Source organism: Pseudomonas sp. sp1636 (genome assembly GCF_030376615.1).
GTDB lineage: Bacteria > Pseudomonadota > Gammaproteobacteria > Pseudomonadales > Pseudomonadaceae > Aquipseudomonas.
Map to the genome: position 1 here is coordinate 1 of NZ_JARRAB010000013.1, position 57671 is coordinate 57671.

A 57671-nucleotide genomic window follows, 5' to 3' on the forward strand; every position below is an offset into this window, starting at 1 on the left:
ACGGTGAGCAGCGTCAATGACACACCAATAAATGCGATGCCCAGCGCCCAAAGCCTTGACCAAGACTCCAGCCTCACGTTCAGCAGCGGCAATGGCAACCTGATTTCGGTAGGCGACAGTGACTCTGGCGGCGGGATCGAGCAGGTTATCCTGACGGTGACGAATGGCACATTGACTCTATCCGGCACAACCGGGCTTAGCTTTTCCAGCGGCGACGGTACCGCCGACGCCACAATGACTTTCCTGGGTACACTCACCGATATCAACAACGCGCTCAATGGCATGGTGTTCAACCCCACCGCCGGTTACAACGGCTCGGCCAGCCTGCAGATTACAACTAGCGATCTTGGCCTGAGCGGTTCGGGCGGTGCGCAAACCGACAGCGACGCCATTGTAATCACCGTCAATAGCATCAACCCGGTAGTCACCTCGGTGCAGGCCACCAATCCAGACGGCTCCTACAAGGTCGGCGATAGCATCGCCATCACCATCACCTTCGATCAGACAGTGACGGTCGATACCTCCGGTGGCGTCCCTACCCTGCTCTTGGAGACGGGCACAATTGACCACCAGGCCAGCTACGTTTCGGGCTCCGGAAGCGACACCCTGACCTTCAGCTACACCGTACAGGCCGGCGATGTCAGTGGCGATCTGGACTACCAATCCACAGGTGCCTTGGTTCTTAACGGCGCGACCATTCGCAATACCAGCAGCACCGCTGCCATTCTGACTTTGCCTGCCACCGGAGGTGTCGACTCCATCGCAGGCCAGCACGATCTTGTCATCGACGGCATCGCCCCCGGCGTAAGCTCGGTGGAAGTCCCCGCCAACGGCACCTATGTGGCAGGTCAGAACCTGGACTTCACCGTCAATTACGATGACGCAGTGATGGTCGATACCAGCGGCGGTACGCCACGCCTGGCCATCACCCTGGATACCGGTGGCACCGTGTTCGCCCGCTATGTCTCCGGCTCCGGCGGCAACGCCTTGGTGTTCCGCCTGACCGTTGCCAGCGGCCAGCTCGACAGCGACGGCATCAGGGTCGGCGGAAACATAGACTTGAATGGCGCCTCTCTGCACGACGCCGTGGGCAACGCAGCCGATACGACCCTGAACAGCATCGGCAATACCAACAGCGTGCGGATAGACGCCGTCGCCCCCGTCGCCGTAAGCCTCGTCCGCGCAAGCACCTCGCCAACCGCAGCCAGTACGGTGCAGTTCACCCTGTCCTTCAGCGAAGCAGTGAACGGCGTGGATATTGGCGACTTCTCCCTGCTCAGCACGGGGAACGTTGTCGGCACTCTGGATTCAGTGGCGCAGCTCGATAGCCATACCTATCAGGTGATCGTCACGGGCGTCGCCGGCAGCGGCTCGCTGGGGCTCGCCCTGAACGCCCCGGGCAGCGGCATCGCTGATGCGGCCGGCAACCACCTGAGTACCGGACTGATTGGCGAGTCCTATGACACAGCAGCCGACAGTGGTGACCCCGAGTTCCGAGCGACTCCGGCGGTGGTAAATCTCGGCACACCGAGTACGCCCGTACAGTTGTCGATGCCAGCGCTACCGCCGCCACCGTTCAGTTCGCCCTTGCTACCGATGCCGTTATTCGAGCAACCCACACTGGGCAGCGGCATCCCGACCCTGGGCACTATCTTCATCAATCACGGCGCCCTGGCGCCCAGCTTCATAGCCCAGGTCTTCGCCAGCAGCGATCCAAGCGGCGGCGATGGCAGCAGCGCCGGCTTCCTCGGTTTTGGCGGGGGCAACGCAGGCATCTTTGGCAGCAGCACCCTGTCAAATATTTTCGGCGCTGCCGCTATGCCAGAATTCACTCCGCTGGAGGTTTTCGACGGCCAGCAATGGCGTGGCGCGGGGGATGCCAACCAGGGGCTGCGTGGCGTATTTGGCACACCCACACTAGGCCAACAATTACATGACATTCACGAAGCAGAGCAGCGCAACATACACAAACTGGCCTGGGCACTAGGCCAGTTTGAGCCGACTAAGCCACAAGCATGATCAGGAATAAGTACAACAAATTCAGCCGCGACAAGGGGGCGGCCCAGGGATGAACAAGAGCCAGAAGTTATTCAGCACCAGCCTACTCGCGCTGGTCATCAGTGGCTGCGCCGTTACCAGCCAGCCGATTGATCGCAGCTTCAGCGAGCAGCGCGCCAAAAGCGATCTGCTAAGCATGTTCAAGGATCAGGAACCACTCAACGGCCCATTGAGCATGCATGAAGCCATGGCTCGGGCCGTGAAATACAACCTTGAGGCCCGCCTCAAGGTCATGGAGGAGGCGCTGGCGCAGCGCCAGGTCGATCTGGCCAGTTTCGATATGTTACCGCGCATGGCTTTGCAGGGCGGTTATGCCGGGCGCAGCAATATCAGTGCATCGAGTAGCCAGAGCATCGAGACTGGCACTCAATCGCTGGAGCCCTCCACCTCGCAGGATCGCGACCGCGGCGTAGCAGATTTGACCATGGTGTGGAACGTGCTGGATTTCGGCGTCAGCTATGTCGGTGCCAAGCAGCAGTCCGACCAGCGTCTGATCGTCCAGGAACGGCGGCGCAAAGTCGTCAACACCATTATTCAGGACGTGCGTTCGGCTTATTGGCGGGCGGTGGCGGCTGAACGCCTACTCACCCAGATCGACCGTCTGATGGTTCGCGTCGATGAGGCCCGCAGCAACAGCCAGCGCCTGAGCGAGCAGCGCATCGGTGACCCGATCCAAGCCATGAGTTATCAACGAGCCCTGATCGAGGCCACACGTCAACTGGAGGATCAACGCCGGGCACTTTCATTGGCCAAGACAGAACTGGCCACCCTGATCAATCTGCCCATGGGCGCCGACTTCCGCCTGCTCGCCCCAGATGGCTATGAGGTACCAGTGCTCAAGGTCGAGCTCACGCGCATGGAAGAGGAGGCCCTGGCCAACAGACCAGAGCTTCGCGAACAGGACTACCAGACCCGCATCAGCGCGGCGGAAACTCGCAAGGCCATGCTGCGCCTGCTGCCAGGCTTAGAGTTCTCGGCTGGCGGCCACTACGACAGTAACTCGTTCCTGGTCAACCAGAGCTGGGCGGACTACGGTGTCAAAATCACCTGGAACCTGTTCAATGTACTCTCCGGCCCTGCCGCTATAAATGCCGCCAAGGCGGGTGAAGCGGTGGCCGCTGCGCGGCGTCAGGCAATGTCCATGGCAGTACTGGCGCAAATTCATGTGGCCAATGCCAACTTCCATGAAGCACAGCGACAGTTCCAGACCAGCCAGCAATTGGCCCAACTCGACAGTCAGATTGCCGAGCAATTGCGCAATCGCTACAAGGCTCAGGCCATAGGTGAACTCGACCTGATCCAGGGCGAACTGAATGCCCTGCAAGCCGACCTGCGTCGTGATCTTGCTTATGCGCAACTGCGCAACAGCTACGGCCAATTGTTTGCCAGTGCGGGGCTTGACCCCCTCCCCGCCGAACTCCCCTCGACCCAACTAAGCGCCATAGCCCAAGCACTAACCGACAGCGAAGCGCGCTGGCAGAAAGGAGATTTGCATGCCCTGGCCTTGTAGCCGGGCAACCTGCCCGACTGCAAGGCCGCTGCGGACGCTCAAAGCACCTCGCGTCCAATCGCCTGCGCAAGTGTCTCGACGGTGATTCGCGCCAAGTTCTGCAGCGTAGACACTTCGCTGATGACCCGGCTACGCGTGTCGCAGGATAGTTCACAATGGTGGCAGAATAATGCCACACTGCTGCTGAGCAAGCTGACGCCATTGCAGAAATCGATATGGACGCGACCGTTATATGAGTAGCGACAGCCGAGAGACAAGCGATGATTCCCTCAGTGACGAACAGCGCCTGACGGCGCTGGAAAACAATCGCCGGCGCGACCGCATCCTCCTCGGCCTACTGGCGGGACTGCTCACCGTCATGCTCGCCAGCTGGCTGACCTGGGGATTGATGAGCCTATTCGCCGAGGAGCAGGACACACTCGACAACAGCCAGGTAGAAACCTTACGGATACAGCAGTCGTCCCTGGAAAAACAGGTCGCCGGGCTCAAGCTGGAGTTAGCGAACCTTGGGGCCAAGTTCAGCAGCACGCCGGCGCTACCTGCTCCAAACAGCGATAATCGCGCCTCACTAGAACATCTGGCAAGGTTGCTGCAAGCTCAGGAACTGGGCTTCCAGCAAAGCCTCGCCGCTCTGAAAAACGGCATGCGTGACCTGGCTGGCATGATTGCCGGTTCGCGCAGTTGGCTAGACGACTACAACGAAGCGCTGGACAAGGAACTGGCTGCGAGCCAGGCGCGCCTGAGCAAACTGCAGCAGTGGGCAAGCGGCAAACAGCCAGAACCTGCCGTCTCGTCGCCCTGAATCAAGTCCTCGCGCAAGCGGCAGCCCCCCTCTAGCAGGCCGTTGAAAAATGTAGGCGAGGCTAGGCAATAGCGGGCACACGCTCAAGAGTTCGTGAAATATCGAGCACCGTCGCGAGGCTGTCTCCAGGCGTTCGTCGCGCAACGCTGCAGCGGGCGCTTGGAGCCGGCCGCAGCAGGCCAGCGTTTTTCACGGCCTCTCAATGTTGCAAATGCCCATACAGCTTGGCGTAGAGGCCACCATCGGCAATCAACTGCTGATGCCCGCCCTCTTCGGCGACGCTGCCGCCATCGAATACCAGCACCCGATCCGCCTGTTTCACCGCCGAGAGGCGATGGGCGATGATCAGGGTGGTGCGGCCGTTGAGAAACTGGCCCAGGGCCTGATGCAAGGCGTACTCGGTGGCGGCGTCGAGGGCCGAGGTGGCCTCGTCGAGAATCACCACTTTCGGCTCGGCCAGCACCATGCGCGCAATGGCCAGGCGCTGGCGCTGGCCGCCGGACAGGCGCACCCCGGAGCGTCCGACGATGCTGTCCAGACCGTTGGCCAGTGCGCTTATGGTGCCCGCCAATTGGGCGATTTCCAGGGCGCGCCAGCAGGCCTCGTCGCTGCGTTCGCGGCCCATGCACAGATTGGCGCGCACCGTGTCGTTGAACAGCGCGGGATGCTGCAACACCACCGCGACCTGCTCGCGCACGGTTTCCAGGCCGATCTCCTGCTGGCTGCAGCCGCCAAAGCGAATAATCCCCGCCTGGGGGCTATAGAGACCGAGCAATAGCTGCACCAAGGTGCTCTTGCCGCCGCCGCTGGCGCCAACGATGGCCACCTTTTCACCCGGCGCAATGCTCAGGTTGAGGTTTTCCAGCACCGGTTCGTCGTTGTAGGAAAACGTCAGCCCACGCACCTCGATACCGACGGTGTCACGCCCCCTGAACGGATCGACACCGCCCGGGTACTGCGGCTCGTCGCGACGCGCGAGCAACTCGTTGATCCGTGCCAGCGCTCCACCGGCGGCGTAGAAGGCATATTGCAGGTTGAGCAACTGCTCGACCGGGCCGATCATGAACCACAGGTAGCTGAACACCGCGAGCATCTGGCCGATCGACAGGTCGGAGAACAGCACGGTGAGCATGGCGGCGGCGCGAAACACGTCGATACCGAACTGGAACAGCAAGCCACTGGCGCGATTCGAGGCATCGGTTCGCCACTGCGAAGCCACCGCGTAGTCACGCACCTCCCGGGCCCGCCCACCGAGACGACCGAGGAAATAACCCTGGCGATTGCCGGCACGGATTTCCTGGATCGCGTCGAGGGTTTCGGTGAGCGCCTGGGTAAAGCGCGAGGTGCTGTCGTTCTCCAGCCGTTTCAGGTACTTGACCTTCTTGCCCAGTAGCACGGTGGCGTAGATCACCAGCGGATTGAATAACAGGATCAACAACGCCAATTGCCAGTGCATCCACAGCAAAATGGCCGAAGTGCCGGTCAGGGTCAGCACGGCAACCAGGAAGCGGCTGAGGGTTTCGCCGACGAATTTGTCCAGGGTCTCCAGATCGGTGACCAGGTGCGTGGTCACCGTGCCGCCACCCAGGCTTTCGTATTCACTGAGGGAAATACGCTTGAGCCGCTCGATCAGGCGAATGCGAACGCGGTAGACGATGTCTTTCGACAGGCGGGCAAACAGACGTGCCTGCGCTACGTTGAAGATCAACGCCGAACTGCGCAGCAACAAGGTCAGCACCAGCATCAGGCCGATATAGCCGGCCGCGGTTTCCCAGCCGGCCGGGAGGAAGCGATCCATCACCCTGAGCGCGGCATCGCCATCGTGGAGCAATACTTCGTCGACCAACAACGGCAGGAGCAGGGGAATAGGCACGCTGCACAGGGTGGCGAACAACGCCACCAGATTGGCCAGCACCAGGGCTTTCTTGTGATGCAGGGCCAGGCGCCGGATTTCCGCCCAACTCAACCGATCAGGCATGGGCTGCGCGCTCCAGCCAGCGACCGAGCAAGGGCGCCAGAACCTCGAGCGGCTGATAGCCATTGGTCAATAAAGCCAATTGACCGTTGCGCTCGGCCAGCAAGGTGGGAAAGCCGGAGATCCCCAGATCCTGCACCCAGCTGAAATCGGCACTGGTGGCTTCGCGCTGCTCGGTACTGTCGAATGCGGCGGCGAACTCGATCCGCGGAATCCCGGCACGCTCGGCCAGGGCGACCAATTCGCTGGCCCGGGTGACATCCACCCCCTTGGTGTAGAAGGCTTGTTGGATCAACTGAGCCAGTGGCCAGACGCTCTGCGCATCGAGGCTGCGCGCGGTAACCAGCGCCCGGCAGGCCGGCTCAGTGTCGTAGACCAGGCCCTCGGGCAAACCGTCGACAAAATTGAATAGCTGGCCAGTACTGGCATTGACCGCTTGCCAGTAGCCCAGATAACGCACCCGTGCCGCCGCGTCGATGGCCACCCCATCACGCCGCAGGCCGCCGACCACCAGTTGCAACGGTACGCCGGCCGCAGCCGCCTGCTCGGCGAGGGACTCGAGCACCGGGGCAAAACCCCAGCACCAGGAACACATCGGATCCATCACATAGAGCAAACGCGCCTGCATGGTCTAGCCCTCGTTGGCTTGGCGTGGGTTGTAACCCAAAGGATGGGGCTGCTTACGCGCCCTGGCCAGTTCGATCTGCTTTTGCCGCTCGCGGGCGCCGGCGCGGGCTTTCTCGGGCAGCGAATCCCGGCAATGCGGACAGCTGACCCCGGGCGTGTAGTCCTCGGACTGGCGATCTGCCACGGAAACCGGCGTGCGACAGGCATGGCACTGGTCATAATCGCCCTTGGTCAGGTCATGCCGTACGGTGACCCGGTTGTCGAAGACGAAGCAGTCGCCCCGCCATTTGGTCTGTTCCTCGGGCACTTGCTCCAGATACTTGAGGATCCCACCCTTGAGATGGAACACCTGCTCGAAACCGGCACCGAGCATGTAACTGGACGCCTTCTCGCAGCGAATACCGCCGGTGCAGAACATCGCCACCTTCTTGTGCTTGGCCGGGTCGAAGTGCGCCTTGATGTACTCGGGAAACTCGCGAAACGATTTGGTCTTGGGATCGACCGCGCCCTCGAAAGTACCGATCGCCACCTCATAGTCGTTGCGCGTGTCGATCAGCAGCACCTCGGGATCGCTGATCAGCGCGTTCCAGTCCTGGGGCTCGACATAGGTGCCGACCTGCTGGTTGGGATCGACGTCCGGCACGCCCAGGGTGACGATCTCCTTCTTCAGTTTGACCTTGCTACGGTAGAACGGCTGTTCGTCGCAGTACGACTCTTTATGGTCGATATCCGCCAGGCGCGGATCCAGTGCAAACCAGGCGAGCAGACCATCGATACCGGCGCGCGAAGCGGAAACGGTGCCATTGATGCCTTCTTCGGCGAGCAGCAGGGTGCCCTTGATGTCGTTAGCCAACATGCTTTGCAGCAGGGGCTCACGCAATGCCTGGTAATCCGCCAGGGAGACGAATTTGTACAGCGCGGCCACAACTATTTTGTCACTCATCGAACATCTTCCATCAGTAGTCGCCCACGTAAAGGGCGGACTGGTTATACAAACGAACGCGCCGGCGTTAGCCGGCGCGTTGGGTAGTTTACTTTTCTTGGCTCCCGCCGTGTAGGGGCGCTGACGGGCAGCGTTGCCGCCGGGATCAGGCGTCGCGCTTGCTCCCCCCCTTGCAGGTTGGCGAATCCGGCGCGGCTCCTTGCTGCGCCCACTCCTCGGGGGTATAGGTATGCAAGGCCAGGGCATGCACCTGGCTCGTCAGTTCACCCAGGCTGGCGTAAACCTTCTGGTGACGCTTCACTGCATTCAAGCCGGCAAATGCGGGGCTGGCGATCACCACCTTGTAGTGGGTTTCCAGTCCCCTGCTGTGCATGTGACTCTCGTCCAGCACTTCGAGATGCAGGGGATCAAGTGCAGCCAAGGCAGCCTGCAGCTGAGCTAGTTTCGACATATTCAAACTCCATTCACGGCTTTTTCGACTCCAGCTCGGCGGACATTTCCGCCAGCAGCTTATTCACTTTCGGCACCGCTGCGCCCAGTTTACCCTGGGTCAGTTGCGCCGACTTCTCGGTCAACATCGGCATTTTTTGCAATACCTTCTGACCCAATGGCGACTGGTAGAAGCTAACCAATTCCTGCAATTCCTGCTCATTGAAATTGCTGGTGTAGAGCTTGACCATGTCCGGCTTGAGCTTGTCCCAGGCCACCGCCCGATCCAGTTCGGCATTGGCCTTGGCCTGGTAGGTTTCCAAAATAGCCTGCTTGCTCTCGGCTGTGCCGCTCTCGGCAAAACGCTGGGCGAACATCTGTTGCACCTGGGCATAGACCGGCACGGCCAACTTGTCAGCCCGTGCCAGCTGCAAAAAGCGCTCCGCATCGGCAGCATGGCTGGCGGCATCGGCCAACACCTGGGCGCTGCCACACGTCAACAGAACAACAGCGCAAAAGCTAGATAAACGAGACATCGGATGCTCCTGATAAATGGGACGAGTGCGGTATGACCCATGGCCCGCCATTTTGTGCCTCGGCTCGCCCAACACTCAAGCACGCCCTGCCATCCCCCACGCGGAACCGCCTTGCGCACTGGTTTAGTGCTTGCGGACAGCGCAGAATGCCAGCACTTGCCCAACCCTGGAGGTACGGGCATGCTCGACTGCAACTCTCGGCTCTTCGATGGCGGCGCTCTCATTGCGCCGCATGCAGCATGCCACTCATATGGACGTGACTGATGAACAGCTTCACCCGCCCCCAGCCCTCTTGCGCGATAGCGCTGTGCGACTCTCGCGGCCACCTCAACCCGCTGGCCATCGGCTGGTCGCCCCGCCCCCAGGTCGACTGCGCGCTACCCGCTCACCTCGGGCGGCGCAAACGCTGGAATCACTGGTGCATCATTACCCCGCACTGGATGCTCACGCTGACCCAGGCCGATCTCGACTACGTGGGCTACGGCGCCGCCTATTTTCTCGACCTGAGCAGCGGTCAGGCGGTCGCGCATAGCCAGCTGCGTCTGCTGGCGCGCGGTTGCGGGCTACCGGATCGGCCCGAACAGAGCCATGCGTTCTGCCACCCGCGCCTGCAACTGCGCGTCATCGAACAGTCGGGGCGCCTGCGTCTGACGATCGCCGCGCCAGACATCGGCGGGCAACCACTGCAGGTTGACCTGGATATCCAGCGACCCGCCCACCTCGACTCGGTCAATCTGGTCGCCCCGCTCGGCCCGCGGCACTTTCATGCCACCTGTCGGCAAATGGGCCTACCGGCCAGCGGCAGCGTTCAGCTCGGTAAGCGCACTTACCGCTGCGTAGCCGGACACAGCTTCGCCGCCATGGACTTTGGCCGAGGCGTCTGGCCGCTGCACAGTCACTGGACCCGCGCCGCCTTTGCCGCGCCAGGCGGTATTGCCGGCAATTTCGGCGCTGGCTGGACCGATCACAGCCAGCTATCGGAAAACGCCCTGTGGTTCGGCGGCGAACTGCAGCACCTGGAGAACCCGGTGCTGATCCAGCAGAGCTCGCACAGCCCGCTCGCCCCGTGGCGCCTGACCAGCGTCGACGAGGGTGTCGACCTGACCTTCAGCCCGCAGCAGTTGCATCAAGCCTGCCCACGCTTCGGCCCCATCTACGCCGATACCCGCCAGTGGCTTGGTCATTTTAACGGCATACTGCGAGGCCCTAACGGGGCATGTGTACCGGTACAGCGAGCGCTGGGCTGGCTGGGTGCGACCCATGCGCGCTGGTAAACCTGCCGAACTCAGCGGTTGTGAAGAAATCGAAGGCCGTCGCGAGCCCCCCCGCCGGCGAGCGCAACGCCGTTGCAGCCGCTGGTTGACGAGCTTTTTCACAGCCTCTCAGGGCTGCCAGCCGCGCACAGGCACGCCCGACAGTCTGTTAGGGAACCTGCGAGCGGTTGCAACAGCCTAAACTTGCTGAACCGCCTTCCGGAGAATTCCATGAGCCGCACCGAAACCGACAGCCTAGGCTCCATCGAGGTGCCCGAAACGGCCTACTGGGGCGCGCAGACCCAGCGCTCGCTGATCAATTTCGCCATCGGCGAGGAGCGCATGCCGTTGGCCGTGCTGCATGCCCTGGCCCTGATCAAGAAAGCCGCGGCGCGAGTCAATAACCGCATCGGCAATCTAGCGCCGGACATCGCCCGTCTGATCGAGCAAACCGCCGACGAGGTGCTGGCCGGCCAGCACGACGAACAATTTCCGCTGGTGGTCTGGCAAACCGGCAGCGGCACCCAGAGCAACATGAACGTCAACGAAGTGATCGCCGGCCGCGCCAACGAACTGGCCGGCGGCGCACGCGGCGGCAAGACCCCGGTGCACCCGAACGACCACGTCAACCGCGCGCAAAGCTCCAACGACAGCTTCCCCACCGCCATGCATATCGCTGCCGCCGGCGCCGTGCTGCATGACTTGCTGCCGGCACTGGCCGAACTGTCCAGCGGCCTGGCCGAGCAATCCGCCCGCCACAACAAGCTGGTGAAGACCGGACGCACCCACATGATGGATGCCACACCGATCACCTTCGGCCAGGAGCTGTCGGCCTTCGTCGCCCAACTCGACTACGCCGAGCGGGCGATCCGGGCAACCTTGCCGGCGGTTTGCGAACTGGCTCAAGGCGGTACTGCCGTCGGCACCGGGCTCAACTCACCCCTGGGCTTTGCCGACGCTATCGCCGCCGAACTCGCGGCCTTAAGCGGCCTGCCCTTGGTCAGCGCGCCCAACAAGTTCGCCGCCCTGGCCGGCCACGAAGCCCTGACCAGTCTTTCCGGCGCACTGAAAACCCTCGCCGTGGCCCTGATGAAAATCGCCAATGATTTGCGCCTGCTCGGCTCCGGCCCGCGCGCCGGGTTTGCCGAGGTCAAGCTGCCCGCCAATGAACCTGGCAGTTCGATCATGCCGGGCAAGGTCAACCCGACCCAATGCGAGGCGCTGTCGATGCTGGCGTGCCAGGTGCTGGGCAACGATGTCACCATCGGTTTTGCCGCCAGCCAGGGGCACCTGCAGTTGAACGTGTTCAAACCGGTAATCATCCACAACCTGCTGCAATCGATACATTTGCTCGCCGATGGCTGTCGCAATTTCCAGCAACACTGCATCGCCGGTCTGCAGCCGAATGCGCCGCAGATGGCGAACCACCTGGAGCGCGGTCTGATGCTGGTGACCGCATTGAACCCGCATATCGGCTACGACAAGGCCGCGGAAATCGCCAAAAAGGCATATCAGGATGGCAGCACGTTGCGTGAGGCGGCGCTGCAGCTTGGCTACCTGAGCAATGAACAGTTCGACGCCTGGGTGCGCCCCGAAAATATGCTGGAGGCCGGTCAACATGAGTGATGAAGTTAAAAGCGGCGCCACCCCACTGGAGGGCGACGGCAAGCGCATCCTGATGATCCTCGGCACGCCGAAAAGCGCCAGCCTGTGCCACGCCTTGGGCGAAGCCTATGCCCAGGGCGCGCGCAGCAAAGGCCATGTGGTGCGCCAACTGAAACTGGGGGAAATGAGCTACGACCCGGTACTGCGCGACGGCTATGAGCAGAGCCAGACTCTGGAACCGGACTTGCTCGAAGCACAACGGCAGATTCATTGGGCCGAGCACCTGGTGTTCGTCTATCCGGTCTGGTGGGGCGGCATACCGGCGCTGCTCAAGGGCTTTTTCGACCGCACCTTTCTACCCGGTTTCGCCTTCAAATATCGCAACCGTTCACAGCTGTGGGACAAGCTGCTCAGTGGCCGCACCGCCGACCTGTTGGTGACCATGGACACACCGCCCTGGTACTTTCGCTGGATCTATGGCGCACCGGCGCATCGGCAGATGACCCGCACCATCCTCGGTTTCAGCGGCATCAAAACCCGTCGCCTGAGCGAGTTCGCCCCGGTACGCCCCTCTTCCGAGGAACAACGGCAGAACTGGCTACGCCGTGCCGAAACACTCGGCAGTCGCGCCTGAGGATACGGCGTTAAACACAGGCTCGGCTGCCTCGCCTACGTTTTTCAACGGCCTGCTAGGCGCACGCAGAACTATGCGCCATGCCGCAAGACCCGCCCCGCCGCGACCCACCAAGGCGGTGTCCCGGCCGAGGCTGTGCTGGGTTACGCTCGATACCGGTAGCGCATTCAGACTACTCGCATGCGCCGCTAAACCAGCCTACAGTTGCGCCGCGATACGCAACCGGCGGGCACGCAGGCTGGCCATCAAGGACGGGGCGAGGGCCGTCAGTGCCGAGCCCAGCACCACCAGTGCCGCGCCGCCGTAGGCAAGCCCATTGATCTGCTCGGGCAGCACATGATCCGGCCACCAGCTCGCCGCCAGCGCTACCGAGCCAAAGGTTACCAAGGGCGTGACCGCCAGGGTCGCACTGACCCGTGAGGCCTCCCAGTGCGCCAGCGCCTCGGCGAACGCACCATAGGCCACCAAGGTGTTCAGGCAACAGGCAAACAGCAGCCACCCCTGCAGCGAGCTCAACTCCAAGACCTGCAGTGGCTGCGCCCAGGGGGTCAACAACAGGGCACAGGCCAGGTAGATCACCATCATCACTTGCAACGAATTCCACACCGTCAGCAACTGCTTCTGCGCCAAGCCATAAAACGCCCAGACGAAGGCCGCCAGCAGCACGATCAAGATTCCGGCGGTGTAATCGGTCAACGAAGTCAGTAACTCGCCCAAACGCTGATTGAAAAACAACGCAAAACCGAGCAACAGCACGGCCAGGCCAGTGCCCTGGCCGAGACTGAAACATTCGCGGAAGATGAACAGGCTACTGATCAGCAGCAAGATGGGCGCGACCTGGATCACCAGTTGCGTGGTGCCGGGGCTGAGCAGGTTCAGGCCGATCAGATAGAGCACATAATTGGCACTTAACCCGGCAATCGCCAAGGCGAGCAGCCAGGCGCCCTTGCGGCCCAGCGGACGAAAACGCGGCAAGCCCTGAGAGGCGGCCAAATACGCCAGCAGAATCGACCCGGATACCAGCAGTCGATACCAGGTGACCGTAACCGGATCCATCACCTGCAGCACTTCTTTGAGCTTGATCGGCAACACCCCCCAGAGCAATGCAGTGAGCAACGCCAGGAACATGCCGTAGAGCCAACGGCCGGAAGAGATGTGCATGACTGCCTCGAATGCAAGTTGACGTCGAATCCGCTAGTTTATGCCGCCACCCGCTACCGGCACAGTTACAGTTAAGCCGGGTTGTGCACGGCAACTGTGCCGCTCAAAAGCCACGCATCGCCACAATATTGACGACGACAGGTATAAGCCATCGACGATCCATGCCGCATAAGTCAAAAAACCGACCACTGGTCGTCAAACCAAACGACTTCATCTGCGCGGATTAAACTCAAATCATTCGGCTCAGTGCATGAGGTTCTCGCCATGTTCGGTCAACGCACCATTGATCCCAGCCCCGGCACGCATTACCGCAGCGAGCGGGTCAGCGCGGTCAACGGGCAATATTTTTTCTCCACCCGCGAAGGCACCCTTGAGGGCCCCTACTTCACTCGCGTCGACGCAGAGCGGGAGATCGGCCTCTATGTCAATCGCATGCTAATCGCCAATGGGCTGTATGCGCGAACCGAGAGTTAGCGCAGCAATAGCCGGACAAGAAAAAACCCGCGCGGCTGTTCCCTGCCGCGCGGGTTTTTCTTTGTGACTCAGCGCCTTACTCGGCCAGGCGCCAGGTGGTGCCGCCCTTGCCGTCTTCCAGTACCACGCCCATGGCACTGAGTTGGTCGCGGATGCGGTCGGACTCGCCCCAGTTCTTCTCGGTGCGGGCTTGCAGGCGTGCGGCGATCAGGGTTTCAACCTCGGCGGCATCGACCTTGCCTGTGGCGCCGGCCTGGAGGAAAGCTTCCGGTTGCAGTTGCAGCACGCCGAGCACCCCGGCCAACTCCTTCAAGCGTGCACCCAGACCTGCAGCGGCTTGTGCGTCGGTTTCGCGCAGGCGATTGATTTCACGGGCCAGCTCGAACAGCACGGCGCAAGCTTCCGGCGAGTTGAAGTCGTCGTCCATGGCCGCGCCGAAGCGTTCGGCAAAGACGGCCCCGCCGGCCGCCGGTACGTCCGGCAGCCCCTTGAGCGCATTGTAGAAACGCTCCAGCGCGCCTTTGGCTTCCTTAAGGCTGTCTTCCGAGTAGTTGATCGGGCTGCGGTAGTGGCTGGACACCAGCAGATAACGCACCACTTCGGGGTGGTATTTTTCCAGCACCTCGCGGATGGTGAAAAAGTTGCCCAGGGACTTGGACATCTTCTCGCCGTCTACCCGTACCGCACCGGCGTGCATCCAGGCGTTGGCGTAGAGCTTGCCGGTGGCCGCTTCACTCTGGGCGATTTCGTTCTCGTGGTGCGGGAACACCAGATCCGGGCCGCCGCCGTGGATGTCGAAGGTTTCGCCCAGGCAGCAGGTGGACATCACCGAGCACTCGATATGCCAGCCTGGCCGCCCTGCGCCCCAGGGCGATGGCCAGCTCGGCTCACCGGGTTTGACGCCCTTCCACAGCACGAAATCCAGCGGATCCTGCTTGGCCTCGTCGACTTCGATGCGTGCGCCGATCTTCAAATCCTCGATCTTCTTGCGCGACAGTTTGCCGTAGCCGACGAACTTGCCGACGCGGTAATACACGTCGCCATTGCCCGGTGCATAGGCGAAGCCCTTGTCGATCAGGGTCTGGATCATCTGGTGCATGCCGGCAATATGCTCGGTGGCACGCGGTTCCTGATCCGGGCGCAGCACGCTCAGGCGCGTCTCGTCTTCGTGCATGGCGGCGATCATGCGCTCGACCAGAGCCGCGAAGGGTTCGCCGTTATCGTTGGCACGCTTGATGATCTTGTCGTCGATGTCGGTGATATTGCGCACATAAGTCACCTCATAGCCGCGCTGCCGCAGCCAGCGGGTGACCACGTCGAACGCCACCATCACCCGCGCATGACCGATATGGCAGAAGTCGTAAACCGTCATACCGCACACGTACAGACGCACCTGGTTGTCCAGCAGCGGCTTGAACACGTCTTTGCTTTTGGTCAGCGTGTTGTAGATCGAGAGCATCGGGATTCCTTGGAAAACCACGGGCCAGCGCAGTGGCCCGGTTTAGTACGACAAATCCAACGCCCTGGGCATCAGGCCCAGGAGTCGCGCAGGGTCACGGTACGGTTGAACACCGGCGCACCCGGTTTGCTGTCCTTGCTGTCGGCGCAGAAGTAACCTTCGCGCTCGAACTGGAAGCGCTCTTCCGGTGCCGCCTGAGCCAGCGACGGTTCGGCGCGACAGCCGGTGAGCACCACCAGCGACTCGGGGTTGATGTTGTCGAGGAAGCTGCTGCCCTCCTCGGCTTTTTCCGGATTGGCGGAACGGAACAGCCGATCGTACAGGCGCACTTCGCACTCGACGCTCTCGGCAGCCGGCACCCAGTGGATCACGCCTTTGACCTTACGCCCTTCGGGGTTCTTGCCCAGGGTGTTTTCATCGTAGCTGCAGCGCAGTTCGACGACATTGCCCTCGGCATCCTTGATCGCCTCATCGGCGCGGATCACGTAACTGCCCCGCAGACGGGCTTCGCCGCCAGGAATCAGGCGCTTGAAGCCGGCCGGCGGCACTTCCTCGAAGTCGCCGGCGTCGATGTAGATCTCGCGGGCAAACGGCAGCTGACGCACGCCCATGTCCAACTTGGGGTGACGCGCCAGCTCGAGGTGCTCGACCTGGCCTTCCGGGTAATTGGTGATCACCACCTTCAGCGGTCGCAACACGCACATGGCGCGCGAAGCGGAGGCATCGAGGTCTTCGCGAATGGCGAATTCGAGCATGCCGATGTCCACCAGACCGCCGGCGCGGTTGACCCCGATCATGTCGCAGAAGGTGCGGATCGAACCCGGGGTGTAGCCGCGACGACGATAGCCGCTGAGGGTCGACATGCGCGGATCGTCCCAACCCTGCACATGGCCTTCGTCGACCAACTGCTTGAGCCGACGCTTGCTGGTGATGGTGTAGTTCAGATTGAGCCGGGCGAACTCGTACTGGCGCGGCTTGGCCGGCACCGGCAGGTTGTCGAGGAACCATTCATACAGCGGGCGGTGATCTTCGAACTCCAGGGTGCAGATCGAGTGGGTGATGCCTTCGATGGCGTCCGATTGGCCATGAGTGAAGTCATAGCTGGGGTAGATGCACCATTGGTCGCCGGTCTGGTGGTGATGGGCGTGCCGGATGCGGTAGAGGATCGGGTCGCGCAGGTTCATGTTCGGCGAAGCCATGTCGATCTTGGCGCGCAGGGCACGGGCGCCATCGGGGAACTCGCCGGCCTTCATGCGCGCGAACAGGTCGAGGTTCTCGGCGACCGGGCGCTCGCGATAGGGGCTGTTCTTGCCCGCTTCGGTCAGGTTGCCGCGGTACTGGCGCGCTTCATCCGGCGACAGGTCGCAGACATAGGCCTTACCGGCCTTGATCAGTTCGACGGCCCAGCCATGCAACTGATCGAAGTAATTGGACGCGTAACGCTCCTCGCCCGCCCACTGGAAGCCCAGCCACTGCACGTCGCTCTTGATCGCGTCGATGTATTCCTGGTCTTCCTTGGCCGGGTTGGTATCGTCGAAGCGCAGGTTACACTCGCCGCCAAACTCCTTGGCCAGACCGAAGTTCAGGCAGATCGACTTGGCATGGCCGATATGCAGGTAGCCGTTGGGCTCCGGCGGAAAACGGGTGATGATCTTCGCGTGCTTACCGCTGTCCAGGTCGGCCTGGACGATGGGACGCAGAAAGTTCGTAGCGGCGGCAGTCTCTGGCTTACTCATGGGGTCCTTGATCATGCTGGTGCGCGGCGCGGGGTAGGCCGGCTAAAACAAAGCGCTTATCATAGCCGAAGCGGTCAATCCCCTGACAGACCTTCGACTTTCTCGACAGAGCGATTATTTCAATGATCAAGCTGCACACCAACCACGGCGTCATCACCCTCAACCTGTTCGAAGACAAAGCCCCGGAAACCGTGGCCAACTTCAAGGCATACGTGAAAGACGGTCATTACGACAACACCATCTTCCACCGCGTGATCAGCAATTTCATGATCCAGGGCGGCGGTTTCGAGCCGGGCATGAAGCAGAAAGCCACCCGCGCGACCATCAAGAACGAAGCCAACAATGGCCTGGCCAACAAGATCGGCACCGTGGCCATGGCCCGCACCATGGAGCCGCATTCGGCTTCCGCGCAGTTCTTCATCAACGTCGCCGACAACAGCTTCCTCAACCACAGCGCACCGACCGTGCAGGGCTGGGGCTATGCGGTATTCGGTGAAGTGGTCGAAGGCATGGACGTGGTCGAGAAGATCAAGGGCGTTGCCACCACCATGAAATCCGGCCACCAGGACGTGCCGGTCGATGACGTCATCATCGAGAAGGCCGAGATCGTCGAGTGATCCTGCTGATCTCCGACCTGCATCTTGAACAGGAGCGCCCGGACATCAGCCGGGCGTTTCTGCATTTTCTGGAGAGCCGTGCAAGCGCCGCCGAGGCGCTGTATATCCTCGGCGACTTCTTCGAGGTGTGGATCGGCGACGACGCCATCAGCCCCTTCCAGCGCAGCATTGCCCAAGCCCTGCGCCAGTTGAGCGACAGTGGCACGCGCATCTACCTGATGCACGGCAATCGCGACTTCATGCTTGGCCAGACCTTTTGCCGCGAAGCCGGCTGCACCCTGCTGCGCGACCCCAGCCTGGTCGAACTCGGCGGCGAGAGAGTCCTGCTGATGCACGGCGACAGCCTGTGCACCCAGGATCAGGCTTACATGCGCCTGCGCCGCTGGTTGCGCAACCCGCTGTCGCTGTTGATCTTGCGCAACCTGCCGCTGGCCACCCGCCGCAAGCTGGCGCGCAAACTGCGCAATGAAAGCCGCGCGCAGACCCGCAGGAAAGCCAGCGATATCGTCGATGTCACCCCGACAGAAGTGCCACGCATCATGGCCGCCCATGGCGTACGCACGCTGATTCACGGGCACACCCACCGCCCCGCGGTACACCAGTTGGAGGTGGCCGGCCAGCCCGCTCGACGGATTGTACTGGGTGACTGGGACAGCCAGGGCTGGGTCTTGCAGGTCGACGGGCAGGGTTTTCAGCAGGCCGCATTCGCCCTGACCGAGCGATAAGGCCTGCTGCCCCCTGGCAGCTTGTCAGCGGTGCGCAGGGCGCACCCGCCTGATTCGCATACGCGCGAGCAAATGCGCGAGCAACGGCTTAGCCGCCGCTGGCATTCATAAATCGCAGCACTTTGACTTCGCCATCGGCGCTGAATTCGTGGCGCCAGGGTTTGCCCTGCAAGGCTGTTTGCACGGCGTCGATGATCGGCTGGTTGTCCAGCGGGTAGCGGCGCACCAGGGCGCGCAGGTCGATGGAGTTTTCATGGCCCAGGCACAAGAGCAGGCGCCCTTCGACGGTCAGACGCACGCGGTTGCAGGTGCCGCAGAAATTGTGCGAATTGGGTGAGATAAAGCCGATACGGGTGTCGGCGTGATCCTTCAGGCGGATATAGCGCGCCGGGCCGCCGCTGTGTTCGGCGCTGTCGAGGATGGCGTGCCGGCTGGTAATCAGCGTGCGCACCTCATCGCTGGAACAGTACGACTCTCCGCGCGAACGACCGACATCGCCCAGGGGCATTTCCTCGATGAAACTGATGTCGAGCTGCTTGGCAATGGCATAGTCGACCAGGTCGAGCACTTCGTCGAAGTTGCGCCCTTTCATGATTACCGCGTTGAGCTTGATTCGCTCGAAGCCGGCATCGCGCGCCGCCTCGATGCCGTCCAGCACCTGGCGCAGGCTGCCGGTACGGGTGATGCCGCGAAACTTGCCAGAATCCAGGCTATCGAGGCTGATGTTCAGGCGTTTGACCCCGGCCTCGGCCAGCGGCCTGGCCAACTTGCCCAGCTGCGAGCCATTGCTGGTCATCACCAGTTCACGCAGGCCGGGCAAGGCGGCGATGCGCTGGCAAAGATCGACGATGCCGCTGCGCACCAGGGGTTCGCCGCCGGTCAGGCGAATTTTCTTCACCCCCAGGCCGACGAACAACGCCGCCAATCGGTACAGTTCCTCAAGTCCGAGCACCTGCTGGCGCGGCAGGAAGGTCATGTCTTCGGCCATGCAGTAAACACAGCGGAAATCACACCTGTCGGTGACCGACATGCGCAGATAATCGATAGTGCGACCGAAGCCATCCTGCAATTGTGTGTCCATCGTGCTCCCGTGAAGCGTACAGCTTGAGGCGTGCAACTGTGTCTATTGCAACAGCGGCGAATCGGCACCTTGTAACTGAATGCCGACGATATTCGCCGCGCCAATCAGGGTTTGCAGGTACTGAGCCACGGCCTTCTGCCAGACGCCCTGTTGCAATAGCGCGCGGATAGAATCGGCGACCACTTCGTAGGGCAATTCCTTACCCTCAATGCGCTGATCGACGCTGACCACATGCCAGCCGTAGCGGCTCTCAATCGGTTGATTAGCCAACCCGGCAGGCAGTTTGAACAGTTGCCGTTCGAACTCGGGCACGGTCTGGCCTTTGCTCAGTTGCCCCAAAGCTCCAGCCTGCGTCTTGGACGGACAGGCCGAGTGGGCCAGGGCCAAGTCGGCAAAGCGTCCTCCATCCACCTGCAACAGCGCCAGCAATTGCTCGGCCTTTTCGCGAACCAGGCTGCGGCCCTCGATATCGTCCGGAGCGCACTCGAGCAGGATATGCCGCGCCGCCAGCAAGGGGGCAGTGACGTAGCGCGCCTGATTGCTCTGGTAATAACGCTGACAGCTTTCCTCGTCGCACTCCGGCAGTGCCACTTCCAGCGCGATCAGCTGGCGAGTAGCCGCCTCCTCCACGCTTTCGCCGGCTTCGGCCTGCACCGACAAACCCAGTTCGACGATGCGCTGTTGCAATAACTCGCGAATCACCAACGCCTGAGCAGCTAGAAATACCGCTTCTTCGCGGCTGCTCGCCGGGTGGTACTGCAGCTCCTGGGCCATGGCGTCAGGGGCGACAAGCACGCCGTTGACCGTGATCCGCGGCCACTCCTGCTCGCTGCTGGCGATCAGCGTGGGGGCTGATTCGGTTTCCTCGGCGGGCGCCTCCGACTCATCGGCCGTCGAGTGCGATTCGGGCGTTACTTCTTGCACCCCTGGGGCATCGACCGGCATATCGACTGGCGGCTTTTGTCCGCCGCAACCGCCCTGCCCTGCATTTCCACCACCACATCCACATCCCATGACAATTTCCTCGTTATCGCTTAAATCATTCACTTAAACGCCTGGCATGGGGTGGGCCGCAGCCCACCCCATGTCATTGGCGTGCTAGCGACTCTTGGCCTTGGCGGCGCCCATGGCATAGCCAGGCTGCTGCGCTTGCCCAGGTGTTTCGCGAGCAGGTTGCGCAAGCGGACGAACCTGCGGCCGTTGCACGACCGGACGCACGCCCTTCTGCCGGACGATCTGGTAGCGACGTCCCAGGTACCATACCGGCGCACTGACGATGTGCACCAGACGGGTGAAGGGGAACAGCACGAACAGGGTCATCCCGAGGAACACGTGCAGCTTGTACACCACGCTCACCGGTTCGATGCTGGCGGCCGCGGCCACTGGTTGCAGGGTGACGATGTATTGTGCCCAGTCGGCCAGCAGCACCATCACCGAGCCGTCCATGTGGCCGGCCGAGACGAAGATGCTCAACAGACCGAGCAGCAACTGCGTCAGCAGCACGAACAGCAGGACGATGTCCGAGGTGGTGGAACTGGCTCGCACCCGCGCATCGGACATGCGCCGCTTGATCAGCATCAGCAGACCGATCAGGCAGAGCACGCCGAAGAAGCCGCCGGAGACCATGGCCAGCAATTGCTTGTTCTCGGTACTGATAAACACGTGGTAGAGCGCCGAAGGCATCAACAGGCCGACGAAGTGACCGGCCAGGACGAACAGCACGCCGACGTGGAACAGGTTGCTGGCGATACGCATGTAGCGCTGCTCGGCCGCGGTACGGTTGAAGATCTGGCTGGAGCCAGCCTTCCAGCTGTACTGCGACAGGTCGAAACGCGCCCAGCTGCCGATGATGCAGATAGCCAGGGCGATGTAGGGATAAACCCCGAACGCCATCAGATTGAAGTTAGACATTGCGCACCTCCTGAGTCAGCTCGGTGGCCAACCCATCCTGTTTGAAATCAACCCAATGCAACGGCACCGCCGACTCTTCACGGGCCTTGCCCGGCAAGGTCGCCTGGCTCGGGCAACGATCCTGCTGCTCGGCCTGGAGGAAGTCTACGGCCTCCTCCTCCCAGACCTTGTCGAGAGCTTCGAGCGAGTCGTCGCGTACCTCGGCGGCAACCTGCTCGCGCATCTCGGCCATAGCCGCCTGCGGCTCGACCCCTGCGAGCTGCAAAAGAGCACGGAAGCAGCTGGCATAGGCACTTTCGCGCTCGTCCAGACGAGTCGCCAACAACGCCAGCAGATGACTGACATCTGCCAGGCCCTCGCGGGCCTCCAGATCATCGCGGGTGGAGAGGAACTCCAGGTACAGCGGAATATAGTCCGGCAGCTCCTTGACGCCGATGGCGAAACCGGCCTCTTCGTACTGCGCCATCATGTCGACCATGGCCTGGCCACGATCACGCGACTCGCCATGCACGTGTTCGAACAGCAGCAGCGACAGCGAACGGCCACGGCCGAACAGGGCACCGTAGTGCTCCTGGCCGTCCATCAGGTCGTTGTCGCAGATCAGTTTGAGCAGCTCGTGCAGCGCATTACGCTGCTCCGGGCTGATTTCACGGCTGCTGGCAATCGCCTGATCCAACTCGTCACGCCCAGCCACCAATTGCTCGGTGGGGTAGTCGAGCAGCAGGGAAATCACCTTGAGAATTTGCATGCTCAGTCCTCCCACAACTGTACGGTTTTGAGGATGTCGCGCTGGTTGGACTTCTTCGCCCCGAACATGTTGGTGTCGGAGGAGCCACTGCAACCGCTGCCGAAGCTGAAGCCACAGCCGGAACGCTCGCCGAAGGTATCGCTCATGGCGTCCTCACGGTGGGCGCTTGGCACCACGAAGCGGTCTTCGTAGTTGGCGATCGCCAGGTAGCGGTACATGTCTTCGACTTGCGCCACGCTCAGGCCGACATCAGCCAGCACCTGCAGATCCTGCACGCCATCCACTTGCTCGGCACGCTTGTAGGCACGCATGGCCAACAGACGTTTGAGCGCCAACTTGACCGGGACAACGTCGCCGGCGGTGAGCAGGTTGGCCAGGTAGCGCAGCGGAATGCGCAGGCTGTCGACATCCGGGATCACCCCGTTCATGCCCACGGTACCGGCTTGCGCGGCGTTCTGGATCGGCGACAACGGCGGCACGTACCAGACCATCGGCAGGGTGCGGTATTCCGGGTGCAGCGGCAGCGCCAGCTTCCAGTCCACCGCCATCTTGTAGATCGGCGACTTCTGCGCCGCATCGATCACCGACATAGGCACGCCGTCGGCCAGTGCCTGGGCGATGACTTTCGGATCGAACGGGTCGAGGAACATGTCCAGTTGCTTCTGGTACAGATCCTGCTCGTTCGGCGTGCTCGCCACTTCATGGATGCGGTCGGCATCGTACAGCAGCACGCCGAGGTAGCGGATGCGGCCCACGCAGGTTTCCGAGCAGACGGTCGGCATGCCGGCCTCGATCCGCGGGTAGCAGAAGATGCACTTCTCGGATTTACCGCTCTTCCAGTTGAAGTAGATCTTCTTGTACGGGCAGCCGCTGATGCACATGCGCCAGCCGCGGCACTTTTCCTGGTCGATGAGGACGATGCCGTCTTCTTCGCGCTTGTAGATCGCGCCGCTCGGGCAGGATGCCGCACACGCCGGGTTCAGGCAGTGTTCGCACAGACGCGGCAGGTACATCATGAAAGTATTTTCATACTCGCCATAGATGTCGGCCTGGATCTGGTCGAAGTTCTTGTCCTTGCGGCGCTTGGCGAACTCGGTGCCGAGAATCTCTTCCCAGTTCGGGCCCCACTCGATCTTCTGCATGCGCTTGCCGCTGATCACCGAGCGCGGCCGAGCGGTCGGCTGGTGCTCGCCCAGGGGGGCGGTGTGCAGGTGCTGGTAGTCGAAATCGAACGGCTCGTAGTAGTCGTCGATGGTCGGCAGATCCGGGTTGGCGAAGATATTCGCCAGTACGCGGAACTTGCCGCCGATCTTCGGATTGATCGAGCCGTCTTTGTTGCGGACCCAACCGCCTTTCCACTTGTCCTGGTTTTCCCATTCCTTGGGGTAGCCGATCCCGGGCTTGGTTTCGACGTTGTTGAACCAGGCGTATTCCATGCCTTCGCGGCTGGTCCAGACGTTTTTGCAGGTGATCGAACAGGTGTGGCAACCGATGCACTTGTCCAGGTTCAACACCATGCCAACTTGTGAGCGAATCTTCATGGCATCAGTCCTCAGATATCTTGCGGCAGGGGTTGTGGCAGAGCTTCGTCGTCTGTGCCATCAAGCCAGTCGATCTTGTCCATCTTGCGTACCACGACGAACTCGTCGCGGTTGCAACCGACCGTGCCGTAATAGTTGAAACCGTAGGCCTGCTGGGCATAGCCACCGATCATATGGGTAGGCTTGAGCAGCACGCGGGTCACCGAGTTGTGGTGGCCGCCGCGGGTCTTGGTCATCTCGCTGCCGGGCATGTTCATGATCCGTTCCTGGGCGTGGTACATCATCACCATGCCGTCCTTGACCCGTTGGCTAACTACCGCACGGGCGACCAGAGCGCCGTTGGCGTTGAAGCATTCGACCCAGTCGTTGTCCTCGATGCCGGCACGCTTGGCGTCGGTTTCCGAGAGCCAGATGATCGGCCCGCCACGGCTCAGGGTGAGCATGATCAGGTTGTCGCTGTAGGTGCTGTGGATGCCCCATTTCTGGTGCGGGGTGATCCAGTTGAGCACGATCTCGGTGTTGCCGTTTGACCGCTTGCCCTTCACGTTATCGATGGTGCGGGTGTTGACCGGCGGCCGGTAGCTCATCAACTGCTCGCCGAAGGCCTGCATCCAGGGGTGATCCTGGTAGAACTGCTGGCGGCCGGTGATGGTACGCCACGGAATGTACTCGTGCACGTTGGTGTAACCGGCGTTGTAGCTGACGTGCTCGTCTTCAAGTCCCGACCAGGTCGGGCTGGAGATGATCTTGCGTGGCTGTGCCTGGATGTCGCGGAAGCGAATTGCTTCGTGCTCTTTCGGCAGCGCCAGGTGGCTGTGATCCAGGCCGGTGAACTCCGACAGTGCCGCCCACGCCTTAAGCGCTACGTGACCGTTGGTTTCCGGGGCCAGGGTGAGGATCACCTCGCAGGCATCGATAGCCGACTCGATCTGCGGTCGGCCTTGGCTGACACCTTCGTCACGCACCTTGTGGTTGAGCTCGCCGAGGAACTCGACTTCATGCTGAGTGTTCCAGTCGATGCCCTTGCCGCCGTTACCCAGCTTGTCGAGCAACGGACCAAGGGAGGTGAACTTCTTGTAGACGTTCGGGTAGTCGCGCTCGACCACGGTCATGTTCGGGCAGTTCTTGCCCGGTACCGGCGCTTCACCCGCGGTTTTCCAGTCGATGCCGCCGAACGGCTGAGCCAGTTCGCCGACACTGTCGTGCTGCATCGGGATAGTGACCAGATCCTGCTCGACCCCCAGATTACCAACCGACATCTCGGAGAAGGCCTTGGCGATGCCCTTGTAGATTTCCCAATCGGAACGCGATTCCCAGGCCGGATCGATGGCCGCGGACAGCGGGTGGATAAAGGGGTGCATGTCCGAGGTGTTCATGTCGTCCTTCTCGTACCAGGTCGCCGTCGGCAACACGATGTCCGAGTAGACGCAGGTGGAAGACATGCGGAAGTCCAGGGTGGTGACCAGATCGAGCTTACCGATCGCGCCTTCGTCGACCCACTCGACATCATTAGGCTTGAAGCTGCCACATTTGCCGAGGTCATCGCTCATCAGCCCGTTCTTGGTGCCCAGCAGGTACTTGAGCATGTACTCGTGGCCCTTGCCCGAGCTGCCCAGCAGGTTGGAGCGCCAGATGAACATGTTGCGCGGGAAGTTCTCCGGGCTGTCCGGCTGTTCGCAGGAGAAACGCAGCGAGTCGTCCTGCAGCGACTTGAGCACGTAATCCACCGGCGCCATGCCGGCCGCCTTGGCATCCTTGGTGATTTGCAGCGGGTTGCGGTTCATCTGCGGAGCGCTTGGCAACCAGCCGGCGCGTTCGGCGCGGATGTTGTAGTCCAGTGCGTGCTCGGGGAACTGCGACTTGTCGGCCAGCGGCGAGAGCACTTCGTGCATGCTCATCTTCTCGTGGCGCCACTGCGAACTGTGGGCGTAGAAGAAGCTGGTGCCGTTCATCTGCCGCGGCGGACGGCTCCAGTCCAGACCGAAGGCCAGGGGCAACCAGCCGCACTGCGGACGCAGTTTTTCCTGACCGACATAGTGAGCCCAGCCGCCACCGGTCTGACCGACGCAACCGCACAACATCAGCATGTTGATCAGGCCGCGGTAGTTCATGTCCATGTGGTACCAGTGGTTCATCGCCGCACCGACGATGATCATGCTGCGACCCTTGGTCTTGTCGGCGTTGTCGGCAAATTCACGGGCGATCTGGATCGCCTTCTCGCGGCTAACGCCGGTGATCTGCTCCTGCCAAGCCGGAGTGCCCGGTACATTGGCGTCGTTGTAATCCTTGGCCACGTTGCCGCCGCCCAGACCGCGGTCGATGGCCAGATTGGCCGCCGACAGGTCGAACACGGTGGCGACCTTGGCTTGAGTGCCGTCGGCCAGGGTGATGCTGCGCACCGGTACGCGACGCAGCTGTACATCGTCACCCGCCACGTGCTGGAAGTGCTCGTGGGTCTGGCCGCCGAAATACGGGAAGGCCACTTCAGCCACTTCTTCGCCGAGCAGGCTCAGTTGCAGTTTGACCTCGCGACCGGTACCGCCTTCGCGGGCCTCGATGTTCCACTTGCCCTTCTCGCCCCAGCGATAGCCGATCGAACCCAGCGGCGACACCAGTTGATTGGTGTCGCTGTCCAGCGCGACGGTCTTCCACTCGGGGTTGTTTTCCTGATCCAGATTGGCGGCCAGGTCGGCGGCGCGCAGGAAACGATCCGGCTGATAGCTACCCTCGACATGATCCTTGAGCAGCACCAGCATCGGGAAGTCGGTGTAGCGACGCACGTAGTCGGTGAAGTAGGCGCTCGGCTTGTCGAGGTGGAACTCTTTGAAGATGACGTGGTTGAACGCCTGCGCCAGGGCCGCATCGGTGCCCTGCTTGGGGTTCAGCCAGAGGTCGGTGAGCTTGGCCACTTCGGAGTAGTCCGGAGTGATGGCCACGGTCTTGGTGCCCTTGTAGCGTACTTCGGTGAAGAAGTGGGCGTCCGGGGTGCGCGTCTGCGGCACGTTGGAGCCCCAGGCGATGATGTAGTTGGAGTTGTACCAGTCGGCCGACTCCGGCACGTCGGTCTGCTCGCCCCACACTTGCGGCGAAGCCGGCGGCAGGTCGCAATACCAGTCGTAGAAAGACAGACATACGCCACCGATCAGCGACAGGTAACGGGCGCCCGCGGCGTAGCTGACCATCGACATGGCCGGGATCGGCGAGAAGCCGACCACCCGATCCGGGCCGTGCTCTTTAACGGTGTAGACGTTGGCCGCGGCGATGATCTCGTTGACTTCGTTCCAGCTCGAGCGGATGAAGCCGCCCATGCCGCGCTTGCTCTTGTAGGACTCGGCCTTGACCGGATCCTCGACGATGCTCGCCCAGGCCTGTACCGGGGCCATAGTAGCCCGCGCTTCACGCCAGAGTTTCAACAGCGGCTTGCGAACTTTCGGGTACTTCAGGCGGTTGGCGCTGTAGATGTACCAGCTATAGCTCGCACCGCGCGGACAACCGCGTGGCTCGTGGTTGGGCAGGTCGTTACGGGTACGCGGGTAGTCGGTCTGCTGGGTTTCCCAGGTGATCAGGCCGTTTTTCACGTAGATCTTCCAGGAGCACGAACCGGTGCAGTTCACCCCGTGGGTGGAACGCACGATCTTGTCGTACTGCCAGCGCGAACGGTAGACGTTCTCCCAGTCGCGGGACTCTATACGGGTTTCGCCATGACCATCGGCGAACTCACCCTGTTTGCGGTTGAAAAAACGCAATTGGTCGAGTATGTGACTCATCTTTTTTTCCTCTCAGGCTTGTCGCGGAATCTGCGTCCCGCACACGCAATGACTCGATTCGTTGTTGGTTAGCAGGGGGTTTCCGCACCTTTGCGCGAGTACCACCACCAGGTCACCAGGATGCAGCTGACGTAGTAGCCGATGAACGCGTACAGGGCCATTTGCGGGCCGCCGGTGAGCGCCATCGAGGTACCAAAGGACTTGGGAATAAAGAACGCGCCGTAGGCCGCTACTGCCGAGCTGAAGCCCAGCACAGCCGCTGCTTCCTTGCCGGCACTCTTGATCGCCAGCTCCTTGACCGCCGCCGATTGACCCGCACTGCTGCGCTCGTGCAGCGTGCGGAAGATCACCGGAATCATGCGGAAGGTGGAGCCGTTGCCGATACCAGTGGTGATGAACAGCAACATGAACATGGCCATGAAACCGTAGAAGTTGCCCTCGGTGCCGACCACCGGAATGAAGGCCAGTACGCCGAACACCGCGGCGATCATCAGTACGAAGTTCCACAGGGTGACGCGCGCGCCACCCATCTTGTCTGCCAGCCAACCACCCAGCGGACGCACCAGGGCACCGACCAGCGGGCCAAGGAAGGCGAACTTGAGCGGATCGACGCCGGGGAACTGGGTCTTGATCAGCATCGGGAAGCCGGCCGCGAAGCCGATAAAGGAACCGAAGGTGGCCAAGTACAACCAGCACATCAACCAGTTGTGCTTACGACTGAAGATCACCGCCTGCTCGCTGAACGAGGCCTTGGCGCTGCTCAGGTCATTCATGCCGAACCAGGCCGCTACCGCCACCGCAAGGATAAACGGCACCCAGATAAAACCGGCATTCTGCAGCCACAGCTGACCGCCATCCGCCAGCTCCTGCGGGCTGCCGCCTGCCGCGCCGAACAGGCCCACGCCGATCACCAGCGGCACGCAGAACTGCATCACCGACACGCCGAGGTTACCCAGCCCGGCATTCAAGCCGAGTGCTGTGCCCTGCTGGGACTTGGGATAGAAGAAACTGATGTTGGCCATGCTCGAGGCGAAGTTGCCGCCGCCGAAGCCGCAGAGCAGGGCGATGATCACGAACACGCTGTAAGGGGTGCTCGCATCCTGCACGGCGAAGCCCATCCACAGCGCCGGGGCGAGCAAGGAGGCGGTGCTCAGCGCGGTCCATCTGCGGCCACCGAAGATCGGCACCATGAACGAGTAGAAAATGCGAAAGGTGGCACCGGACAAGCCCGGCAGCGCCGCCAACCAGAACAGCTGGTCGTTGCTGAAGGTGAAGCCGATGCTGTTCAGGCGCACGGTCACCGCGCTCCACACCATCCACACGGCAAAGGCCAGCAACAGGGCAGGAATCGATATCCACAGGTTGCGGGTGGCGATCTGCTTACCGATGCTGCCCCAGAAGTGCGGATCTTCCGGGCGCCAGTCGTGAATCACCGGCCCCTGGTTAGGCCGTCCGGACACGGACGGGTTTTTGGTTGCGGACATGCTCATTCTCCTTCAAGCGGCAGGAAAGCAGGAGCCTTGGCCTTTTCGGAAGCCAGGCCCATAACGGGAGTTTTGCGAACTTCGCTGAGGTACATCCAGATCAGGGAGACCCAGACCACCCCATACATCAGCATGAAACTGGAGGAGCGCACGCCGGTCAGGTCGACCAGGGCACCGAACATGATCGGCAGGATGAAGCCGCCGAGGCCGCCGGCCAGGCCGACGATGCCGGAGATGGCGCCCATGTTGTGCGGGTAATCATTGGCGATGTACTTGAATACCGAGGCCTTGCCAAAGGCGAAGGCGATGCCGACGATGAACAACAGCACGGTGAAGGACCATGCATTGAGGCCTATGCTGTAGCTCTGCGGGCCGTTGATGGTCTGGATAGTCAACTCGGTCTGCGGGTAGGACAGCAGGAACAGGCACACCCAGCTCACCCACATCACCCACCAGGTCACACTTTGCGCACCCCACTTGTCCGACATCCAGCCCCCCATGGCGCGTAGCACACCGCCTGGCAGGGAGAAGCAGGCAGCCAGCAGGGCGGCGCTCTGCAGGTTGAAGCCATATTCCTCGACGTAGTACTTGGTCATCCACAAGGCCAGGGCCACATAGCCGCCGAAGACAATCGAGTAGTACTGGCAGTAGCGCATCACCCTGGGGTCTTTCAGGGCTCGCAGCTGATCGGCCAGGGATACGTTGCTGCGTACCCGATGGGTTTTGTTCTCGTAGGTAAAGAACCAGAACAGCAGTGCGGTGATGAACATGATCGCCGAGTAGACCTTGGGCACCATCTGCCAGCTGGCGGCGGCGATGATCCCCGGCGCAACGAACTTGGTCAGCGCGGCGCCAGCATTACCGGCGCCGAAGATGCCCATGGCGAAGCCCTGGTTCTGTTTTTCGAACCATTTGGCGACATAGGCGATGCCGACCGAGAAAGAGCCGCCGGCCAGGCCGACGAACAGGCCAAGGGCGAGAAAATGCCAGTATTCGGTGGCCATGCTGATCATGTAGATCGGCAACACACAGACCAGCATCAACAGGAAGAACACGATGCGCCCGCCGAACCGATCGGTGAGCATGCCCAGCGGCAGACGCACCAAGGATCCGGTGAGTACCGGCGTGGCGGCCAACAAGCCGAACTGGGTGTCATTGAGTTGCAGCAACTCCTTGATCGGTACGCCGAGTACGGCGAACATCATCCAGATCATGAAACAGATAGTGAACGCCAGGGTACTCATCCCTAGCACCAACCCTTGTTGTGCTCTTAGACTTGCCATAGCGTGTTCCCCTAAGCCATCGAACTATGGACGGCACACTAGATAGGCAACCGGCCGACACACTTGACCTGGATCAATAAACCCAAGACCGCCTCACCCCGCACCACCCGCAACTACCACTTAAGAGGTAGCCCTGATTTAAATATAAAATCCATTTAAAAACAGTAAGTTACACATATATCCAAGCCCCGTTCACGAGACGGCAAGCAGTCTGAGTTCTTTAGAGGTAGTCAGTGCGATGTTGAGATGGATGCGCAGTTCACTGCCGGTCAGAGCCGGCATGGCGGTGACCCTGATCGCCATACTGGCGCTGGGCAGCTCGCTCAGCGCCGGACTGATCGCCTGGTTCAGCGAGGACGATGCAGGAGCGATCAATACCGCCGGCTCCCTACGTATGGCCACCTACCGGCTTAATTGGCAACTCGAGGCGGGCGCGCCTGCGGACGTCATCGCCACGCTGCGCGACGACCTGCAGGTACGCCTGAACAGCGATAGCCTGCAACACCGCATCAGCAGCAGCCCGGACGATCCGCTGCACAACACCTACCTGGAGCTCCACCGCCTGTGGCAGGAGCAGTTGCGTCCAGCCCTGGATCGCGGCGATAAGCTCGCCTTCCAGCAGCACACCGACAATTTCGCCACCCAGCTGGAGTATTTCGTCCTACTCCTGCAGAAGCAGAGCGAACGCCGCCAGGGCTGGCAGCAAAGCATCCAGGGTGCCGCCCTGTTGATCACCGTGATCATTCTGCTGGTGGGCATGTACGAACTGCAGCTCAACGTGATCACTCCCCTGCAAGAGCTGGTCGGCGTCGCCGAGCGCTTCCGCAGCGGCGATCATGGCGCACGGGTCGAGTTCCGCTCCGAAGACGAACTGGGCCAGATGGCCCTGAGCTTCAACGCCATGGCCGAGACTATCGAGGAATCGCATCGAACCCTGGAAAGCCGGGTAGCACAGAAGACCCAGACCCTGGCACAAACCAACGCCGCCCTGGAACTGCTCTACCAGAGCAGCCGCAGCATGGCCACACGCCAGGCCAACGCCGAACGCCTCGACGAATTGATCAGCCGCTTCCAACAACGTCTACCGGGCCTGCGCCTGACGCTATGCCTGCAGGACAACATCCAGGCGCCCGCCGAGCAACTGCTGGCACTGCACGGCAGCGAAAGCCGCGAGGTCTGCGCGCGCAGCGATTGCGCCACCTGCGAACACAAGATCAACCCCAGCCAGGCCACCTTCAGCATCAGCAACCAGGGTAATGACCTGGGCGAACTGAAAGCCTACTTCCGCGACGGACACAGGCCGCAACCCTGGGAAACCGCCCTCATCCAGGCCCTGGCCAACCAGGTCGGCACGGCGCTGTCGCTCAAGCGCCAGCGCGAACAGGAGCATCGCCTGCTGCTGCTGGACGAACGCACCATCATCGCCCGCGAGCTGCATGACTCGCTGGCCCAGGCGTTGTCCTACATGAAGCTACAAGTCAGCCGCCTGCAAACCCTGATCCGCCGCGGCGAAAAAGCAGAAACCCTGGAGACCGTCAGCGGCGAGCTACGCGACGGGCTGAACACCGCCTACCGGCAACTGCGCGAGCTGCTGACCACCTTCCGCCTGCAGATCCAGGACGGCGGCCTCGACCAGGAACTCAAAGACACGGTGCAGGAGTTTGCCAAACGTGGCGACTTCAGCATCGAGCTGCAGATCGACCGCCTGGCCTTCCAGCTCTCGGCCAGCGAGCAGATCCATCTGCTGCAGATCACCCGCGAGGCCCTGTCCAACTGTGCCCGCCACGCCCAGGCCAAGCACGCCTGGCTGCGCCTGCGGCAGATCGGCGAACAGGTCGAATTGTCGATCGAAGACGATGGCTGCGGCTTTACCTTGGGTTTCGATCCGCGCCAGCACCACGGCCTGACCATCATGCAGGAGCGTGCACGCAGCCTGCATGGCCAGCTCCACATCGAAACCCGCGCCCCCCAGGGCACCCGTATCCACTTACAGTTCCGCCCCGAGTTCCTCGGGCGTCATGAAGAAGGTAGCGCCGCATGAAGCCATCCATCGGCCCCAGCATTCCCCTCCGCCACAGCATCCTGCTTGTCGATGACCACCCGATGATGCGCCGCGGCATGCGCCAGCTGCTCGAACTGGAAGCAGACTTCGAGATCGTCGGCGAGGCCGGGCATGGCGAAGAGGCCCTGCAATTGGTCGGCCAGCTGCAGCCCGAGCTGATCCTGCTGGACAACAACATGCCGCAGATGAACGGCCTGCAAACCCTGCGTCGTCTGCGCGAGATGCACTACCACGGCAAGGTGTTGATCTTCACCGTCTCCGATTCCGAAGACGATATCCGCGATGCCATGCGCCTGGATGCCGATGGCTATCTGCTCAAGGACATGGAACCGGAGCTGCTGATCCAGGCGCTTCGCGACGCCCTGCAAGGCAGCCTGGTGGTCAGCCCCACCCTGACCCGGATCCTCGCCCAGGCGCTACGCTCGCCACACGCCAGCGCGCAGGTCGACCTGACCGAGCGCGAACGTCAGGTGCTGAAGACTATCGCCGCCGGCCACAGCAACAAGGTCATCGGCCACAAGCTCGGCATCACCGAGGGCACGGTCAAGGTTCATGTGAAAAACCTGCTGCACAAACTCGGCCTGCGCTCGCGCGTCGAAGCCGCGGTCTGGGCGATGGAGCACCTGCGCTAGCAGACCGCTGAAAAGGCCATGTACCGGTTAACTGTTGCCAACACGCGGTTAGGTGTGAGGGTCTATCCGTAGGAGCGTCTTCAGCCACGAAATTCGCGGATAAACCCTACAACCGCACGCCCCTCATGCGCCCCGTAACTGGGGTGTGGCCTTGAAAAACGCAGGTAGTTTTGCAACTGCCTGCTAAGGGTGCTTCGCGTTCACCGTCAATGGCAAATGACGCCCATTCACTGGTCGTAGAGAAAGGTATCGTCGAGCTGGTCGGCAGCGCTGACGGTGACCTGCAGGTCGTTGACCAGACCGTCGCTCAAGCCGTAGATCCAGCCATGCACCGCCAGCGGCTGCCCCCGCCTCCAAGCGTTCTGCACGATGGTGGTGTGACAGACATTGCGCACCTGGCGCTGTACGTTCAGCTCGCACAGCAGGTTAACCTGCGCCTCCGTCGCCAAACCCTGAAAACGCTCCCGATTCTGGTGATAGAGCGCCTTGAGCGCTCGCAGCCAGTTGTCGATCAGGCCCATCGCCTCATGCCCCAAGGCCGCGCGCACCCCGCCACAGCCATAGTGACCGCAGACGATCACCTGCTTGACCTGCAACACGTCGACCGCGTACTGCAGCACCGAGAGAAAATTCATGTCGGTGGCCACCACCATATTGGCCACGTTGCGGTGCACGAACAGCTCGCCCGGCATCAGGCCGACCACCTCATTGGCCGGCACCCGACTGTCCGAGCAACCGATCCAGAGAAACTCCGGGCGTTGCTGGGCGGCCAGGCGCGCGAAGAATTCCGGATCCCGGGCCCGAAGCGATTCGGCCCAGAAGCGGTTATTAGCCAACAGTTGCTCAATGTCCATCACACCTCCTGATCGGCCCATCGACGATGAGGGCGAGGCCGAGCATAAGCGTGGAACATGCTCGACAGAATTGTCGCAGATCAATACCCACTGCGCTCAACTGCCGCAGCCAATGCCTGAGCAAACTTGATGGCAATCAACAGCCGAAAACCGCCGGCCATTATCGTCAGCGCCAACCCCATCCCGCGGAGCAACCTGCATGAAAAGTCCAAGCCTCAGCCCCCTGGCCATCGCCCTGCTGTGCCTCAGCACGCCCCTGCTAGCCGCCGAGGATTTCAGCAACCTGCTAACCCAGGGCAAAGCCATTGTCGACGCCCGCTACCGCTACGAACACGTCGACCAGGACAACGCCCTGAACCACGCCAACGCCCAGACCCTGCGCACCCGCGTCGGCTTCCAGTCCGGCAAGTGGTACGGCCTCTCCGCCCTGATCGAGGCGGACAACGTCAGCCGCATCGGCGACGCCAGCTACAACAGCACGCGCAACGGCCAGACCGACTTTTCCGTAGTCGCCGACCCGGACGGCAGCGAAGTCAACCAGGCCCTGCTGCGCTATGACCACAGCCTGGGCAACGCCGTGGTCGGCCGTCAGCGCATCAACCTGGACAACCAGCGCTTCGTCGGTGGCGTCGGCTGGCGGCAGAACGAGCAGACCTATGACGGCGTGCTCGGCCAGCTCAAGCCGCTGGACGGTCTGACCCTGACCTACGCCTATATCGACAACATCAACAGCATCTTCGGCCCCGGCGACAATCGTTTCGATACCGCTGCCAACCCGGCCAATATCGAAGGCCACAGCCACCTGCTGAATGCCCAATATGTGCTCATGCCGGAGTTGACCGTCACCGCCTACCAGTACCGCTTGGGCCTGGACAACCTGCTGGCTGGCAACCAGTCGAGCCAGACCAGCGGCCTGCGCGCCAACGGCGCCATCGCCGGCGTCAGCTACGTCCTGGAATACGCGCAGCAAAAGGACTATGCCGACAACCCGCAGGATCTGGACAGCGACTACTACCTGGCGGAACTGGGTTACACGCTCAAAGGCGTGACGCTCAAAGGCGGCTACGAAGTGCTCGGCGGCGACTCGGGACCGGGCAATCGCGCCTTCCAGACCCCGCTGGCGACCAAGCACGCCTTCCAGGGCTGGGCCGACATCTTCCTGCTGACCCCGGCCAACGGGGTCAAGGACGCCTACTTCGGCGCCACCGCAGCGCTGTTCGGCGGCAATCTGGCGGCCTGGTACCACGACTTCCGCGCCGAGCAAGGCAGCAGCCAGTACGGCGAGGAAATCGATGTCTCCTACGCCCACCCGATTCCCGGCGTGAAAGGCCTGGTCGGCCTGATCAAGTACGCCGGCTACGATGCCGACGACTTCTCCGTGGACACCGACAAGCTGTGGCTGCAGGCGCAGTACAGCTATTGATTGACAGGCTCGGTGGTTTTTTACCGAGCGCACCCTGGGCGCGTCTTCCCCTGTGGGAGGGCGCCCTCCCCTGGAGAGACTCCATGCGCAAAAAAAACTGGTGCGGGCTGCTGCTCAGCCTGGTGCTCCTCAGCCCTTCGGTGTGGGCAGCCATCGGCACCGCTGAAGCGGTCAACCTGTCGGGCATGCAGCGCATGCTCAGCCAACGCATCGCCAAGAATTACCTGATGATCGGCGCCGAGGTTCGGCCTGAACAGGCCCGTCAGCAGCTCGATGAGAGCCTGGCACGTTTCGAAAGCAACCTCCTCGCCCTGGATGACTATGCCTCCAGCCCGCCCATCGAACAACAGCTGCAGCGCGTCGCCCTGCGCTGGCAGGAGTACCGCAACCTGATTATGCAGCACCCCGAACCCGACTCCGCAATGCAGGTGCTGAGCCTCAGCGACCAACTGCTCGCCGAAAGCGAGGCCTTGGTGACACAGATCGAACGCTCCAGCGGCGCTCGTACTGCACAACTGGTCAACCGCAGTGGACGCCAGCGCATGCTCAGCCAGCGCATCGCCAAGCTGTATCTGGCACTGAGCTGGAAGCTGCCGGACAAAGAGCTGCAGACCCAGTTTGAGCTGGCAGTGGACGAGTTCAATCAGGCCATGGAAGAGTTGCGCGCGGCCCCGGAAAACAATGCGGCGATCAACACGGCACTGGCCAAGGCCAGCGCCCAATGGGAATTCTCGCAACGCGGTTTTCACCTGTCCGAGGACGCCCGCTATGTGCCGACGCTGATCAGCGTAACCTGCGAGACGCTGCTCAAGCAGATGGACGGCCTGACTCGCGCCTACGCCGAGCTGCCCCTTTAGAGCGAGCTGCCCCTTTAGAGGTAGTGCCGAGGAGGAATGGGCACCCCTGTAGCGCGCACCTAATATGGCGCCACGGAGGTGAACCATGCTGACCGATTTCACGACCCTTGAAACCCTGCGCCAGCACCACCTATTCGACAAATTACCCGAATCGGCGTTTATCGAGGTAGGCAACCTGGCGAACTTCCGGCGCCTGGACAGCAGCGACATCCTCTTTCACCAAGGCGATCTGGCAGAGCGCTTCTACCTGCTGCTGGAGGGGCAGATAATCCTGACCCGCGTGCTACCGGAAGGTAACGAAAAACTGGTCGAGGTTATCCAGCCCGGGCAGGTTTTTGCCGATGCCCTGCTGTTCTGCGACACGCGCCACTATCCGGTGACCGCCAGCGCACTGAAACCCAGTTGTCTGGTAAGCATTGACGGCGCCCACTATCGCCACCTACTCGAAGTGCAACCGAGTATCTGCCTGGAATTGCTGGCCAGTTTCAGCACTCGCCTGCACCAGCGGCTCACTGAAATCGACACCCTGGCCGTGGCCAATGCCAGCCGCCGCGTGGTGCGCTTTCTCTGTCAGGAACAAGCGGCCGGCAATGGGCAGATCAAGCTCAGCGTGCCGAAACGCCTGATCGCCTCGCAACTTGGCATCCAGCCGGAAACCTTCTCGCGCATCCTCCATCGCCTGATCGATGCCGGATTGATCGCCATGGAACGCCGCAATATTCGCATCATCAATACGCTCAGACTGGCCAGCTACCACGAGTGAGGCAAGGGCTGCGGCTCCCCCTTCCAAGCAGGCCAAGCAGGCACACCGCTCGACGGCGCAGCGCTCGATGGATCCCCGCCCCGCCCATTACGCTATTGATCATCTACCGCCGTAAGCGCGGCGTGGCGGGCTGACTGCCCACCACGCCGCCCCGTCAAACCTGCAAACGGAAGCGTCCGGTCAGCGATTGCAGGCCATCCATGCTCAGGGTGATGGCTTGGCTGGTCGACTCGGTATCGCGGGTAGAAACCGCCGCCTGATCGGCGACGCCGGCAATATGGGTCAGCGAACGGTGCATGTCGTCGGCCACCTGGCACTGCTCCTCGGCCGCCGTGGCAATCTGGTTGGTCATGCCGCGAATGGTCTGTACCGCGCCGACGATGTTTTCCAGGGCGCCCTGCGCCGCTTCGATCTGCTGCAAGGTGGCATCGCTGCCACGCCGCGACTCATCCATGGCCCGGCTGGCACGCTCGGTCTGCAGCTGCAGGCGCTCGATCAGGCTGCTGATTTCGCCGGCGGAACTCTGGGTGCGCGCGGCCAGGCTGCGTACTTCGTCGGCGACCACGGCAAAACCCCGCCCCTGCTCACCCGCCCTGGCCGCTTCGATGGCCGCGTTGAGCGCGAGCAGGTTGGTCTGGTCGGCAATGGCACTGATCACCTCGAGCACCCGACCGATTTCCTGGCTGTCTGCAGCCAGTTGCAACATCAACTCGGACAACCCATCGACATGCCCGGACAGCTCGCGAATGGCGGCAACCGAACTGCGCATGACTGTGCGGCCATTGCCGGTTTCGCTGTCGGCGGTATCGGCCGCCGATGCCGCCGCTACTGTGCTGCGCGCCACTTCTTGGGAGGTGGCGAGCATTTCATGCATGGCCGTGGCCACCTGATCGATCTCGGCCTGCTGCCCGACCACGTTGCGCGCACTCTCGCCGGCAACCGCCGCCATGCGACTGCAATGGCCATCGGCCTCATCCGCGGCCTGACGCACCGCACGGATCATGTTGCTGACCTGTTGCAGCAGGCGGTTATAGGCCGTGCCGATCTGACCCAATTCATTGTCGGCGTAATCCACCGCCAACTGCTGGGAAAAGTCGCCCCGACTGACCAGCTCGAGCCTGCCACGCAGTTCATCGATCTGGCGCATCAGCCAACTCATCCCGGCAACCCGCCCGAGCACCACCAACAACAGAATGGCCAAGGTCGAGCCCAGCGCCACCCAACGCTGCACGGTAGCGTTGCGATTGGCCTCGGCCGCCAGCAACAGCACCACGGCGTTGCTTTGCGCGAGCAGGGATTCCGAGTCGACGGCAAGCGCTTGCAGTGCGCCACTGTCGCCCCCGGCAACGGCCAATACCTTTGTGCGGTAATGTCCCCAGGACTGATCGACCTGACGCAGGCGTTCCTGGGCGACCGGCAGCTCTACCGCGGCGATGCCTTGGCCCTGATCACCCTGCACCAGCAGCCGATGGGCATTCTCGAAGCGCTGCAGGGTGGCCTCTAGCTTCGCCAGCGGCAGCGCCCCCTGCGCGACCAGCAGGCCCTCCTTGGCCATTTTCTGGCTGAGCATGCGCTGTGCGCCGGCCACGTCCAGTTGCCTGGCATCCTGGTCGGACGTGAACAGCACCCCGGCAGTCAGTGCCGCACAGAGGAAGATCAGGCTGTAGGAAAAGAAGAATTGAGTGTTGATAGTACGCAGGCCAAAGCCGCGCAGGAGCCGCTGAATTGCGTGCGTCAGCGTGTCAGACATGTCGAGTCCTTTTGCATCATGCAATTGAATTGATCATTATCAGACGCTCGCAACATTACGGCCATCACACTTAAGGCGTACTTACCCTGTTACGAAAAAGCCTCGGCTTTGCCCTTAGGCGCAGGGACGTCAACCGCCTCGCCCAAGGCGCAGATCAGCTGCCACAGTTTCGGCGGCAAGCCTTCCGGGTCGAGGCTGTCCAGCAGGTTCTTGATGCCCAGCCCCAGGTCGGTATCGCCCTCGATCATCAGGCGGCGCCGGAAAAACAGAGTATCCGGATCCTCCTGACGGCTGGCCAGCAGCAGGAATTCGCGCCAGTTGCCGCGAATGCAGACATCCACCGGCGCCTCGGACGCAATGCGCAGGCCGTGCCGGTCGCGGGTCAGGCACCAGGCCAGCTGCAAATCGCTGATTTCCAAACGCAGCCAGCGGCCTTGCAGCAGGTCGAACTCGCCTGCAGCCAAGGGTTCGGCGAACAGCCGCGCAATCACCTTCTCCAGCACCAGGCGCTGCAGCGGGAATGGCACATGGCGCCCCAGCGGCAGCAGTGGCGGGCCGACGCGCATGGCCAGACGGGCGAAGTTCTTCATAGCATCACCTCATCGGCGCGCAACATGCCGGCGCGGCCGTGCCAATAACCGTTGCAGCCTTCCACCGCCAGCGGCGGCAGTGCACCGCTGCGCACCGTATCGAAGGCTGCAATCACCTCGCTCATGCCCTCGGCACGCGGGCTCAGGCGCAGCAGGTCGGCACCAGACGCGGCCAGCTGCGCATAGTCGGCAAGCAGGTTATTGACCTTGGCCGACATGGTCTGGATGCCATTGAGAGTGAACAACGCCTCGCCCTCCTGACTGTGCAGGACGATGCCTTCCGGAAAATGCTCGCAGCAGATCTGGCAGTCGTCCTTCGGCCGGTTTTCCGCGCGAGCGGTGAAGCAGCGCGCCGAATAGGCCAAGGGCAGATGCCCATAGGCGAACAATTCCACCTCGGGCCGTGCGACGCCGAGGCTGTCGAGCTGCTCCAGACTGCCGCGCAGCAAGGCCCCGGAGCATTCGACCGGCGGCACCCAGCGCTGCAGACCACAGTCGATCAACTCGGCCAGGGCGTGGCCGTTGTACAGATTGAGGGCGGGGCCGGCGACGAAAGGCAGCTTGCGCTCGCGCAGGAGCTGCACCGCGCCCATGTCGTTGGCCTCCACCAGCAACTCGCCGTTGTCGCACAAGCGCTTCAGGCTGGACAATTCGGAAGCCGCCTCGACCAGCGCCAGACCCGACAGCACCAATTCGGCACGGGTGCATTCACCCAGCTCGCGGGCCAGGCCGAGCCAGTCATCCAGCCCCAGGGCGCGGCGCTTGGAGCACACCGTCTCGCCGAGGTAGATCACATCGAGTGGCTGCTCGGCCATTGCGGCGTAGAAATCCAGCAGCTTTTCGCGATTCCAGAAGAACAGGACAGGTCCCAGACTGAGTTTCATGATGGTCTCCTCACTGCCATGAACGATGGTAAGCACCCAGAGTGGTCTGGCTGCCTTCGGACAAGCTGTCCAGTGCGCTGCGCCACTGCGGCTGCACGCTGTAGTTCTGCGGCGCAGCGGCATAGGCATCCAGGGCGGCGCGCCAGACCCGGGTGACCTGCTCGACATAGGCGGGGCTGCGCTGGCGCCCCTCGATCTTCACCGCGCTTACGCCGATGGCGGCCAGCTGCGGGATCAGGTCGAGGGTATTGAGGCTGGTCGGCTCTTCCAGGGCATGGAAGCGCTGGCCATCAACCAGGAAGCGGCCCTTGCACAGGGTCGGATAACCGGCCGGCTCATCCTTGGCATAACGGTCGATCAGCACGCCATTGAGACGCGAACTGAGCCCCTCGGCATCTTCCTGCCAGCGCACCGCCTTGGCCGGCGAACAAACGCCACACAGGTTGGGCGACTCACCGGTGAGGTAAGACGACAGATGGCAACGGCCCTCGGCCATGATGCACAGGCTGCCGAAGGCGAACACCTCGATCGGCACCGGACTCTTCTCCGCCACCTGGCGCACTTGCGCCAGCGACAGCACCCGCGGCAGCACCGCGCGGCGGATGCCGTAGCGCTGCTGATAAAGCGCCAGCGCGGCGGCATTGGTCGCCGAGCCCTGCACCGACAAGTGCAGGTTGAGGCCGGGATGGCGGCGGCTGGCATAGGCCAGCACCCCCGGATCGGCGGCGATCAGCGCGTCCACGCCGAGCGCCGCGGCCTGATCCACCGCACGCTGCCAGCGGGCCCAGCCGTCAGGCTGGGCATAGGTATTAACCGCGATATAGAGCTCTCGGCCCTGCGCACGAATCAGCTGCAGGCCGCTTTCCAATTGTTTGTCGTCGAGATTCAAACCAGAAAAATGGCGCGCATTGGTGTCATTGCGAAAGCCGACATAGATGGCGTCGGCGCCCTGCCGAAGCGCGGCCTTGAGGGCAGGCAAGCTGCCTGCGGGACAAACCAGTTGCATGGGAACTCCTTCCGGGCGGAATACTGTGCGGCACTCTAGGGGTTAGCCCCGGGCCGGGCCTTGATCGTGGTCAACAAGCCCGGCTGCTGCCGAACCGAGGCGTGCTAATCCGATGCTCCGCAGGCGGATCCGCCAGCAGATTTTCCGGAGCCAGGCTGCTGGCTCCGCCGAATTGTCGTTAGTTCAGCAATGCACTGAACGGCAGGTAGTCGAGCAGATCGCCCTCCTCCAGGGTTTGCCCTACCTCAACCAGCGCCAGGCCGTCGGCCCAGCAAGCCGAAGTGAGCATGGCCGAGCCCTGTTGCGGGTGCAGACACACGCGCAGCTGTCCATCCCGCGGCTCCAGCCGTGCGCGCAGGTACTGACGGCGGCCATTGGCCTTGCGCCAGGCGAAACCGGCCGGCAGCCGCAGCGGCTGTGGCAATACGTCCTGGCAACCCTGAGCACGCAGCAGGAAGGGCCGCGCCACCACCAGCGAAGTGATCAAGGCGGCTGCCGGATTGCCCGGCAGACCCAGCCAGGGTTTGCCGCCCACTTCGCCGAAGGCCAGCGGCTTGCCCGGCTGGATCGCCAGACGCCACAGGTGCAACTCGCCCAACTCGCGGATCGCTTGCTTGAGGTGATCTTCCTCGCCGACCGACACCCCGCCGGAGGTGATCAGCATGTCCCATTCCGAAGCCGCCAGGCTCAATGCATCGCGGCTGGCCGCCAACTCGTCGGCCATGATCTCGTAATCATGGACTTCCAGGCCGAGGCTAGTCAGCACAGCAGCCAGGCTGTAGCGGTTGGCGTTGTAGATTTGTCCGGGCTGCAGCGCCTCACCCGGTTCACGCAGCTCGTTGCCACTGCTCAGCAGACCGACCCGCAAGCGTCGATAGACCGCCACCCGATCGACGCCGAAACTGGCCAGCAGGCCCAACTCCTGGGGGCGCAGGCGCTGCCCGACGGCCAACACCGGGGTGCCGACAGCCAGCTCTTCGCCGCGCCGGCGCACATGTTCGCCGCCCTGTACCGGCGGCAACCACACCTGTCCCTCCTCGAGCCGGCACTGCTCCTGCATCACCACAGTGTCGGCACCGGACGGCAGTGGCGCACCGGTGAAGATGCGCACGGCATGGCCTGCCGGCAAGGTTTGAAACGCCGCATCGCCAGCCGCGATCCGCCCGGCCAGCGGCAGACAACCACCCGCAGCCGGCAGATCGGCGGCACGCAGGGCGTAGCCGTCCATCGCACTGTTGTCCCAGGCCGGCACCTCGAACGGGGCGCACAGCGGCTCGGCCAACACCCGGCCGAGAGCCTGGCTCAGGCTGACCCGCTCCACCGGTGGCGGTGCCGGTGCCCGCGCCAGCAATTCGGCGATGGCCTGATCAACCGGACGCAGGTTGTTGCCGTCGCAGCCGCAGACACTCATGAGCGGGCTCCGCAGCGCGACGCCGGCGGCTGATCGGCCAGGCGCTTGAGATGAGCGACGAAGTTGCACGGCCCGGTACGGCTGTCCAACTGTTCGCGGAGGATCTTCTGCCAGGCCGTGCGGCAGGCGTTGGGCGAACCAGGCAGGCAGCAGACCAGGGCGCCATTGCTGATTCCGGCCAGTGCACGCGACTGCAGGCTGGAGGTGCCGATCTCTTCCAGCGAAACCTGGCGGAACAGCTCGCCAAAGCCATCGACCAGCTTGTCCAGTAATGGCGCCACGGCTTGCGGCGTGTTGTCCCGTGCGGTAAAGCCAGTGCCGCCGGTGATCAGGATCACTTGCACCAGTGGGTCGGCGATCCAGGCGCATACCCGGGCGCGAATCTGCCAGATATCGTCGATTACCAGAGCCCGCTCGGCCAGGGCGTGACCGGCCGCCTCCAGACTCTCGATCAGGGTCTGCCCCGAGGTGTCGGTGGCCAGACTACGAGTATCGCTGACGGTCAGTACCGCAATGCGTAATGCCTGGAAATCGGCGCTGGACAGATGAGCCATGCTGGAAGTCTCCATAAAATGTCTGGTCGCAGACTGCACCGGTACTTTGGTACAGCCCATTCCTCCTTGGAGGTATACCCCTGGGGGCAGCGCATCCCGCGCAGGCCTGAAGCCCTCAGCGCCAGGGCTTTCAGGCGCCTTACGGCTGCTGCGACCCAACGTCGCAGGCACTCCGCAACGGCGTAGCTGCGGCGCACGCAACGCGACGGCTAGACCGCGCGGGAAACATAATGCGAACCCGAGGCCCCGCCGTACCGATCGAATAGCCGGCACACCGCGTGCACCAGCAAGCGCCCGGCGGGGCGGATAGTGAGGGACGCCTCGTCGAGACTGATCAGCCCGTCGCGCCGCATCTGCTCCAAGGCTGGCCAAGCGTCTGCGAAATAGTCGCGAAACACCAGGCCGAAGTGCTCTTCGATACGCCGAATATCCAAGCCGAAGTCACAGACCAGGCGCTCGATCAGCACACCACGCAAACGGTCATCGGGCCCGCAACGCAAGCCGCGGAAGGTCGCCAACTGGCCCGTGTCGAGGCGGGCCTGATAGTTCTGGGGATCACGACTGTTTTGCACATAAAGGCCGTCGATCTGGCTAATGGCGGCAACCCCCAGGCCGATATGGTCGCAGTCGGCGTAGCGGCTGTAACCCTGGCAATTGCGCTGCAAGCGGCCGTTTTCCTGGGCGATGACCAGAGCGTCATCCGCCAGGGCGAACAAGCCCATGCCGACATAGCGATAGCCGGCAAGGCTGAGCTGCTCGACGCATTGCCGGTGCATGGCCAATTTGTCCTCTTGGCCAGACAGGCCCCTTGCTGCAAATCGCCCCAGCGGCCGATAACGCTGCGGCGGATCGGCATAATCGAAGACGGTCACCCGATTCGGCTCCAACTCGATGATGGCCGCCATTTTGCGTGCGAAGCTGACCTGCGTTTGCCAAGCCCGGCCATAACCGATATCGATATTCACCGAGCGATAGCTGAGCGCACGGGCGGCATCGATCAGCGAGCGAATCTGCCGCGGATCCTGCCAGACCAAGGCGCCTCCGCTGACCGCCGCCACATCAGGAACGCCGATACTGACGTGATTGAAACCCAGCTCACGCAGCCGCCCCATGGTCGCCCAGTCCGAATGAGCGAGCTGGATCTCGATGCTGTGCTCCCCCGAATCGTAATCGAGAAAATTGAAGCGCTTGCGCAGATGACTCAACAGCTGGTGCAGCTGCTCGGCGCTAGGCGTACTGCCGCCGGCCAGATGGAATTGCTTGACCCGCTGCTGCGGCCCCAGGTGGCAGCCGATCACGTCAATCTCCCGCCCCAACCGCTCCAGATAGGCGGCGAAGGCGCTTGACGGGCAATTCTCGTACGGCTGAGCGAAGGCGCGGTTGTTCGGTAACTGCAGCGTCAGCGATAGCGCCCGCTGGGCTTGCCGGCTGCCACGCAAGGCACGCAACAGATCCAGCGAACCAACGCCGCGATGAAAAGCTGTGGTCTCGGGATAACAGCCGAGGCTGGCCTCGCCACGGCTGTAGCGGCTGAGTAGCTTGCTGTCCCAACTGATGGATTCAAACATCCGACCCTCCCCCGTATGACCACGACCAACAGTGTCGGGGCATTACCGACAAATCTCATTGACCTGAGTCAACCTCTGGAAAAGCCCGGACGATCACTTCAAGCGCAGACGCCGCGCCAGCTTATGCAGGTTGCTCGGATCGAGTTCGAGCAGGCGCGCCGCGCTGGCCCAGTTATCGGCGCACAGTTCCAGGGCTTGCAGGATGCTCTGGCGCTGACAGGCTTCGACTGCCTCGCGCATCGAACAGGCGGCAACCGCAGGGAGGTCTCGCGACTCCAGCGATTCGCTGGAACCAGGTCGACGAACCGAGTTGTCGAGGTCGAGCAGGTCCGGCTCCAAGGTCAGAATCTGCGTACGACTGGCGCCGCGACTGAGCAGTTTGAGCGATGCCCGGCTGATCACATGCTCCAGTTCGCGCACATTGCCCGGCCAGGCATAGGCCAGCAGGGCGCGCTCCGCCGCAGGCGACAAACGCATGCTGCGCAAGCCCAGCCGAGCACGATTGAGCTCGAGAAAGTGCCCGGCCAGCATCAACACATCGTTGCCCCGTTCGCGCAACGGCGGAATCGGCACCGGATACACCGAGAACCGGTGATAGAGATCCGCACGGAAATGCCCATCGCGAATGCTGTCCGGCAGATGGCGGTTGGTCGCGGCGATAATGCGCACGTCGACATGCAACGGCTTGTCCGCGCCGAGGCGCTGGATCTCGCCATTCTGCAAGGTACGCAGCAGCTTGGCCTGCACACTGAGGGGCAGCTCGCCCACCTCGTCGAGCAGCAGAGTGCCGCCATTGGCCGCATCGAAGCGCCCGGGGCGGTCGCTGGTGGCCCCGGAAAAGGCGCCTTTGACATGGCCAAACAACTCGCTTTCGGCCAGCGACTCGGGCAAGGCGGCGCAGTTGACCTGAATCAGCGGCTTGTTGCGCCGCCGCGACAGACGATGCAGGTGGCGGGCGAACAGCTCCTTGCCGACCCCGGTTTCGCCCAGCAACAGCACCGGCAACTCGGAGTCGGCCACCACCTCCAGCTCGCTCAACAGCTGCCGGATGACCTGGCTATGGCCGAGGATCTCGCTTTCTTCGGTGACCAGGGCAGCCGTCTGCGCATCGCTACGAGCCAGGCGTAGGCTGCGGTTTTCCTGCTCTAGGCGGGTCACCCGCACTGCCGCTTCGATCATCAGGGCATAGCGCTGCAAATCGCGCCGGGCGTTGCCGTCGAAGGTGCCCGCATGCAGAGCATCGAGGGTCAGGGCACCCCACAGCTGGCCCTCGACATACAGGCTGACGCCCATGCAGTCATGCACCGGCAAAGGCTCGCCGACATGCTCGTCGAGCAGACCGTCATAGGGATCCGGCAAGCGACTGTCCGGCTCGAACCAGGTCGGCTCGCGGGCGGCCATGATCGCCGCCAGGCGCGGGTGCTGGGCGATCAGAAAGCGGCGGCCGAGCGCTTCATGCACCAGCCCCACGGCTGCCAGTGGGCGCAAGCTGTCGCCGTCCAGACGCAACAACCCCACCGCACCGCACTTGAAATGCTCGCGCAGGGTTTGCACCAGACGCTGCAAGCGCACGGCATTGGGCAGCTCGGTGACGAGGTCGGCGAGTAGACTGGCTTCCATCATGGTATTTATCACCCTAATTGGTCGACAGAACCCTAACAGATCAGGGTTCTATCGACCATACAGAATATAAAGCCGTTTATTTTCAGGCACCTGAACCTGGCATGAGTACTGCTATCGACCCATACAGCTTCCTCATCGATCACTGCACAAAAGGAGACCGCCATGAGTCCAACCCTTCTCGACCAACCCCTGGGCAGCCTGGCCTGCGACATTCCCGGAGCCACGCGGGTATTTCATGCCTTCAACCTCGACTTCTGCTGCGGCGGCCACAAGAGCCTGCGCGAGGCGGCCACCCAGCGCGGCATCGAACCCGAGGACGTCGCCGCCGAACTGGACAGCCTGCAAGCCTTGGGCGGTACGCACCTGGATTGGCGCAGCGAACCCAGCGCGCGCCTGATCGAGCACATCCTCAAGCGCTATCACGCCCGCCATCGCGAGCAACTGCCGGAACTGATCCGCCTGGCCTGCCGGGTGGAGCAGGTTCACGGCGGCAACGCCGATTGCCCGAACGGCTTGGCCGACCTGCTGCGCAACATGCAACAGGAGCTGGAGAGCCATATGCTCAAGGAGGAACAGATCCTCTTCCCCATGCTCCTCAGCGGCCACGCCAAACAAGCCAGCGCGCCTATCTCGGTGATGCGTTTCGAGCACGACCACCACGGCCTGGCATTGGAGCAAATGACAACCCTGACCCACGGCATCACCCCCCCGGACGGAGCCTGCAATACCTGGCGCGCGCTATACCGTGGCCTGAACGAACTGCACGACGACCTGATGCAGCACATCCATCTGGAGAACAACGTGCTGTTCGTCATCGACCAGGCTTAACATCAGGTACTCAATCGCCGGCATGCCGGCGATACCCGGCATACGCGCCAGGCAGTGCGAGGGTCACCAGGTCAGATAGAACATACCCTTGGCCAGCAACACGATGCCGACCATATGGCAGAACAGGCTGACATGGATGATGCGCAAATAGCGCGCATTCATGCGCTTGCTCCGGAACAGCCACATGGCGCTGAAGAAATGCCCGAGCACACTACCAGCAAGCATGACCTTCAGCGTCAACAGGGTGTTGAAGGACGACGCCAGCGGCGTGGCCAACGCAGGCAGATAACGCAGCCAGAGCATGCCCAGGCCGGCGCCAAACAACACCAGCAACACCCAGGGCATCAACTGCCGGGCACGTCGCCCGATGCCCTGCTCGATCAGACGCATGGCCTCGAACGGCACCCGCTTGCGCACACTTTCCAGGATCAGAACTTCGAAGAACACGGTGCCGATAAACATCAGCGCGGCGAACAGGTGGAGAATCAGCAGGATCGGATAACTCATGGGCTACTCGGCTGGCAGGACAGTTGGCAAGACATGACACACATACGCATTCATCCCGGATGCCCATCGACGCGCGCCCGGCACAGCATTGGCCCGTAGCGCCAGGCGAACAGGGCAAAGGCCAGGCTCCAACACGCGACGGCCAGCCACAGCCCCCCAAACGGCCAGACCTCGATCAAGCCGACGCGAAACAGGCCGGCCAGCTGCAGCAGGATAAACGCCAGGGTCATCCCGGCCGGCGGCGTCAGTGAGCGGCCGGTATGGCCCAGGCTGACGCGCGCGATCATGGCCAGAATCAAGCCACCCATGGAGCCGACCGTCAAGGCATGCAGCGGCTGACTGAGATTGCTCAGCAGGCCGAGATGCCAGAGCGCCATGCCCAGGCAAGCCAGACCCAACCAGGCATAGGCCAGGTGCAGCGACCAGAGCAAGGGCACCCGCCACATAGCCGCGTCATACCAGCGCGCCAGGCGCAGCAGATGCCCTGCCGCGAGCAGCGCGAACAACAAGGCGACCCAGGCGTTGGCCTGCAGGGCGATGCCGGCGGCATAGAGAATGGCGACCAACGCCGAACCCAGCAGCAACAGCAGGTCGAGCCAGGGCCAAGGCTTAACGCCCACCACCCGCCCCAGGCCGCGCTGGGTGAAGAACGGAATCACCCGCCCGCCGATCAATCCCATCATCGCCGCAACCAGCCAAACCCCGGCCAGCACGCCCTGGCGCTGCAGCACGTCGTTGGCACTGGCCAAGCCAGCCACGGCGACGGCGTCCACTGCCGTCAACAGCAGCAAGACCGCCACAATCGGATAATTGCGTTTCTGCCTGGCCTGCCACAGCGAACGCGCCATTACCGCCGCCACCGCCAGCGGAAAAGCCAACTCCAGCACGGCCAGCAACGGCAACGGCAGGTCGCCCAACCAGGCCAGCCGTGCCGCCAGCCAGAGCAGCGCCAGCGCAGTCAGCGGCCGCCCCTGCAGCCCTGGCTGGCCGGTCCAGGTCTGCACCGCAGACAAGAGAAAACCGGCAATGATCGCCAGGGCGAAACCGAACAGCAACTCATGCCGGTGCCAGGCCAGCCAGCCGCCGGCCGGCTGCCACTCGCCCATCCAGCCACTATAGGCCGCCAGCCACAGCGGTATGGCCAACAGCGCGAACAGGCAGCCACCCAGAAAGAAAGGCCGAAAGCCCAAACGCCACAGCGGGCTGATCGCCAACGCCTTGCGGCGGTCAAGTACTTGCATGTTGCATCTCCTTAGATTGCCGAACAAATCCGGCCTTACTCACTTAACCAGCGCGCAGGCAAGCAGACCCAACAACAGCAGACCAAGCACAGGCCAGCGGCTGCTCAATCGCGAGCATGCACCAGCAGCGGCAGCCTGTCGCCCACGACGGGCAAGGTGTGCCGCAAAGCACTCGGCACCCTGCTCGAGATTGCCGCCCATGACCTCAAACATACGAATCGCCCCCTTGCGGCGACAGGCCATTGTCCAGCGCCAAGACGACAACCGGATTGGCCATATCGAATCGACAAGTGATTCCGGCGGGCGCTCTGAGCAACTGGCCGGCCGGTACGGCGGCGGCGCCGAACAACGCCGCAGCAGGGAAATGCATATTGAACAATTGCATGACTCGCTCCATTGAGTGATTCGCTCAATCATTATCAATACAAGAACCGCGCCAAGATTTAAATCCATATACATCAGGCTCTTAGTATTAAGAAGGTACATAGAACCCCGAATTTAATGGTACTTATGACCCCGCCAAGTCCGAATAACCAGATTGCCGCACGCAATGTCGGCAGCACACTCAGAGGGGGCAACCGGCACCAGCGCAAGATCAGTTGCCCGGCCCGCTCGAAAGAGTTCGCCCGCCGCCTTCGACGAAGCGCCGCCACGCCGTAAACCGAGGCACTGCGGAATCAACAGCGGCTGGGGCGGACACACAGGTGACAACGCGCCAATTGTTGCGGAGTCTGCCGTGCTGAAACGCGGAACGTGGGGACGCTCAGGCGCAATGCCTACTGCTGTTGCAGGGCAACAGGCACGGCACCCGGCAGGCGCTTACGGGGAGAACGGCAGGAAGCCCGCCATGCCAACGCGGCAGGGCGGGCACAATCAGGGCAGTAACAACGCCACTCGCCCGCGATTCGGACAAGTTTCCATATAGCGATGGGCGGCGATGAAATCGTCGAAGGCGAACACCTTGTCGATGACCGGCGTGAGCAAGTGATCGGCGGTCAACTGGTTGATGTGGCGCAAGGCGCGCTGCACCGCCTCCTGATTGGGCTCGATGCCCAGCTCCGGGTGCCCGGTGAAGTCGAGCACGCAGTGACGGAAAAACTGCAGGTGCTTTTTGAACGCGGCGCAGGCGGGAAAGGCGGTGTCGTTGCCACCGTTGACGCCGCACATGATCAGCTTGCCGCGTGCAGCGGCAACATCGCCGAGCAGCTTCATCTGCTGCCCGGCGCACTGGTCGAGAATCACCTCGACTCCCTTACCCTCGGTACAGCGTTCGATTTCCAGTACCAGATCCTGCTCTTCGGTGACCACCACCTTGTCGGCCCCCAACTCGCGCAGGAAGTCGCGGTTGCTCGCCTGACTGGTCGAGGCGATGACCGTCGCCCCCAGCGCCTTGGCCAACTGCACCGTCTGCGGGGCCAGGCAATGGCTGGCCTCGGTGATCAACACATGCTGGCCGGGTTGCAACCTGGACAGGTCGATCAGGGCGAAATAGGCGAACAGCAAAGCGGTGTAATGCACGCTGGCTTGCAGCGGCGACAACACCTCCGGGTAGCGGGTCAGGGCGTAACGCGGCATCACGACCAGATCGCCCCAGGTCGGATAGCGATTGGCAGTGCTGGCCGGGAAACTGGCGACCGCCGTGCCGATTTCCAGGTCATCGACGCCCGCTCCCAAGGCTTCGACGGTACCGGCCAGCTCGCTACCCATGCCGGCAGGCAGGCGGGCCTGTTCTGCGGCCAGATTCTGCCGCCACAGGACATCGCTCCAGCTCAATCCTACGGCCTGGACGCGCACCAGCACCTCGCCCGGGCCGGGTGTCGGGGCTGGCAACTCTTCGCAGCGAAGAACATCAGCGTCGCCGAATTTATGGAAACGGATCATGCGGGACATCGTTACCTCAAACTCTGATCACGGATTACTACTTCAATGATTGTGGACTCTATCCCTTGAGCCCAGTCAACACCACCCGCCACCGTCAATAGTCGTCATGCCTGGCAATGATTGCCGCAAGCCGGCTTTCCTTATCGGCATGACAGCTCGTACTATTGCCTGATGCAGGCTCTCACCGGCAGCCCCGTGCCGACAAGCGCAACATGCCGAGCCCGCTCGCATCAAGGCCGCTTCACTTCGAATGGTAACCGGATGAACCGTAACGACCTACGCCGCCTCGATCTCAACCTGCTGATCGTCTTCGAAACCCTGATGCACGAACGCAGCGTGACCCGCGCGGCGGAGAAACTGTTTCTCGGCCAGCCAGCGATCAGCGCCGCCCTCGCCCGCCTGCGCAACCTGTTCGACGATCCGCTGTTCGTGCGCACCGGGCGCAGCATGGAGCCCACCGCCCGGGCCGAGGAAATCTTCGCCCTGCTCTCACCGGCGCTCGACTCGATCTCCACGGCGGTCAGCCGCGCCGCCGACTTCGATCCGGCCACCAGTAGCGCGGTGTTTCGCGTTGGCTTGTCGGATGACGTCGAGTTCGCCCTGCTGCCCGCCCTGCTCCGCCGTCTGCGCGCCGAGGCGCCGGGGGTGGTGTTGGTGGTGCGCCGCGCCAACTACCTGTTGATGCCCAACCTGCTGGCCTCCGGCGAGATTTCGGTGGGCGTCAGCTACACCGAAGAGTTGCCGGCCAACGCCAAGCGCAAGACCCTGCGCCGCAGCAAGGCCAAACTGTTGCGCGCCGACTCGGTGCCGGGCGCCCTGAGCCTGGACGACTATTGCGCCAGGCCACATGCGCTGGTGTCCTTCGCCGGTGATCTCAACGGCTTTATCGACGAGCAACTGCTGAGCATGAGCCGTAGTCGCAAGGTGGTGCTGGCAGTCCCACAGTTCAACGGCCTGGGCGCCCTGCTGGCCGGTACCGACCTGCTCTCGGTAGTCCCGGACTATACCGCCGCCGCCTTGACCGCCGCCGGCGGCCTGCGCGCCGAGGACTTGCCCTTCGCAACCAACAGCTTCGAGATGTCCATGGCCTGGCGCGGCGCCCAGGATAACGACCCCGCCGAGCGCTGGCTGCGCTCGCGCATCCAGATGTTCTGCGGCGACCCGGACAGCTTGTAAACGCTACCCGGCATAGATACCGCCCTGCACCTCTATCGAGGTCGACAAACCGTAGCCCGAATAAGCGCCAGCGCAATCCGGGGGGCTCGGTGCATGTGCAGCCGTTCCCGGATTGCGCCAAGGCTTATCCGGGCTACAGGAGCTTTGTTCACATCCGTAACCATCGATACAAGCCCGCAAACCATCACTAAGAGTGATACTCATCTTCGAGTCGTTCGATTCGCTCCAGCCAGCCCAGCGCCGCACACTCCGCCATCTAAAACTTACTATGGCGGGGTCTCACATGGATCAGTCGAAGAAAAACCTCTGGCATTTTCCCGCGGCACTGGCCGCTCTGTTGGTTCTCAGCGCCTGCGGCCAGGCGCCGGAAGCGCTGCAGCAGATGCCCGCGGCGAAAGTCAGCGTGGCCGAAGTCATTCAGCAACCGATCAACGAATGGGATGAATTCAGCGGACGCTTGGAGGCCCCCGAGTCGGTGGATATCCGCCCACGGGTCTCCGGTTTTATCGACCGTGTGGCATTCGCCGAAGGCAGCCTGGTGAAGCAAGGCGACCTGCTGTTCCAGATCGACCCGCGGCCGTTCCAGGCCGAGGTCAAGCGCCTCGAAGCGCAATTGCAACAGGCCCGCGCCAGCCAGGCCCGCACCGCCAGCGAGGCGCGTCGCGGCGAGCGTCTGCGCCAGAGCAACGCGATTTCCGCCGAACTGGCCGATGCCCGCAGCAGCGCGGCGCAGGAGGCCCAGGCGACGGTGGCCGGCATCCAGGCCGAGCTGGACAACGCCCGCCTCAACCTCAGTTTCACCCGGGTCAGCGCGCCCATCGACGGGCGCATCAGCCGCGCCGAAGTCACCGCAGGCAATCTGGTCAGCGCCGGGCAAAGCCAGCTCACCACCGTGGTCAGCACCGACAAGGTCTACGCCTACTTCGCTGCCGATGAGCGAGTATTCCTCAAGTACGTCGAACTGGCCCGCCAGGCCGGCGCCCAGACCCGCGACGCCAGCCCGGTCTACCTCGGCCTGTCCAGCGAGGACGGCCACCCGCACCTCGGCCAACTGGATTTTCTCGACAACCAGGTCAACCCCAAGACCGGCACCATCCGTGGCCGCGCCGTGTTCGATAACGCCGACGGCCGCTTCACCCCGGGCCTCTATGCCCGCTTGAAACTGGTGGGCAGCAGCACCTACACCGCCACCCTGATCAAGGACGAAGCGGTGGGCACAGACCTGGGCAAGAAGTTCGTCCTGGTGCTCGGCGAGGACAACAGCGTGACCTACCGCGCCATCGAACTGGGGCCGAAGCTGGAAGGTCTGCGCATCGTGCGCAATGGCTTGGCCAAGGGCGAGAAGATCGTGGTCAACGGCCTGCAACGTGCCTTCCCCGGTTCCACCGTCGACCCGCAGAACGTGCCGATGGCCGATGAGCAAACATTGGCTCAGCTGACCCAACAACGCCAGGCCATTGAGCGCCACAACAGTCGCCGCCTCGCCGCGAAGAACAGCCCAGCCAACAACGCGCCACGCGGCTAACAGGTAGACGACGATGAACTTCTCGCAATTCTTTATCCAGCGGCCGATCTTCGCCGCCGTGCTGTCGCTGTTGATTCTGATCGGCGGGGCCATCTCGCTGTTCCAGCTGCCGATCAGCGAATACCCGGAAGTGGTGCCACCGACCGTGGTGGTGCATGCGGCCTTCCCCGGCGCCAACCCCAAGGTGATCGGCGAAACCGTCGCCTCGCCCTTGGAACAGGCGATCACCGGCGTCGAAGGCATGCTCTACATGTCCTCGCAGTCCACCGCCGACGGCAAGCTGAGCCTGACCCTGACCTTCGCCCTCGGCACCGACCTGGACAAGGCCCAGGTGCAGGTGCAGAACCGCGTGACCCGCACCATGCCGACCCTGCCCAGCGAAGTGCAACGCCTCGGCGTGACGGTGGACAAGGCCTCGCCCGACCTGACCATGGTGGTGCACCTGACTTCGCCGGACGACCGCTACGACATGCTCTATCTGTCCAACTATGCCGCGCTCAACGTCAAGGACGAGCTGGCGCGCCTGGATGGTGTCGGCGACGTGCAACTGTTCGGCCTGGGCGACTACTCGCTGCGCGTCTGGCTCGACCCGAACCAGGTCGCCTCGCGCGGCCTCACCGCCAGCGACGTGGTCAGCGCCATTCGCGAGCAGAACCGCCAGGTCGCCGCCGGCTCCCTCGGCGCGCCGCCATCGGATGCGGGCAACAGCTTCCAGCTCTCGATCAACACCCAAGGCCGCCTGGTCAGTGAGGAAGAGTTCGAAAACATCATCGTCCGCGCCGGCGCGGACGGCGAGATCACCCGCTTGAAGGACATCGCCCGCATCGAACTGGGTTCCAGCCAGTACGCCCTGCGTTCGCTGCTCAACAACAAGCCGGCGGTGGCCATTCCGGTGTTCCAGCGCCCCGGTTCGAACGCCATCGCCATCTCCGACGCGGTGCGGGGGCGTATGGCCGAGCTGAAGCAGAGCTTCCCCCAGGGAGTGGACTACGAAATCGTCTACGACCCGACCATCTTCGTCCGCGGCTCCATCGAGGCGGTGGTGCACACCCTGCTCGAAGCCATCGTGCTGGTGGTGCTGGTGGTGATCCTGTTCCTGCAAACCTGGCGCGCCTCGATCATTCCGCTGGTCGCCGTACCGGTTTCCTTGATCGGCACCTTCGCCGTGATGCACCTGCTGGGTTTCTCGCTCAACGCCCTGTCGCTGTTCGGCCTGGTGCTGGCCATCGGCATCGTGGTGGACGACGCCATCGTCGTGGTGGAGAACGTCGAGCGTAATATCGGCCTGGGCAAGAACCCGGTGGACGCCACCAAGCAGGCGATGAAGGAAGTCACCGGACCGATCGTCGCCACCGCCCTGGTGCTCTGTGCAGTGTTTATTCCCACGGCCTTTATCTCCGGCCTGAGCGGGCAGTTCTATCAACAGTTCGCCCTGACCATCGCCATCTCCACGGTGATCTCGGCGTTCAACTCGCTGACCCTGTCCCCGGCCCTGGCCGCCGTCCTGCTGAAAAGCCATGATGCACCGAAGGACGGCTTCTCCAAGGTGCTCGACAAGCTGTTCGGCGGCTGGCTGTTCCAGCCGTTCAACCGCCTGTTCGAGCGGGCCAGCCATGGCTACGTCGGCACCGTGCAGCGCGTACTGCGCGGCAGCGGCATCGCCCTGCTGCTCTACGCCGGGCTGATGGGCCTGACCTACCTGGGCTTTGCGACCACCCCGAGCGGCTTCGTGCCGGCGCAAGACAAGCAGTACCTGGTGGCCTTCGCCCAACTGCCGGACGCCGCCACCCTCGACCGTACCGAGGCGGTGATCAAGCGCATGTCGGCCATCGCCGGCCAGCACCCGGGCGTGGAAAACACCGTGGCCTTCCCCGGCCTGTCGATCAACGGCTTCACCAACAGCCCCAACAGCGGCATCGTCTTCACCCCGCTTAGGGCCTTCGACCAGCGCAGCGATCCGGCGCTGAGCGCCGACGCCATCGCCGCCGAACTGAATGCCCAGTTCGCCGAGATTCAGGACGCCTATATCGCTATCTTCCCACCACCACCGGTGCAGGGCCTGGGCACCATCGGCGGCTTCCGCCTGCAGATCCAGGATCGCGGCAGCCTCGGTTACAACGAGCTGTACCTGCAGACCCAGAACATCCTGGCCAAGGCGCGGCAGCTGCCGGAGCTGAATCCCATGTCGGTGTTCACCAGCTACCAGGTCAACGTGCCGCAGATCGATGCCGCCATCGACCGCGAGAAGGCCAAGACCCACGGCGTGGCCATCGACGACATCTTCGACACCATGCAGATCTACCTCGGTTCGCTGTACGCCAACGACTTCAACCGTTTCGGCCGTACCTATCAGGTCAACGTGCAGGCCGAGCAGCGCTTCCGCCTGGAGCCGGAGCAGATCGGCCAGCTCAAGGTGCGCAACAACCGCGGTGAAATGGTGCCGCTGTCGACCTTCGTCAAGGTCGAGGGCAGCGCCGGCCCCGACCGGGTGATGCACTACAACGGCTTCCTCACCGCCGAAATCAACGGCGCCGCAGCACCCGGCTACAGCTCCGGCCAGGCCGAGGCGGCAATCGCCCAGTTGCTCAAGGAGGAACTGCCCAATGGCATGAGCTATGAATGGACCGACCTGACCTACCAGCAGATCCTCGCCGGCAACAGCGCGATCTTCGTCTTCCCGCTCTGCGTGTTGCTGGCCTTCCTGGTGCTGGCCGCCCAGTACGAAAGCTGGAGCCTGCCGCTGGCGGTGATCCTGATCGTGCCGATGACCCTGCTCTCGGCCATCAGCGGGGTGATCCTGGCCGGCGGCGACAACAACATCTTCACCCAGATCGGCCTGATCGTGCTGGTGGGCCTGGCGTGCAAGAACGCCATCCTCATCGTCGAGTTCGCCAAGGAGCAACAGGAGGCGGGCATGGATCGCGTCAGTGCCGTGCTGCAGGCCTGCCGCCTGCGTCTACGGCCGATCCTGATGACCAGCTTCGCCTTCATCATGGGCGTGGTGCCGCTGGTGCTGTCCTCCGGCGCCGGCGCCGAGATGCGCCACGCCATGGGCGTGGCGGTGTTCAGCGGGATGCTCGGGGTGACCTTCTTCGGCCTGCTGCTGACCCCGCTGTTCTATGTGCTGATCCGCGCCTTCGTCGAGAAGCGCGAGGCGAGAAGAGCCGCGCGCGTGCTGGAGGTGCAGGCATGAGAGCTTTCGCCGGCAACCCCCTGACAATCAGCCTGCTTGCCCTGACGCTGGGCGCCTGCGCCGTTGGCCCGGACTATAAAAGCCCGCAAACCGCGCCGGCCGAGCTGTCCAGCGCCGCAACCGGCCACTACGAGCGCTCGCGCTTCGAGGCGCGCTGGTGGCAACAATTCGATGACCCGACCCTGAACCAGCTGGTACAGCAGTCGCTCGAGGAAAACCGCCAACTGCGCGTAGCCTTTGCCCGCCTGCGCGCGGCCCGGGCCATCCGCGATGACGTGGCCAACGATCAGCTGCCAACCCTCACCAGCCGCGCCAGTGGCGAATTCGGCAAAGCCCAGCAGCCCGCCATCAGCGAGCGACGGGTAAACAGCGAACGCTATGACCTGGGCCTGGACATGGCCTGGGAGCTGGATCTGTTCGGCCGCATTCAGCGTCAACTGGAAGCCAGCGAGGCGCAGATCGAGGTCGCCGAAGCCGATTACCAGCAGCTACAGGTCAGCCTGATCGCCGAACTGGCGGATGCCTACGGCAACCTGCGCGGCGCCCAGCTGCGTGAACGCATCGCCCGGGAAAACCTGGGCAACCAGCAGGAGTCGCGCGGCATCACCGAGCGACGGCGTGACGCCGGCGTGGGCAGCGAGCTGGATGTGTTGCGCTCGGACGCCCGCCTGGCCGCCACCGAAGCCAGCCTGCCGCAACTGCAAGCCGAACAGCTGCGGGCCCGCAACCGTATTGCCACCCTGCTCGGCCAGCGTCCGGAACAATTGCGCGTGGATCTGTCCGCGCAGCCATTGCCGGCCATCGCCAAGGCCCTGCCGGTTGGCGACCCGAGCGAACTGCTGCGCCGCCGCCCGGATGTGCGCGCCGCCGAACGACAGCTGGCCGCAACCACTGCAACCGTCGGCGTGGCCACCGCCGACCTGTTCCCGCGGGTCAGATTGAGCGGTTTCCTCGGCTTTACCGCCGGGCGCGGTTCGTTACTCG

47 protein-coding genes and 2 pseudogenes (1 of these 49 running past the window's edge) are annotated in these 57671 nt (G+C 62.8%); 19 read left to right on the top strand and 30 right to left on the bottom strand.

What is annotated here, in order from left to right; genetic code table 11:
* The 3 genes from P8H27_RS13790 to P8H27_RS13800 all read left to right on the top strand — a co-directional run.
* A partial coding sequence (locus P8H27_RS13790; protein WP_289638142.1) for an Ig-like domain-containing protein occupies positions 1-2019 on the top strand: 2019 nt, incomplete at its 5' end.
* A gap of 49 nt (positions 2020-2068) precedes the next feature.
* Positions 2069-3568: a TolC family protein gene (locus tag P8H27_RS13795; RefSeq protein WP_289638143.1), complete on the top strand. Its 1500-nt coding sequence runs from the start codon at positions 2069-2071 to the stop codon at positions 3566-3568.
* 232 nt (positions 3569-3800) lie between these two features.
* Positions 3801-4370: a hypothetical protein gene (locus P8H27_RS13800; protein WP_289638144.1), complete on the top strand. Its 570-nt coding sequence runs from the start codon at positions 3801-3803 to the stop codon at positions 4368-4370.
* Between the two features lie 199 nt (positions 4371-4569).
* Here the strand turns inward: P8H27_RS13800 and P8H27_RS13805 are convergent, their stop codons facing one another.
* From P8H27_RS13805 to P8H27_RS13825, 5 genes are all read right to left on the bottom strand, one after another.
* Complete coding sequence (locus tag P8H27_RS13805; RefSeq protein WP_289638145.1) at positions 4570-6348, bottom strand: ABC transporter ATP-binding protein; 1779 nt, start codon at positions 6346-6348, stop codon at positions 4570-4572.
* A complete protein-coding gene (locus P8H27_RS13810; protein ID WP_289638146.1) occupies positions 6341-6973 on the bottom strand; it encodes a DsbA family protein in 633 nt (210 codons plus the stop codon). Before P8H27_RS13810 ends, P8H27_RS13805 begins: the two co-directional genes overlap by 8 nt.
* A 3-nt stretch (positions 6974-6976) precedes the next feature.
* Entirely contained in the window at positions 6977-7915 is a 939-nt protein-coding gene (locus P8H27_RS13815; protein ID WP_289638147.1) for a rhodanese-related sulfurtransferase, read from the bottom strand.
* Positions 7916-8060: 145 nt separating this feature from the next.
* Entirely contained in the window at positions 8061-8366 is a 306-nt protein-coding gene (locus P8H27_RS13820; RefSeq protein ID WP_289638148.1) for a BolA family transcriptional regulator, read from the bottom strand.
* A gap of 13 nt (positions 8367-8379) precedes the next feature.
* Positions 8380-8880 (bottom strand): DUF2059 domain-containing protein, encoded by a 501-nt coding sequence (locus tag P8H27_RS13825; RefSeq protein ID WP_289638149.1) that lies wholly within the window; start codon positions 8878-8880, stop codon positions 8380-8382.
* Positions 8881-9143: 263 nt separating this feature from the next.
* Here P8H27_RS13825 and P8H27_RS13830 point away from each other — a divergent pair, with 263 nt between their 5' ends.
* The 3 genes from P8H27_RS13830 to P8H27_RS13840 all read left to right on the top strand — a co-directional run bounded on the left by P8H27_RS13830 (position 9144) and on the right by P8H27_RS13840 (position 12372).
* A complete protein-coding gene (locus tag P8H27_RS13830) occupies positions 9144-10154 on the top strand; it encodes a DUF2804 domain-containing protein (RefSeq protein WP_289638150.1) in 1011 nt (336 codons plus the stop codon).
* Between the two features lie 210 nt (positions 10155-10364).
* Entirely contained in the window at positions 10365-11759 is a 1395-nt protein-coding gene (locus tag P8H27_RS13835) for a class II fumarate hydratase (RefSeq protein ID WP_289638151.1), read from the top strand.
* Positions 11752-12372: an NAD(P)H-dependent oxidoreductase gene (locus tag P8H27_RS13840; protein ID WP_289638152.1), complete on the top strand. Its 621-nt coding sequence runs from the start codon at positions 11752-11754 to the stop codon at positions 12370-12372. The genes P8H27_RS13835 and P8H27_RS13840 overlap by 8 nt, the downstream gene beginning before the upstream one ends.
* 198 nt (positions 12373-12570) lie before the next feature.
* Here P8H27_RS13840 and P8H27_RS13845 read toward each other — a convergent pair whose 3' ends face one another.
* The gene (locus P8H27_RS13845) at positions 12571-13533 is read right to left on the bottom strand and encodes a DMT family transporter (RefSeq protein WP_289638153.1); all 963 of its coding nucleotides are present in this window, start codon (positions 13531-13533) and stop codon (positions 12571-12573) included.
* 264 nt (positions 13534-13797) lie between these two features.
* Between P8H27_RS13845 and P8H27_RS13850 the strand changes: the two genes are divergently transcribed.
* Complete coding sequence (locus P8H27_RS13850) at positions 13798-14007, top strand: DUF6316 family protein (protein WP_289638154.1); 210 nt, start codon at positions 13798-13800, stop codon at positions 14005-14007.
* 76 nt (positions 14008-14083) lie between these two features.
* Here P8H27_RS13850 and cysS read toward each other — a convergent pair whose 3' ends face one another.
* Both cysS and P8H27_RS13860 read right to left on the bottom strand, forming a co-directional pair.
* Positions 14084-15466: a cysteine--tRNA ligase gene (gene cysS / locus P8H27_RS13855; protein WP_289638155.1), complete on the bottom strand. Its 1383-nt coding sequence runs from the start codon at positions 15464-15466 to the stop codon at positions 14084-14086.
* Positions 15467-15537: 71 nt separating this feature from the next.
* Positions 15538-17202: a glutamine--tRNA ligase/YqeY domain fusion protein gene (locus P8H27_RS13860; RefSeq protein WP_289638156.1), complete on the bottom strand. Its 1665-nt coding sequence runs from the start codon at positions 17200-17202 to the stop codon at positions 15538-15540.
* A 122-nt stretch (positions 17203-17324) separates the two neighbouring features.
* Between P8H27_RS13860 and P8H27_RS13865 the strand changes: the two genes are divergently transcribed.
* Both P8H27_RS13865 and lpxH read left to right on the top strand, forming a co-directional pair.
* Positions 17325-17819, top strand: coding sequence for a peptidylprolyl isomerase (locus P8H27_RS13865; RefSeq protein ID WP_289638157.1), 495 nt, complete (start codon positions 17325-17327; stop codon positions 17817-17819).
* Positions 17816-18544 (top strand): UDP-2,3-diacylglucosamine diphosphatase, encoded by a 729-nt coding sequence (gene lpxH, locus P8H27_RS13870; protein ID WP_289638158.1) that lies wholly within the window; start codon positions 17816-17818, stop codon positions 18542-18544. Before P8H27_RS13865 ends, lpxH begins: the two co-directional genes overlap by 4 nt.
* Before the next feature lie 88 nt (positions 18545-18632).
* Here the strand turns inward: lpxH and moaA are convergent, their stop codons facing one another.
* From moaA to P8H27_RS13910, 8 genes and pseudogenes are all read right to left on the bottom strand, one after another.
* The gene (gene moaA / locus P8H27_RS13875) at positions 18633-19625 is read right to left on the bottom strand and encodes a GTP 3',8-cyclase MoaA (protein ID WP_289638159.1); all 993 of its coding nucleotides are present in this window, start codon (positions 19623-19625) and stop codon (positions 18633-18635) included.
* A 42-nt stretch (positions 19626-19667) separates the two neighbouring features.
* A complete protein-coding gene (locus P8H27_RS13880) occupies positions 19668-20639 on the bottom strand; it encodes a peptidylprolyl isomerase (protein ID WP_289638160.1) in 972 nt (323 codons plus the stop codon).
* 84 nt (positions 20640-20723) lie between these two features.
* Positions 20724-21536 carry a respiratory nitrate reductase subunit gamma gene (gene narI, locus P8H27_RS13885; protein WP_289638161.1) on the bottom strand — a complete coding sequence of 271 codons (813 nt, stop codon included), beginning with the start codon at positions 21534-21536 and terminating at the stop codon, positions 20724-20726.
* Positions 21529-22284 carry a nitrate reductase molybdenum cofactor assembly chaperone gene (narJ, locus tag P8H27_RS13890; RefSeq protein WP_289638162.1) on the bottom strand — a complete coding sequence of 252 codons (756 nt, stop codon included), beginning with the start codon at positions 22282-22284 and terminating at the stop codon, positions 21529-21531. Before narJ ends, narI begins: the two co-directional genes overlap by 8 nt.
* A 2-nt stretch (positions 22285-22286) precedes the next feature.
* A complete protein-coding gene (narH, locus tag P8H27_RS13895) occupies positions 22287-23825 on the bottom strand; it encodes a nitrate reductase subunit beta (RefSeq protein ID WP_289638163.1) in 1539 nt (512 codons plus the stop codon).
* An 11-nt stretch (positions 23826-23836) separates the two neighbouring features.
* On the bottom strand, positions 23837-27592 hold the full coding sequence (locus tag P8H27_RS13900) for a nitrate reductase subunit alpha (protein ID WP_289638164.1): 3756 nt from the start codon (positions 27590-27592) through the stop codon (positions 23837-23839).
* A gap of 68 nt (positions 27593-27660) precedes the next feature.
* Positions 27661-29076: a NarK family nitrate/nitrite MFS transporter gene (locus tag P8H27_RS13905; protein ID WP_289638165.1), complete on the bottom strand. Its 1416-nt coding sequence runs from the start codon at positions 29074-29076 to the stop codon at positions 27661-27663.
* Positions 29036-30359 (bottom strand): annotated as a pseudogene (locus P8H27_RS13910) (nitrate/nitrite transporter). The gene P8H27_RS13905 and the pseudogene P8H27_RS13910 overlap by 41 nt, the downstream one beginning before the upstream one ends.
* Positions 30360-30597: 238 nt before the next feature.
* On the opposite strand from P8H27_RS13910, the gene P8H27_RS13915 reads away from it, so the two are divergent.
* Together P8H27_RS13915 and narL are read left to right on the top strand one after the other, a co-directional pair.
* Positions 30598-32400 carry an ATP-binding protein gene (locus P8H27_RS13915; protein WP_289638167.1) on the top strand — a complete coding sequence of 601 codons (1803 nt, stop codon included), beginning with the start codon at positions 30598-30600 and terminating at the stop codon, positions 32398-32400.
* Positions 32397-33053 (top strand): two-component system response regulator NarL, encoded by a 657-nt coding sequence (gene narL / locus P8H27_RS13920; protein ID WP_289638168.1) that lies wholly within the window; start codon positions 32397-32399, stop codon positions 33051-33053. Before P8H27_RS13915 ends, narL begins: the two co-directional genes overlap by 4 nt.
* Positions 33054-33280: 227 nt before the next feature.
* Here narL and can read toward each other — a convergent pair whose 3' ends face one another.
* The gene (can, locus tag P8H27_RS13925) at positions 33281-33910 is read right to left on the bottom strand and encodes a carbonate dehydratase (RefSeq protein ID WP_289638169.1); all 630 of its coding nucleotides are present in this window, start codon (positions 33908-33910) and stop codon (positions 33281-33283) included.
* Between the two features lie 196 nt (positions 33911-34106).
* Between can and P8H27_RS13930 the strand changes: the two genes are divergently transcribed.
* The 3 genes from P8H27_RS13930 (at position 34107) to P8H27_RS13940 (ending at position 36950) form a co-directional block, all read left to right on the top strand.
* Positions 34107-35330, top strand: a complete 1224-nt coding sequence (locus P8H27_RS13930) for an alginate export family protein (RefSeq protein WP_289638170.1) — start codon at positions 34107-34109, stop codon at positions 35328-35330.
* A gap of 83 nt (positions 35331-35413) precedes the next feature.
* A complete protein-coding gene (locus P8H27_RS13935) occupies positions 35414-36187 on the top strand; it encodes a type IV pili methyl-accepting chemotaxis transducer N-terminal domain-containing protein (protein WP_289638171.1) in 774 nt (257 codons plus the stop codon).
* Positions 36188-36272: 85 nt separating this feature from the next.
* Positions 36273-36950: a Crp/Fnr family transcriptional regulator gene (locus P8H27_RS13940; RefSeq protein WP_289638172.1), complete on the top strand. Its 678-nt coding sequence runs from the start codon at positions 36273-36275 to the stop codon at positions 36948-36950.
* Positions 36951-37104: 154 nt separating this feature from the next.
* Here the strand turns inward: P8H27_RS13940 and P8H27_RS20725 are convergent, their stop codons facing one another.
* From P8H27_RS20725 to norR, 9 genes and pseudogenes are all read right to left on the bottom strand, one after another.
* The gene (locus P8H27_RS20725; RefSeq protein ID WP_374761356.1) at positions 37105-37953 is read right to left on the bottom strand and encodes a methyl-accepting chemotaxis protein; all 849 of its coding nucleotides are present in this window, start codon (positions 37951-37953) and stop codon (positions 37105-37107) included.
* A gap of 18 nt (positions 37954-37971) precedes the next feature.
* Positions 37972-38700, bottom strand: a pseudogene (locus tag P8H27_RS20730) (type IV pili methyl-accepting chemotaxis transducer N-terminal domain-containing protein); the annotation flags it as partial.
* Positions 38701-38789: 89 nt separating this feature from the next.
* Positions 38790-39290, bottom strand: a complete 501-nt coding sequence (locus tag P8H27_RS13950) for an SCP2 domain-containing protein (RefSeq protein ID WP_289638174.1) — start codon at positions 39288-39290, stop codon at positions 38790-38792.
* The gene (locus tag P8H27_RS13955; RefSeq protein ID WP_289638175.1) at positions 39287-40174 is read right to left on the bottom strand and encodes a U32 family peptidase; all 888 of its coding nucleotides are present in this window, start codon (positions 40172-40174) and stop codon (positions 39287-39289) included. Before P8H27_RS13955 ends, P8H27_RS13950 begins: the two co-directional genes overlap by 4 nt.
* A 10-nt stretch (positions 40175-40184) precedes the next feature.
* A complete protein-coding gene (locus P8H27_RS13960; RefSeq protein WP_289638176.1) occupies positions 40185-41180 on the bottom strand; it encodes a peptidase U32 family protein in 996 nt (331 codons plus the stop codon).
* A gap of 178 nt (positions 41181-41358) precedes the next feature.
* Complete coding sequence (gene glp, locus P8H27_RS13965; RefSeq protein ID WP_289638177.1) at positions 41359-42591, bottom strand: gephyrin-like molybdotransferase Glp; 1233 nt, start codon at positions 42589-42591, stop codon at positions 41359-41361.
* Positions 42588-43145 carry a molybdenum cofactor biosynthesis protein B gene (gene moaB / locus P8H27_RS13970; RefSeq protein ID WP_289638178.1) on the bottom strand — a complete coding sequence of 186 codons (558 nt, stop codon included), beginning with the start codon at positions 43143-43145 and terminating at the stop codon, positions 42588-42590. The genes glp and moaB overlap by 4 nt, the downstream gene beginning before the upstream one ends.
* A 209-nt stretch (positions 43146-43354) precedes the next feature.
* Positions 43355-44713 carry a coproporphyrinogen III oxidase gene (locus P8H27_RS13975; RefSeq protein WP_289638179.1) on the bottom strand — a complete coding sequence of 453 codons (1359 nt, stop codon included), beginning with the start codon at positions 44711-44713 and terminating at the stop codon, positions 43355-43357.
* Positions 44714-44806: 93 nt separating this feature from the next.
* Complete coding sequence (norR, locus tag P8H27_RS13980) at positions 44807-46336, bottom strand: nitric oxide reductase transcriptional regulator NorR (protein ID WP_289638180.1); 1530 nt, start codon at positions 46334-46336, stop codon at positions 44807-44809.
* Between the two features lie 162 nt (positions 46337-46498).
* Between norR and ytfE the strand changes: the two genes are divergently transcribed.
* The gene (gene ytfE, locus P8H27_RS13985; protein ID WP_289638181.1) at positions 46499-47164 is read left to right on the top strand and encodes an iron-sulfur cluster repair protein YtfE; all 666 of its coding nucleotides are present in this window, start codon (positions 46499-46501) and stop codon (positions 47162-47164) included.
* Positions 47165-47227: 63 nt separating this feature from the next.
* Here ytfE and P8H27_RS13990 read toward each other — a convergent pair whose 3' ends face one another.
* The 4 genes from P8H27_RS13990 to P8H27_RS14005 all read right to left on the bottom strand — a co-directional run bounded on the left by P8H27_RS13990 (position 47228) and on the right by P8H27_RS14005 (position 50802).
* Positions 47228-47671, bottom strand: a complete 444-nt coding sequence (locus P8H27_RS13990; protein ID WP_289638182.1) for a CopD family copper resistance protein — start codon at positions 47669-47671, stop codon at positions 47228-47230.
* A 50-nt stretch (positions 47672-47721) separates the two neighbouring features.
* Positions 47722-48912 (bottom strand): NnrS family protein, encoded by a 1191-nt coding sequence (locus tag P8H27_RS13995; protein ID WP_289638183.1) that lies wholly within the window; start codon positions 48910-48912, stop codon positions 47722-47724.
* 205 nt (positions 48913-49117) lie between these two features.
* A complete protein-coding gene (locus P8H27_RS14000; RefSeq protein WP_289638184.1) occupies positions 49118-49297 on the bottom strand; it encodes a hypothetical protein in 180 nt (59 codons plus the stop codon).
* Between the two features lie 488 nt (positions 49298-49785).
* Positions 49786-50802 (bottom strand): zinc-dependent alcohol dehydrogenase family protein, encoded by a 1017-nt coding sequence (locus tag P8H27_RS14005; protein WP_289638185.1) that lies wholly within the window; start codon positions 50800-50802, stop codon positions 49786-49788.
* Between the two features lie 252 nt (positions 50803-51054).
* Between P8H27_RS14005 and P8H27_RS14010 the strand changes: the two genes are divergently transcribed.
* The 4 genes from P8H27_RS14010 to P8H27_RS14025 form a co-directional block, all read left to right on the top strand.
* A complete protein-coding gene (locus P8H27_RS14010) occupies positions 51055-51969 on the top strand; it encodes a LysR family transcriptional regulator (RefSeq protein WP_289638186.1) in 915 nt (304 codons plus the stop codon).
* 283 nt (positions 51970-52252) lie between these two features.
* On the top strand, positions 52253-53494 hold the full coding sequence (mexE, locus tag P8H27_RS14015; RefSeq protein WP_289638187.1) for a multidrug efflux RND transporter periplasmic adaptor subunit MexE: 1242 nt from the start codon (positions 52253-52255) through the stop codon (positions 53492-53494).
* A 13-nt stretch (positions 53495-53507) separates the two neighbouring features.
* Entirely contained in the window at positions 53508-56687 is a 3180-nt protein-coding gene (locus tag P8H27_RS14020; protein WP_289638188.1) for an efflux RND transporter permease subunit, read from the top strand.
* Positions 56684-57671: the 5' portion of an efflux transporter outer membrane subunit gene (locus P8H27_RS14025; RefSeq protein WP_289638189.1), read on the top strand. The gene runs 509 nt beyond the window's last position; 988 of the gene's 1497 nt are visible here — the first part of the coding sequence; the start codon lies at positions 56684-56686; the stop codon falls past the right edge of the window. The genes P8H27_RS14020 and P8H27_RS14025 overlap by 4 nt, the downstream gene beginning before the upstream one ends.

Coding starts and splice junctions, on each gene's coding strand:
- narH (WP_289638163.1), bottom strand. CDS start 23,825: ATGAAGATTCGCTCACAAGTTGGCATGGTGTTGAACCTGGACAAGTGC.
- P8H27_RS13975 (WP_289638179.1), bottom strand. CDS start 44,713: ATGTTTGAATCCATCAGTTGGGACAGCAAGCTACTCAGCCGCTACAGC.
- P8H27_RS13955 (WP_289638175.1), bottom strand. CDS start 40,174: ATGAAACTCAGTCTGGGACCTGTCCTGTTCTTCTGGAATCGCGAAAAG.
- P8H27_RS13960 (WP_289638176.1), bottom strand. CDS start 41,180: ATGCAACTGGTTTGTCCCGCAGGCAGCTTGCCTGCCCTCAAGGCCGCG.
- P8H27_RS13820 (WP_289638148.1), bottom strand. CDS start 8,366: ATGTCGAAACTAGCTCAGCTGCAGGCTGCCTTGGCTGCACTTGATCCC.
- P8H27_RS13835 (WP_289638151.1), top strand. CDS start 10,365: ATGAGCCGCACCGAAACCGACAGCCTAGGCTCCATCGAGGTGCCCGAA.
- P8H27_RS13810 (WP_289638146.1), bottom strand. CDS start 6,973: ATGCAGGCGCGTTTGCTCTATGTGATGGATCCGATGTGTTCCTGGTGC.
- glp (WP_289638177.1), bottom strand. CDS start 42,591: ATGAGTGTCTGCGGCTGCGACGGCAACAACCTGCGTCCGGTTGATCAG.
- mexE (WP_289638187.1), top strand. CDS start 52,253: ATGGATCAGTCGAAGAAAAACCTCTGGCATTTTCCCGCGGCACTGGCC.
- P8H27_RS13950 (WP_289638174.1), bottom strand. CDS start 39,290: ATGAAGAACTTCGCCCGTCTGGCCATGCGCGTCGGCCCGCCACTGCTG.
- ytfE (WP_289638181.1), top strand. CDS start 46,499: ATGAGTCCAACCCTTCTCGACCAACCCCTGGGCAGCCTGGCCTGCGAC.
- P8H27_RS13990 (WP_289638182.1), bottom strand. CDS start 47,671: ATGAGTTATCCGATCCTGCTGATTCTCCACCTGTTCGCCGCGCTGATG.
- P8H27_RS13795 (WP_289638143.1), top strand. CDS start 2,069: ATGAACAAGAGCCAGAAGTTATTCAGCACCAGCCTACTCGCGCTGGTC.
- P8H27_RS14005 (WP_289638185.1), bottom strand. CDS start 50,802: ATGTCCCGCATGATCCGTTTCCATAAATTCGGCGACGCTGATGTTCTT.
- P8H27_RS13905 (WP_289638165.1), bottom strand. CDS start 29,076: ATGTCCGCAACCAAAAACCCGTCCGTGTCCGGACGGCCTAACCAGGGG.
- moaA (WP_289638159.1), bottom strand. CDS start 19,625: ATGGACACACAATTGCAGGATGGCTTCGGTCGCACTATCGATTATCTG.
- P8H27_RS14000 (WP_289638184.1), bottom strand. CDS start 49,297: ATGCAATTGTTCAATATGCATTTCCCTGCTGCGGCGTTGTTCGGCGCC.
- narL (WP_289638168.1), top strand. CDS start 32,397: ATGAAGCCATCCATCGGCCCCAGCATTCCCCTCCGCCACAGCATCCTG.
- P8H27_RS13825 (WP_289638149.1), bottom strand. CDS start 8,880: ATGTCTCGTTTATCTAGCTTTTGCGCTGTTGTTCTGTTGACGTGTGGC.
- narJ (WP_289638162.1), bottom strand. CDS start 22,284: ATGCAAATTCTCAAGGTGATTTCCCTGCTGCTCGACTACCCCACCGAG.
- P8H27_RS13860 (WP_289638156.1), bottom strand. CDS start 17,202: ATGAGTAAGCCAGAGACTGCCGCCGCTACGAACTTTCTGCGTCCCATC.
- P8H27_RS14020 (WP_289638188.1), top strand. CDS start 53,508: ATGAACTTCTCGCAATTCTTTATCCAGCGGCCGATCTTCGCCGCCGTG.
- P8H27_RS13840 (WP_289638152.1), top strand. CDS start 11,752: ATGAGTGATGAAGTTAAAAGCGGCGCCACCCCACTGGAGGGCGACGGC.
- P8H27_RS13850 (WP_289638154.1), top strand. CDS start 13,798: ATGTTCGGTCAACGCACCATTGATCCCAGCCCCGGCACGCATTACCGC.
- P8H27_RS13915 (WP_289638167.1), top strand. CDS start 30,598: ATGTTGAGATGGATGCGCAGTTCACTGCCGGTCAGAGCCGGCATGGCG.
- P8H27_RS13995 (WP_289638183.1), bottom strand. CDS start 48,912: ATGCAAGTACTTGACCGCCGCAAGGCGTTGGCGATCAGCCCGCTGTGG.
- P8H27_RS13845 (WP_289638153.1), bottom strand. CDS start 13,533: ATGCACATCTCTTCCGGCCGTTGGCTCTACGGCATGTTCCTGGCGTTG.
- moaB (WP_289638178.1), bottom strand. CDS start 43,145: ATGGCTCATCTGTCCAGCGCCGATTTCCAGGCATTACGCATTGCGGTA.
- narI (WP_289638161.1), bottom strand. CDS start 21,536: ATGTCTAACTTCAATCTGATGGCGTTCGGGGTTTATCCCTACATCGCC.
- P8H27_RS13930 (WP_289638170.1), top strand. CDS start 34,107: ATGAAAAGTCCAAGCCTCAGCCCCCTGGCCATCGCCCTGCTGTGCCTC.
- P8H27_RS14010 (WP_289638186.1), top strand. CDS start 51,055: ATGAACCGTAACGACCTACGCCGCCTCGATCTCAACCTGCTGATCGTC.
- P8H27_RS13940 (WP_289638172.1), top strand. CDS start 36,273: ATGCTGACCGATTTCACGACCCTTGAAACCCTGCGCCAGCACCACCTA.
- P8H27_RS13805 (WP_289638145.1), bottom strand. CDS start 6,348: ATGCCTGATCGGTTGAGTTGGGCGGAAATCCGGCGCCTGGCCCTGCAT.
- P8H27_RS13865 (WP_289638157.1), top strand. CDS start 17,325: ATGATCAAGCTGCACACCAACCACGGCGTCATCACCCTCAACCTGTTC.
- P8H27_RS13830 (WP_289638150.1), top strand. CDS start 9,144: ATGAACAGCTTCACCCGCCCCCAGCCCTCTTGCGCGATAGCGCTGTGC.
- P8H27_RS13815 (WP_289638147.1), bottom strand. CDS start 7,915: ATGAGTGACAAAATAGTTGTGGCCGCGCTGTACAAATTCGTCTCCCTG.
- P8H27_RS13880 (WP_289638160.1), bottom strand. CDS start 20,639: ATGGGATGTGGATGTGGTGGTGGAAATGCAGGGCAGGGCGGTTGCGGC.
- P8H27_RS13900 (WP_289638164.1), bottom strand. CDS start 27,592: ATGAGTCACATACTCGACCAATTGCGTTTTTTCAACCGCAAACAGGGT.
- P8H27_RS13800 (WP_289638144.1), top strand. CDS start 3,801: ATGAGTAGCGACAGCCGAGAGACAAGCGATGATTCCCTCAGTGACGAA.
- norR (WP_289638180.1), bottom strand. CDS start 46,336: ATGATGGAAGCCAGTCTACTCGCCGACCTCGTCACCGAGCTGCCCAAT.
- cysS (WP_289638155.1), bottom strand. CDS start 15,466: ATGCTCTCGATCTACAACACGCTGACCAAAAGCAAAGACGTGTTCAAG.
- P8H27_RS13935 (WP_289638171.1), top strand. CDS start 35,414: ATGCGCAAAAAAAACTGGTGCGGGCTGCTGCTCAGCCTGGTGCTCCTC.
- P8H27_RS20725 (WP_374761356.1), bottom strand. CDS start 37,953: ATGATCCGTGCGGTGCGTCAGGCCGCGGATGAGGCCGATGGCCATTGC.